Origin of the sequence: Rheinheimera pleomorphica (assembly GCF_011634895.1) — a bacterium.
In the GTDB taxonomy this organism is placed as follows: Bacteria; Pseudomonadota; Gammaproteobacteria; order Enterobacterales; family Alteromonadaceae; genus Alishewanella; species Alishewanella pleomorphica.
In genome coordinates this window covers 749,114-805,752 of sequence record NZ_SIRR01000008.1, presented here as the reverse complement: position 1 = coordinate 805,752, position 56,639 = coordinate 749,114, and the positions used below count along the sequence as shown (strand labels likewise).

General features: G+C 51.6%; 54 protein-coding genes (2 of these 54 running past the window's edge). 28 read left to right on the top strand and 26 right to left on the bottom strand.

The window, feature by feature from the left end; genetic code table 11:
• A protein-coding gene (murA, locus tag EYB30_RS12835; RefSeq protein ID WP_166839293.1) for a UDP-N-acetylglucosamine 1-carboxyvinyltransferase crosses the window boundary here: on the top strand, positions 1-909 show its 3' portion. 351 nt of this gene lie to the left of the window's left edge; 909 of the gene's 1,260 nt are visible here — the last part of the coding sequence; its start codon lies beyond the left edge, outside the window; its stop codon occupies positions 907-909.
• A gap of 10 nt (positions 910-919) precedes the next feature.
• Here the strand turns inward: murA and EYB30_RS12830 are convergent, their stop codons facing one another.
• The 3 genes from EYB30_RS12830 to EYB30_RS12820 all read right to left on the bottom strand — a co-directional run bounded on the left by EYB30_RS12830 (position 920) and on the right by EYB30_RS12820 (position 3,976).
• A complete protein-coding gene (locus EYB30_RS12830) occupies positions 920-2,002 on the bottom strand; it encodes a trypsin-like peptidase domain-containing protein (RefSeq protein WP_241698025.1) in 1,083 nt (360 codons plus the stop codon).
• A gap of 93 nt (positions 2,003-2,095) precedes the next feature.
• The gene (locus tag EYB30_RS12825; protein WP_206674644.1) at positions 2,096-3,400 is read right to left on the bottom strand and encodes a DegQ family serine endoprotease; all 1,305 of its coding nucleotides are present in this window, start codon (positions 3,398-3,400) and stop codon (positions 2,096-2,098) included.
• Positions 3,401-3,535: 135 nt separating this feature from the next.
• Complete coding sequence (locus EYB30_RS12820; RefSeq protein WP_166839290.1) at positions 3,536-3,976, bottom strand: Z-ring associated ZapG family protein; 441 nt, start codon at positions 3,974-3,976, stop codon at positions 3,536-3,538.
• Between the two features lie 138 nt (positions 3,977-4,114).
• Here EYB30_RS12820 and zapE point away from each other — a divergent pair, with 138 nt between their 5' ends.
• The 8 genes from zapE (at position 4,115) to EYB30_RS12780 (ending at position 10,238) form a co-directional block, all read left to right on the top strand.
• Entirely contained in the window at positions 4,115-5,206 is a 1,092-nt protein-coding gene (gene zapE, locus EYB30_RS12815) for a cell division protein ZapE (RefSeq protein WP_166839289.1), read from the top strand.
• A gap of 204 nt (positions 5,207-5,410) precedes the next feature.
• The gene (gene rplM / locus EYB30_RS12810) at positions 5,411-5,839 is read left to right on the top strand and encodes a 50S ribosomal protein L13 (RefSeq protein WP_166839288.1); all 429 of its coding nucleotides are present in this window, start codon (positions 5,411-5,413) and stop codon (positions 5,837-5,839) included.
• A gap of 12 nt (positions 5,840-5,851) precedes the next feature.
• Complete coding sequence (rpsI, locus tag EYB30_RS12805) at positions 5,852-6,244, top strand: 30S ribosomal protein S9 (RefSeq protein ID WP_134052688.1); 393 nt, start codon at positions 5,852-5,854, stop codon at positions 6,242-6,244.
• 259 nt (positions 6,245-6,503) lie between these two features.
• The gene (gene petA / locus EYB30_RS12800) at positions 6,504-7,094 is read left to right on the top strand and encodes a ubiquinol-cytochrome c reductase iron-sulfur subunit (protein ID WP_166839287.1); all 591 of its coding nucleotides are present in this window, start codon (positions 6,504-6,506) and stop codon (positions 7,092-7,094) included.
• On the top strand, positions 7,094-8,368 hold the full coding sequence (locus EYB30_RS12795) for a cytochrome b (RefSeq protein ID WP_166839286.1): 1,275 nt from the start codon (positions 7,094-7,096) through the stop codon (positions 8,366-8,368). The genes petA and EYB30_RS12795 overlap by 1 nt, the downstream gene beginning before the upstream one ends.
• Entirely contained in the window at positions 8,368-9,105 is a 738-nt protein-coding gene (locus tag EYB30_RS12790) for a cytochrome c1 (RefSeq protein ID WP_166839285.1), read from the top strand. Before EYB30_RS12795 ends, EYB30_RS12790 begins: the two co-directional genes overlap by 1 nt.
• Before the next feature lie 75 nt (positions 9,106-9,180).
• Complete coding sequence (gene sspA / locus EYB30_RS12785; RefSeq protein ID WP_166839284.1) at positions 9,181-9,819, top strand: stringent starvation protein SspA; 639 nt, start codon at positions 9,181-9,183, stop codon at positions 9,817-9,819.
• 5 nt (positions 9,820-9,824) lie between these two features.
• Positions 9,825-10,238: a ClpXP protease specificity-enhancing factor gene (locus tag EYB30_RS12780; RefSeq protein WP_166839360.1), complete on the top strand. Its 414-nt coding sequence runs from the start codon at positions 9,825-9,827 to the stop codon at positions 10,236-10,238.
• A gap of 5 nt (positions 10,239-10,243) precedes the next feature.
• Here EYB30_RS12780 and ilvY read toward each other — a convergent pair whose 3' ends face one another.
• Positions 10,244-11,140, bottom strand: a complete 897-nt coding sequence (ilvY, locus tag EYB30_RS12775; RefSeq protein WP_166839359.1) for an HTH-type transcriptional activator IlvY — start codon at positions 11,138-11,140, stop codon at positions 10,244-10,246.
• Between the two features lie 162 nt (positions 11,141-11,302).
• On the opposite strand from ilvY, the gene ilvC reads away from it, so the two are divergent.
• The 3 genes from ilvC to EYB30_RS12760 all read left to right on the top strand — a co-directional run bounded on the left by ilvC (position 11,303) and on the right by EYB30_RS12760 (position 14,947).
• Positions 11,303-12,781 carry a ketol-acid reductoisomerase gene (gene ilvC / locus EYB30_RS12770; RefSeq protein WP_166839283.1) on the top strand — a complete coding sequence of 493 codons (1,479 nt, stop codon included), beginning with the start codon at positions 11,303-11,305 and terminating at the stop codon, positions 12,779-12,781.
• A gap of 159 nt (positions 12,782-12,940) precedes the next feature.
• The gene (locus tag EYB30_RS12765; protein WP_166839282.1) at positions 12,941-13,375 is read left to right on the top strand and encodes a methylglyoxal synthase; all 435 of its coding nucleotides are present in this window, start codon (positions 12,941-12,943) and stop codon (positions 13,373-13,375) included.
• Positions 13,376-14,023: 648 nt separating this feature from the next.
• The gene (locus tag EYB30_RS12760) at positions 14,024-14,947 is read left to right on the top strand and encodes a Dyp-type peroxidase (RefSeq protein WP_166839281.1); all 924 of its coding nucleotides are present in this window, start codon (positions 14,024-14,026) and stop codon (positions 14,945-14,947) included.
• A gap of 5 nt (positions 14,948-14,952) precedes the next feature.
• On the opposite strand, the gene argR is transcribed toward EYB30_RS12760, so the two are convergent.
• A complete protein-coding gene (argR, locus tag EYB30_RS12755) occupies positions 14,953-15,420 on the bottom strand; it encodes a transcriptional regulator ArgR (RefSeq protein WP_166839280.1) in 468 nt (155 codons plus the stop codon).
• 211 nt (positions 15,421-15,631) lie between these two features.
• On the opposite strand from argR, the gene mdh reads away from it, so the two are divergent.
• Positions 15,632-16,570 (top strand): malate dehydrogenase, encoded by a 939-nt coding sequence (mdh, locus tag EYB30_RS12750; RefSeq protein ID WP_166839279.1) that lies wholly within the window; start codon positions 15,632-15,634, stop codon positions 16,568-16,570.
• A gap of 60 nt (positions 16,571-16,630) precedes the next feature.
• Here mdh and ispB read toward each other — a convergent pair whose 3' ends face one another.
• On the bottom strand, positions 16,631-17,602 hold the full coding sequence (gene ispB, locus EYB30_RS12745; RefSeq protein WP_166839278.1) for an octaprenyl diphosphate synthase: 972 nt from the start codon (positions 17,600-17,602) through the stop codon (positions 16,631-16,633).
• 209 nt (positions 17,603-17,811) lie between these two features.
• Between ispB and rplU the strand changes: the two genes are divergently transcribed.
• The 5 genes from rplU (at position 17,812) to EYB30_RS12720 (ending at position 20,663) form a co-directional block, all read left to right on the top strand.
• On the top strand, positions 17,812-18,120 hold the full coding sequence (gene rplU / locus EYB30_RS12740) for a 50S ribosomal protein L21 (protein ID WP_166839277.1): 309 nt from the start codon (positions 17,812-17,814) through the stop codon (positions 18,118-18,120).
• Positions 18,121-18,135: 15 nt separating this feature from the next.
• Entirely contained in the window at positions 18,136-18,393 is a 258-nt protein-coding gene (gene rpmA, locus EYB30_RS12735; protein WP_008220951.1) for a 50S ribosomal protein L27, read from the top strand.
• A 164-nt stretch (positions 18,394-18,557) separates the two neighbouring features.
• Positions 18,558-19,715, top strand: a complete 1,158-nt coding sequence (cgtA, locus tag EYB30_RS12730) for an Obg family GTPase CgtA (RefSeq protein WP_166839276.1) — start codon at positions 18,558-18,560, stop codon at positions 19,713-19,715.
• A gap of 8 nt (positions 19,716-19,723) precedes the next feature.
• Positions 19,724-20,218, top strand: coding sequence for a type 3 dihydrofolate reductase (folA, locus tag EYB30_RS12725; RefSeq protein WP_166839275.1), 495 nt, complete (start codon positions 19,724-19,726; stop codon positions 20,216-20,218).
• 70 nt (positions 20,219-20,288) lie between these two features.
• On the top strand, positions 20,289-20,663 hold the full coding sequence (locus EYB30_RS12720) for a DUF3718 domain-containing protein (RefSeq protein ID WP_166839274.1): 375 nt from the start codon (positions 20,289-20,291) through the stop codon (positions 20,661-20,663).
• Positions 20,664-20,718: 55 nt separating this feature from the next.
• On the opposite strand, the gene EYB30_RS12715 is transcribed toward EYB30_RS12720, so the two are convergent.
• The 7 genes from EYB30_RS12715 to EYB30_RS12685 all read right to left on the bottom strand — a co-directional run bounded on the left by EYB30_RS12715 (position 20,719) and on the right by EYB30_RS12685 (position 29,336).
• The gene (locus EYB30_RS12715; RefSeq protein WP_166839273.1) at positions 20,719-22,731 is read right to left on the bottom strand and encodes a HAMP domain-containing methyl-accepting chemotaxis protein; all 2,013 of its coding nucleotides are present in this window, start codon (positions 22,729-22,731) and stop codon (positions 20,719-20,721) included.
• 67 nt (positions 22,732-22,798) lie between these two features.
• Positions 22,799-23,617: a symmetrical bis(5'-nucleosyl)-tetraphosphatase gene (locus EYB30_RS12710; RefSeq protein WP_166839272.1), complete on the bottom strand. Its 819-nt coding sequence runs from the start codon at positions 23,615-23,617 to the stop codon at positions 22,799-22,801.
• Positions 23,617-23,994, bottom strand: a complete 378-nt coding sequence (gene apaG / locus EYB30_RS12705; protein ID WP_166839271.1) for a Co2+/Mg2+ efflux protein ApaG — start codon at positions 23,992-23,994, stop codon at positions 23,617-23,619. The genes EYB30_RS12710 and apaG overlap by 1 nt, the downstream gene beginning before the upstream one ends.
• Positions 23,991-24,803, bottom strand: coding sequence for a 16S rRNA (adenine(1518)-N(6)/adenine(1519)-N(6))-dimethyltransferase RsmA (gene rsmA, locus EYB30_RS12700; protein WP_166839270.1), 813 nt, complete (start codon positions 24,801-24,803; stop codon positions 23,991-23,993). Before rsmA ends, apaG begins: the two co-directional genes overlap by 4 nt.
• Complete coding sequence (pdxA, locus tag EYB30_RS12695) at positions 24,796-25,791, bottom strand: 4-hydroxythreonine-4-phosphate dehydrogenase PdxA (protein ID WP_166839269.1); 996 nt, start codon at positions 25,789-25,791, stop codon at positions 24,796-24,798. The genes rsmA and pdxA overlap by 8 nt, the downstream gene beginning before the upstream one ends.
• Complete coding sequence (surA, locus tag EYB30_RS12690; RefSeq protein WP_166839268.1) at positions 25,792-27,081, bottom strand: peptidylprolyl isomerase SurA; 1,290 nt, start codon at positions 27,079-27,081, stop codon at positions 25,792-25,794.
• An 11-nt stretch (positions 27,082-27,092) separates the two neighbouring features.
• Positions 27,093-29,336 carry an LPS-assembly protein LptD gene (locus tag EYB30_RS12685; RefSeq protein WP_241698024.1) on the bottom strand — a complete coding sequence of 748 codons (2,244 nt, stop codon included), beginning with the start codon at positions 29,334-29,336 and terminating at the stop codon, positions 27,093-27,095.
• Positions 29,337-29,501: 165 nt separating this feature from the next.
• Between EYB30_RS12685 and djlA the strand changes: the two genes are divergently transcribed.
• Positions 29,502-30,323, top strand: coding sequence for a co-chaperone DjlA (gene djlA, locus EYB30_RS12680; RefSeq protein ID WP_241698023.1), 822 nt, complete (start codon positions 29,502-29,504; stop codon positions 30,321-30,323).
• A 4-nt stretch (positions 30,324-30,327) separates the two neighbouring features.
• Here the strand turns inward: djlA and EYB30_RS12675 are convergent, their stop codons facing one another.
• From EYB30_RS12675 to rapA, 5 genes are all read right to left on the bottom strand, one after another.
• Positions 30,328-31,110, bottom strand: a complete 783-nt coding sequence (locus EYB30_RS12675; protein ID WP_166839266.1) for a DUF3530 family protein — start codon at positions 31,108-31,110, stop codon at positions 30,328-30,330.
• 53 nt (positions 31,111-31,163) lie between these two features.
• Positions 31,164-31,487, bottom strand: coding sequence for a hypothetical protein (locus tag EYB30_RS12670; RefSeq protein WP_166839265.1), 324 nt, complete (start codon positions 31,485-31,487; stop codon positions 31,164-31,166).
• Between the two features lie 214 nt (positions 31,488-31,701).
• Complete coding sequence (locus EYB30_RS12665) at positions 31,702-32,796, bottom strand: OmpA family protein (protein WP_166839264.1); 1,095 nt, start codon at positions 32,794-32,796, stop codon at positions 31,702-31,704.
• A 167-nt stretch (positions 32,797-32,963) separates the two neighbouring features.
• Positions 32,964-33,620, bottom strand: coding sequence for an RluA family pseudouridine synthase (locus EYB30_RS12660; RefSeq protein WP_166839263.1), 657 nt, complete (start codon positions 33,618-33,620; stop codon positions 32,964-32,966).
• The gene (gene rapA, locus EYB30_RS12655; protein ID WP_166839262.1) at positions 33,620-36,523 is read right to left on the bottom strand and encodes an RNA polymerase-associated protein RapA; all 2,904 of its coding nucleotides are present in this window, start codon (positions 36,521-36,523) and stop codon (positions 33,620-33,622) included. Before rapA ends, EYB30_RS12660 begins: the two co-directional genes overlap by 1 nt.
• 239 nt (positions 36,524-36,762) lie before the next feature.
• Between rapA and EYB30_RS12650 the strand changes: the two genes are divergently transcribed.
• Together EYB30_RS12650 and EYB30_RS12645 are read left to right on the top strand one after the other, a co-directional pair.
• Entirely contained in the window at positions 36,763-38,154 is a 1,392-nt protein-coding gene (locus EYB30_RS12650) for a PhoH family protein (RefSeq protein ID WP_166839261.1), read from the top strand.
• Positions 38,155-38,255: 101 nt separating this feature from the next.
• Entirely contained in the window at positions 38,256-39,326 is a 1,071-nt protein-coding gene (locus tag EYB30_RS12645) for a hypothetical protein (protein ID WP_166839260.1), read from the top strand.
• Here EYB30_RS12645 and EYB30_RS12640 read toward each other — a convergent pair.
• Both EYB30_RS12640 and EYB30_RS12635 read right to left on the bottom strand, forming a co-directional pair.
• Entirely contained in the window at positions 39,318-40,238 is a 921-nt protein-coding gene (locus tag EYB30_RS12640; protein WP_166839259.1) for a hypothetical protein, read from the bottom strand. The genes EYB30_RS12645 and EYB30_RS12640 overlap by 9 nt on opposite strands.
• A complete protein-coding gene (locus tag EYB30_RS12635; RefSeq protein WP_166839258.1) occupies positions 40,239-40,892 on the bottom strand; it encodes a choice-of-anchor H family protein in 654 nt (217 codons plus the stop codon). It lies immediately after the preceding gene.
• Between the two features lie 85 nt (positions 40,893-40,977).
• Between EYB30_RS12635 and EYB30_RS12630 the strand changes: the two genes are divergently transcribed.
• On the top strand, positions 40,978-41,808 hold the full coding sequence (locus EYB30_RS12630; protein ID WP_166839257.1) for an RluA family pseudouridine synthase: 831 nt from the start codon (positions 40,978-40,980) through the stop codon (positions 41,806-41,808).
• Here EYB30_RS12630 and EYB30_RS12625 read toward each other — a convergent pair.
• Positions 41,800-43,818, bottom strand: coding sequence for a tetratricopeptide repeat protein (locus EYB30_RS12625; RefSeq protein WP_166839256.1), 2,019 nt, complete (start codon positions 43,816-43,818; stop codon positions 41,800-41,802). The genes EYB30_RS12630 and EYB30_RS12625 overlap by 9 nt on opposite strands.
• A gap of 58 nt (positions 43,819-43,876) precedes the next feature.
• Positions 43,877-44,839 (bottom strand): D-2-hydroxyacid dehydrogenase, encoded by a 963-nt coding sequence (locus EYB30_RS12620; RefSeq protein WP_166839255.1) that lies wholly within the window; start codon positions 44,837-44,839, stop codon positions 43,877-43,879.
• Between the two features lie 139 nt (positions 44,840-44,978).
• Here EYB30_RS12620 and EYB30_RS12615 point away from each other — a divergent pair, with 139 nt between their 5' ends.
• Positions 44,979-45,206 (top strand): DUF2798 domain-containing protein, encoded by a 228-nt coding sequence (locus EYB30_RS12615; RefSeq protein WP_166839254.1) that lies wholly within the window; start codon positions 44,979-44,981, stop codon positions 45,204-45,206.
• A gap of 17 nt (positions 45,207-45,223) precedes the next feature.
• Here EYB30_RS12615 and EYB30_RS12610 read toward each other — a convergent pair whose 3' ends face one another.
• Genes EYB30_RS12610 through EYB30_RS12600 form a run of 3 tightly spaced genes read right to left on the bottom strand, consistent with a single transcriptional unit; the run spans position 45,224 to position 48,815 of the window.
• The gene (locus tag EYB30_RS12610; RefSeq protein ID WP_166839253.1) at positions 45,224-45,652 is read right to left on the bottom strand and encodes a group I truncated hemoglobin; all 429 of its coding nucleotides are present in this window, start codon (positions 45,650-45,652) and stop codon (positions 45,224-45,226) included.
• Positions 45,652-46,485 (bottom strand): DUF3034 family protein, encoded by an 834-nt coding sequence (locus tag EYB30_RS12605; protein ID WP_166839252.1) that lies wholly within the window; start codon positions 46,483-46,485, stop codon positions 45,652-45,654. Before EYB30_RS12605 ends, EYB30_RS12610 begins: the two co-directional genes overlap by 1 nt.
• Positions 46,482-48,815 carry an EAL domain-containing protein gene (locus EYB30_RS12600; protein ID WP_241698022.1) on the bottom strand — a complete coding sequence of 778 codons (2,334 nt, stop codon included), beginning with the start codon at positions 48,813-48,815 and terminating at the stop codon, positions 46,482-46,484. The genes EYB30_RS12605 and EYB30_RS12600 overlap by 4 nt, the downstream gene beginning before the upstream one ends.
• A 260-nt stretch (positions 48,816-49,075) precedes the next feature.
• On the opposite strand from EYB30_RS12600, the gene EYB30_RS12595 reads away from it, so the two are divergent.
• Together EYB30_RS12595 and EYB30_RS12590 are read left to right on the top strand one after the other, a co-directional pair.
• Positions 49,076-51,346: a patatin-like phospholipase family protein gene (locus tag EYB30_RS12595; RefSeq protein ID WP_166839250.1), complete on the top strand. Its 2,271-nt coding sequence runs from the start codon at positions 49,076-49,078 to the stop codon at positions 51,344-51,346.
• 127 nt (positions 51,347-51,473) lie between these two features.
• Positions 51,474-51,779 carry a hypothetical protein gene (locus EYB30_RS12590; RefSeq protein WP_166839249.1) on the top strand — a complete coding sequence of 102 codons (306 nt, stop codon included), beginning with the start codon at positions 51,474-51,476 and terminating at the stop codon, positions 51,777-51,779.
• 150 nt (positions 51,780-51,929) lie between these two features.
• Here EYB30_RS12590 and EYB30_RS12585 read toward each other — a convergent pair whose 3' ends face one another.
• On the bottom strand, positions 51,930-52,391 hold the full coding sequence (locus EYB30_RS12585; RefSeq protein WP_166839248.1) for a tellurite resistance TerB family protein: 462 nt from the start codon (positions 52,389-52,391) through the stop codon (positions 51,930-51,932).
• Positions 52,392-52,541: 150 nt separating this feature from the next.
• Here EYB30_RS12585 and EYB30_RS12580 point away from each other — a divergent pair, with 150 nt between their 5' ends.
• The 3 genes from EYB30_RS12580 to EYB30_RS12570 all read left to right on the top strand — a co-directional run.
• Positions 52,542-53,360 (top strand): M90 family metallopeptidase, encoded by an 819-nt coding sequence (locus EYB30_RS12580; protein ID WP_206674634.1) that lies wholly within the window; start codon positions 52,542-52,544, stop codon positions 53,358-53,360.
• Positions 53,361-53,452: 92 nt separating this feature from the next.
• Entirely contained in the window at positions 53,453-54,514 is a 1,062-nt protein-coding gene (locus EYB30_RS12575; protein WP_166839247.1) for an efflux RND transporter periplasmic adaptor subunit, read from the top strand.
• 3 nt (positions 54,515-54,517) lie between these two features.
• Positions 54,518-56,639, top strand: partial view of an efflux RND transporter permease subunit gene (locus tag EYB30_RS12570; RefSeq protein WP_166839246.1) — the 5' portion only. Its footprint extends 1,016 nt past the window's final position; 2,122 of the gene's 3,138 nt are visible here — the first part of the coding sequence; its start codon is at positions 54,518-54,520; its stop codon lies beyond the right edge, outside the window.

The window sequence follows — 56,639 nt, the reverse complement described above, 5'->3', positions numbered from 1 at the left end:
ATAGGCGCCAGACCGGTTAACCTGCACATTGATGGTTTGCGCAAGATGGGCGCCGATATCGTGGTGGAAAATGGCTATATCAAAGCCAGTGCCAGCCGCTTGAAAGGGGCACATATCATCATGGATATGGTCAGTGTGACCGGCACGGAAAACCTGATGATGGCCGCTGTGCTGGCGCAGGGTTGCACGACGATAGAAAATGCCGCACGCGAACCTGAAGTGGTCGATTTGGCGATTTATCTGAATACAATGGGCGCAAAAATCAGTGGTGCTGGTACCGATACGATAGTGGTCGAAGGTGTCGATGCCCTGCATGGTGGCGAGCATAAGGTATTGCCGGATCGTATAGAAACCGGCACGTTTTTGGTGGCAGCAGCGGTAAGCGGTGGTGATGTTACCTGCCGTAATACCGATCCGGCGGAACTTGAAGTGGTGCTGGAAAAACTGCGTGAGGCGGGTGTTGCCATCAGTACCGGCCCGGATTGGATCCGCGCTGATATGACCGGACGTACACTGAAAGCCGTTAATGTTAAAACCGTACCCCATCCCGGCTTTCCTACTGACATGCAGGCCCAGTTTACTGTGCTGAATGTGGTGGCAGACGGGGTAGGAATGGTAACGGAAACCATCTTTGAAAACCGTTTTATGCATGTGCCGGAACTGCAGCGCATGGGCGCCCGCATTAGCCTGGAAGGCAACACCGCTGTGTGTCAGCATACCGATAAACTCACTGCGGCTCAGGTCATGGCGACGGATTTACGTGCTTCCGCCAGTTTGGTTATTGCTGGACTGGTGGCAGAAGGTACCACTGTGGTCGACAGGATCTATCACATTGACCGTGGCTATGAACAAATAGAGCACAAGCTGAAACGCCTCGGCGCCAGCATTGAAAGAGTAAACGCGGCTTAAGCCGCGTTTTTTATCGGCGCAATTCGCGTACGGTGGCGTTCATAGTGATGATTTGACCACTGCGGTCAATGGTCAGGGCCAGCTCGCTGTTGGGCGCGGTTTCAGCAATCATATTCAGCGCTTGTTGTACGCTGCTAAATGGCTTCCCGGAGATTTTTAACAGTATATCGCCGACCTGTAAACCGGCTTCAGCAGCCGGGCCATTACTGTTAACGGCGGTAATGCTGAGGCCATATAAGCGTTGTCCGGAAGAAATCAACCGCTCACCGGCGGCGTTAACCACAGCGTCACCGGCAACGCCTAAATGGCTGCGGGTTACCCGGCCTTGTTTAATCAACTTTTGCATAATATTCAGTGCCAGCTTGTAAGGGATAGCAAAGAAAATACCTTGAATATCCTGATCCTCCAGCTGAAAAGCGGCAGCATTGATCCCCACCAGGATGCCGTTGCTGTTAACTAGGGCACCGCCTGAGTTACCGCGGTTGATGGCGGCATCCATGCGCATAAAGTCGATATAACCGCGTGAACTTAACCCGGTATTGCCATTGGCACTGATAATACCCTGCGTAATGGTTTGGCCCAGATTCAGCGGATTACCTATCGCCAGCACGACATCACCCACCTGAGATTCCAATTGTTGATCCTGCGGGATCACCGGTAAATTTTCTGCCTGAACATACAATACAGCCAGATCGGTCAGCTGATCCTGGCCAATCAGCACCGCTTCTAAGGTGCGGCCGTCTTGCAATGCCACTTCGATATAGTCAGCCCCATTAACCACATGATAATTTGTTAAAATATAACCCTGGCTACTCATAATCACGCCAGAGCCTAACTCCTGGCGCTCAATAGTACGCGGGCGCAGCGAGCGCGGGTCAACCAGGGTGCTGCGGGTATAGACATTCACTACCGCCGGCGCAGCGCGGCGCACGGCTTTGGCGTAACTTATCGCTGCCGGCTCATCGCTCTCGCTGCTGGTATTGAATAGGGTGAGGGACGAAAAATTGATCGCCGGAAAGAACCATATTAGTACAAAGGCCAGCGCTAGCCCGTAGGCGCAGCTTTTAAGCAGAAAAAACCAAAATTTTGCCACGGGATTTGCGGTTTTATTAATTAAAAGATGGCGCCAGCATAGCATTAATATTGCTTAAGCAGTAGCGTCATACTACTGCTTAAGCGTTAGCTATCAGCGAATTAACACATACAAGGTAGTGTTACCGCGCTGAATATTCAGCGCGGCTATACCATTGCGGTTTTCCAGCGCTTTACGCAGCTCGGCCAGATTAGCGACGCGCTGGCGGTTGACGCCCAGGATCACATCGTCGGTCAGTAAACCAATTTGCGCGGCTGGCGAATTATTCGCCACGCTGTCAATTTTCACGCCACCTTTATCTGCATTCGATAATTCAGCGCCTTCGAGCATCGGATGAATTTGATTGGCAGCAACCTGACCGCTGGCCAGCTCTTGCAGTTTTACTGTCACAGTACGTTCTTTACCATCGCGCAGTATACCCAGTTTAGCCTCGCGCCCGGCCCCCAGTGTCGCCACCTTAGCACGTAACTCCAGGAAGGAATTGATGCGGTTGCCATTCATACTAATAATGACATCACCAGACTTTAACCCGGCCTTATCGGCAGCACTGTCGGCCAGCACTTCGTTAATAAAGGCACCACGGCTGACACTGAGGTTCATGGCTTCGGTTAAGTCGGCGGTAACATCCTGCCCGCGAATGCCTAAGCTACCCCGGCGAATTTCACCGTGCTCAACTATCTGATCCACCAGGTTTTTCATCATATTGGACGGAATAGCAAAACCAATGCCGATATTGCCACCGTTTGGCCCCAGAATAGCGGTATTAATGCCAATAAGTTCGCCGCGCAGGTTAACCAGCGCGCCGCCGGAGTTGCCACTGTTAATGGCAGCGTCGGTTTGAATAAAGTCTTCAAAGCCTTCAATACCCAGGCCACCGCGGCCCAGGGCGCTAATAATACCTGAGGTTACCGTCTGCTCCAGGCCAAAGGGGTTACCGATGGCGATAGCGAAGTCACCAACGCGAATTTTATCGGAATCGGCCAGCGGCAGCTGTACCAGCTTTTTCGCCTCTATTTGTAGCAAGGCAATATCACTTTCCGGATCCGCCCCCAGTTTTTTGGCCGTAAAGGTACGGCCATCTTTAAGCCGTACTTCAATATCTTTAGCATCTTGAATTACATGGTTGTTGGTAACGATGTAACCTTTATCTGCATCTATTACCACGCCGGAGCCCAGGCCTTTAAAAGGGCGCTCTTCACGGTACTCGTTTGGGCCCCGTGGGCCAAAAAAGTAGCGAAAGGCCTCTGGTAAACGCTGGCGTACTTCCCGGCTGCCTTCAACAGAAATATGCACCACTGCCGGCGTGGCTTGCTCCAGCATTGGTGCCAGTGTTGGCATCTCCTGATCATTGGAGAAAAACGGTATTCTGGCCTCTGCAGGTAGCGGATTTGTCAACATCAGACTGGCGGCGACAGCAGCGCCGAGCAATGACAATTTCTTATTCATAGCGTAATAGTCTCCTTTAGCATTGTGCGACTAAGAACGTGTCGTAATAAAAAAAGTTCAGCTTAGCGTCAGGCATTCTGTAACAAATTATTGCGCAGGCTTGCGCTCTTTAATCAGGCCACTGGCCTCGCCAGAATAATCAAGCGGTTGCTGCTCAGCGCTGGAGTACACGCGGCGTTTCTCATCAATCTGATTTAACGACTGGCGAATATAGGCTGCGGTGTCGCCTGACAGATAATTAATATCCTGCTTGACAGATTCAGTGGGTCGCTCAACCAGTTGCATTTTTGAGTCGGCAATATGTCGGGCAATGCGGGCATAGTTATCTTGTAGCTGGGTCATCAGTTGGTTGGTGGTCTCCAGGTGTGCGGAAACATCCTGCCGGTACTGCTGCAGTTGCGTCTGGCTTTCTTCGAGCTCCAGTTTCAATTTATGCTGGTTTAGCTGCCGCAATGTCAGTAAACGGGCGATAACGGCCCCGACAATTAATCCGGTGCCAAGCCAGGCGACGGCGTACATATATTCCATAACAACTCCTGCGGCTAAATTCGTGCAAGTTAATATCTTGCAATAGTGTAACCTAACTTCTTATCCGTAGTGGTAAGGCATGTTACTATTATTGCTTGTATTTAGGGCTTATTCACCTAGCTTTCAAGTAAGACAGCCATGACACCATTACAAAAGTACCAGCAGGATTTAACCCGGCACGATTTTCACTATGATGCTGCGCAGGAGTTTGCCGTTGTGCAGCTGCAGCGTTTGTATGACGACTTACTCAACCATAGGGTAAAAAAAGCCTCGCTCTGGCAACGACTGAGCGGAAAAACGCCAGTATCGCAACCGCTGCAGGGGTTGTATTTTTGGGGTGGTGTCGGCCGCGGTAAAACCTATCTGGTGGATACCTTTTTTGAGTGTTTGCCAACACAGCGTAAAATGCGTATCCATTTTCACCGTTTTATGCACCGGGTGCACGAAGAGTTAAAGCTGTTAAAAGGCGTCAGTGATCCACTGCAAAAAGTGGCTGACAAGTTTAAACAGGAAACCGATATTCTGTGTTTTGATGAGTTTTTTGTCTCGGATATTACTGATGCGATGATCCTGGGCACTCTGATGCAAGCCTTGTTTGCCCGTGGTATTACGCTGGTTGCAACGTCGAATATTGAGCCGGATGGTTTATACCGCAACGGCTTGCAACGCGCCCGCTTTTTGCCGGCTATCGCCCTGATAAAGCAACATACTCAGGTGGTGAATGTCGACAGTGGTATTGATTACCGCCTGCGTACGCTGGAGAAAGCGGAGATTTATCATGCCCCGCTCGACGCACAGGCCGAAACCAATTTACATCAGTACTTTATTGCGCTGTCGAGCGAGCCAAGGCAGCAGGATGTGCAAATTGAAGTGGCCAATCGTACCTTGCAAACCCGGTTTGAGGCCGATGGCGTGGTTTGGTTTGCCTTTAAAGAATTGTGCGAGACAGCGCGCAGCCAGTATGACTATATGGAGCTGAGCCGCTGTTATCACACCGTATTATTATCCGGCGTAAAGAGTATGGGACGGCAGAATGATGATGTCGCACGCCGTTTTATTGCCTTAGTGGATGAGTTCTATGAACGTAGCGTCAAACTGATTATCTCGGCAGAAACAGAGCTAGAACACTTGTATAGCGATGGTATTCTGAACTTTGAATTTAAGCGCTGTATCAGCCGGTTACAGGAAATGCAGTCACACGATTATCTGGCTAAAGCGCATTTGCCCTAACCCTTTAACGCCAGAGTAAGAAAATTTGCATTAGAATGCTGATTTTTCAAATTGGTTAATATATAATCCGCGCCCGGCCTACGTTACAGCCTAATACTGCCGTTAGCCCGGTAGTTTTTGTACTCGAAGGGGTACGCTAACGACATCCGCTGCATCAGCCCTGCACGGTGTCAGGTGTAACTAAGTTATTTTTGGATAGAAACAATGAAAACTTTTACTGCAAAGCCAGAAAGCGTAACCCGCGACTGGTACGTTGTTGATGCGACAGGTAAAACGCTGGGCCGTATCGCAACAGAAATCGCTGCCCGTTTACGTGGCAAGCACAAGCCAGAATACACTCCGCATGTTGACACCGGTGATTACATCATCGTGGTAAATGCAGAGAAAGTAGCGGTTACCGGTGCTAAAGCGCAGAACAAAATGTATTACTCTCACACTGGCTTCCCAGGCGGTATCAAGGAAATCAGCTTCGAGAAATTAATTGCGAAAAAGCCAGAGATGGTGCTGGAACTTGCTGTTAAAGGCATGTTACCTAAAGGTCCACTGGGCCGCGCTATGTTCCGTAAGTTGAAAGTTTACGCCGGCGCCGAGCATCAGCATGCTGCTCAGCAACCGCAAGTATTAGATATTTAATCGGAGCATAACATGGCACAGAATCAATATTACGGAACTGGTCGTCGTAAAAGCTCAACGGCCCGCGTTTTCTTAAAAGCCGGTTCAGGTAACATCGTTATCAACCAGCGCGCGTTAACTGACTATTTCGGTCGTGAAACCGCTTGTATGGTTGTTAAGCAACCATTAGAGCTGGTTGATATGGTTGAGAAATTCGACCTGTACATCACTGTTAAAGGTGGTGGTATCAGCGGTCAGGCCGGTGCTATCCGTCACGGTATTACCCGTGCACTGATGGAGTTCGACGAGTCACTGCGTCCAGCACTGCGTAAAGCAGGCTTCGTTACCCGTGACGCCCGTCAGGTTGAACGTAAGAAAGTGGGTCTGCGTAAAGCACGTAAACGTCCACAGTACTCAAAACGTTAAGCGTTTTATCAAGTACACAAAGCCCGGCACCTGTTGCCGGGTTTTTTTTGCCTGTACTGCGAGCCGTCTGCTAACAGCAAACCGGCTGCGGCGGCATGGCGTATAACGCAAACGAGCAAGATAATACCGATTCAGTTTGCCTTAATCCTTGTGTAAAGCAGGGCTTTTCATTATGATCGGCGTTATTTTTTCAATTTATAATAATTGCTGAAATTCAGCCGCTTAAATTCTGTTTAAGCGTTAACGTGGAGATGAGTGGATGAGCAATGCGCCTGTAGATCATGGTCGCCGCCGCTTCCTTACCATTGCAACCTCAGTTGTAGGGGGCGTGGGAGCTGTCGGAGCTGCTGTGCCTTTTGTCGCGTCCTGGATGCCGAGTGAAAAGGCAAAACAGGCGGGGGCAGCGGTCAGTGCGGATATCAGTAAGCTTGAACCGGGTCAGTTAATCCGGGTTGAGTGGCGTGGTAAGCCGGTTTGGATTGTTAAGCGGCCACAAGCCATGCTGGACGAGCTGGCAACGCACGAAGATAAGCTGCGTGACCCCGAATCTGAAGTAGAACAACAACCTGCTTATGCACAAAACCGTCATCGCTCAAAAAAGCCCGAGATTTTTGTCGCGGTGGGTATTTGTACGCACCTGGGCTGTTCACCAACTTATATTGCCAATGATTTTGCTGCTCAGGTAGAAGGCGTTTCGTCCGGTTTCTTCTGTCCATGCCACGGCTCTAAGTTTGATATGGCAGGCCGGGTATTCCAGAGCGTACCCGCACCGACCAACTTGCAGATCCCTCCGTATATGTTTATCGATGACAATACCATCCTGATTGGTGAAGATGAGGGGACTGCCTGATGTTTAAAAATCTGATGAGCTGGATTGAATACCGCTTACCCTTTATGGAGAAAATGAATCTCCATGTTATGCAGTATCCGGCACCGAAAAACTTTAACTTCTGGTACTTCTTTGGCTCGCTGGCCATGTTAGTACTGGTAAACCAGATCCTGACCGGTATCTGGTTAACCATGAATTACGAACCTTCAGCTGAAGGCGCTTTTGCCTCGGTAGAATACATCATGCGTGATGTTGATTACGGTTGGTTGCTGCGGTATATGCACTCCACCGGTGCGTCAGCCTTCTTCGTAGTGGTATACCTGCATATGCTGCGCGGCATGATGTATGGCTCTTACCAGAAACCACGTGAACTGCTGTGGATTTTCGGCATGCTGATTTTCCTGGTGTTGATGGCCGAAGCCTTTATGGGGTATTTGCTGCCATGGGGCCAGATGTCGTTCTGGGGCGCTCAGGTTATTATTTCAATCTTCGGTGTTATACCCGGTATCGGTGATGATTTGACGCTGTGGATCCGCGGTGACTATGTTATCTCAGGTGCTACGTTAAACCGGTTCTTTGCCTTGCATGTTATTGCTTTGCCACTGGTACTGGTGATACTGGTGTTTCTGCATATCATGGCGCTACATGAAGTGGGTTCAAATAACCCAGACGGTATCGATATCAAAAAAGATAACGACGGCACCGTAGAGCTGACTGAAGCAGACAAGAAATTTACCTTTCACCAGTACTTTACCCGTGGTGGCAAGAAGGTCATTGTTGATGCTATACCTTTCCATCCGTATTACACGGTAAAAGATTTGGTGGGTGTAGCTGGTTTCCTGTTAGTGTTCGCCTGGGTTATTTTCTTCCTGCCAGAGGGCGGTGGTTATTTCCTGGAGCCGCCTAACTTTGAGGCTGCCAACCCGCTGAAGACACCAGCACACATAGCGCCAGTATGGTACTTCACACCGTTCTACGCTATTTTACGTGCCGTACCGGATCAATTGTTTGGTGCCGTCTTTATGTTCCTGGCGATTTTAGCCCTGGCCTTATTGCCATGGATCGATCGTGGTTCAGTACGTTCTATCCGTTACCGTAGTGGCTTGCACACCGCCAACCTGATTAACTTCTGTGTTAGTTTTGTTGCGCTGGGTGTATTAGGCGTGTTGCCGGCAGAAGGTATTTATACCTTGTTGGCACAAATCTTCTCGTTCACATATTTTGGCTTCTTTGTTCTGTTGTGGTTCTACAGCAAGAATGAAAAAACAAAACCACTACCAGTAAGGTTGACCTGATGATGAAGAATTTATTTTCAGTAATGGCATTAGTGGCGTCATCATGGGCGATGGCGGCCGGGCCTGCAGTGCCACTGGATAAAGCACCGATTGATCTGACCGATAAAGCCTCGTTACAAAACGGTGCCAAGCTGTTCCAGAACTATTGTTTAGGTTGCCATCAGATGCAATACCAGCGTTATTCACGTACTTTCCGTGATTTAGGTATTCCGGAAGATGTTGGTATGGAAAACCTGATGTTTACCGGCGAGAAAGTCGGCGACCATATTACTAACAATATGTCGGCAAAAGATGGTGAGAAATGGTTCGGTGCTACGCCACCAGATTTAACTAACGTGGCCCGCGTGCGCGGACCGGACTGGTTATACACTTATCTGCGCAGTTTTTATGCTGACCCGGCGCGTCCGTTTGGTGTAAATAACGACGTGTTCCCGATGGTTGGTATGCCGCATGTACTGCAAGAGTTACAAGGCCTGCCATACAAAGCCTATGAGACCCGGCTGGTCGATGGCGAGTCGAAGCAGGTGTATGTTGGTATTAAAACCGACGGTAGCGGTGAGCTCAGCGCAGAAGAATATGATCGCGCTGTAGCAGATCTGGTAAACTACCTGGAATACGTTGGTGAGCCGACCAAACTGGAATCACGTGAGCTTGGTGTTAAGGTCATGGTGTTTCTGCTGATCTTCTTTGTGCTGGCATATTTGCTGAAGAAAGAATATTGGAGAGATGTACATTAATTAGTTTTTTCAACTAGTTATGTTTACGGGGGCCTTAGCGCCCCTTTGCCGTTTTTTATTTTACCGGAGGAAGACATGGCGATCACTGCCAATAAACGCCCTGTGATGACATTGTTCTCAGCAGCTGATGACATGTTCAGCCATCAGGTACGTATAGTACTGGCTGAAAAAGGCGTAACTGTCGATATTCTTCAGGTCGCACAAGATAACTTGCCGGAAGATCTGTACGAGGTAAACCCGTACGGTAGTCTGCCAACCTTGCTTGATCGTGAACTGGCGCTGTATCAGGCCAATATCATTATGGAATATCTGGACGAGCGCTTTCCGCACCCGCCATTAATGCCGGTGTATCCGGTGGCGCGCGGCCAGGCCCGTTTGATGATGTACCGTATTGAAAAAGACTGGTACCGGCTGGCCACAGCAATATTAAATGGTGACGACAACGCCGCTATGGCGCGACAGGAATTAAAAGAAGGCTTGCTGTCTATTGCACCACTGTTTAACGAAGCGCCGTTTTTTATGAGTGAAGAGTTTGGTCTGGTCGATTGCTATATGGCAGCGCTGCTATGGCGTTTACCACTGTTGGGTATCGAACTGTCCGGCCCGGGTAGCAAAGAGCTGAAAAACTACATGACACGGATTTTTGAGCGCGATGCGTTTCAAGCCTCTTTAAGCGATGTGGAGCGTGAAATTCGCCGGGGAATGAAGCTGTAATGAAAATGACGGCAAACCGCCCTTATTTACTACGGGCGTTTTACGAATGGATAGTCGACAACAACTGTACGCCCTATCTGGTGGTTGATGCGACCTTCAGTGGCGTAAAAGTACCGACACAGTTTGTGCAGAATGGGCAGATAGTGTTGAACACCGCACCTTCAGCTGTTGGCAATTTACAACTGGCGAATGATGCGGTCACTTTTAACGCCCGCTTTGGTGGTCAGCCTTTTGCGCTGTACATCCCGGTGGGGGCGGTACTGGCGATTTACGCACGGGAAAACGGCGCCGGCACGGTATTTACGCTGGAAGAGGAAGAAGACGAGGCGGATATTTTCAGCAACGCGCTGGAAGATGACAACCCCGAGCCTGAACCGCCAAAACCGAAAAAAGCGTCGCATTTAAAAGTGGTGAAATAAGCCAACTAGCGGCTGATGTCTGCCTTGGCAGTTGCCACCTGCCAGAATGCCTGAATAAGCGGCTCATGTAGCCGTTTATTCAGCATACATACGCCCAAGTCAAACGGCTCAAAGCGATAATCCAGCTCCAATAGCCTTACCCGGTCTTTTACCGGGCTGTGTATTACAACGGCATCTGCGACCAGTGCGACACCGGTGCCCAGCGCCACCATCGATACCATCGCTTCATGACCATCTACCTTGGCCACCACTTGCGGCGTTATGCCACTATCATGCAGCCAGCGATCAAAGCGGCTGCGTGCCGGGCCATGCTCCGGCATAATCAGCGGCACTTTATCCCAGGGCACCGGCTTTTGTTGCAGTAAGTCATTCACCTTGCATGGAATGGTGGGCGCGATCAGCATTACTGGTAAGTTGGCGATACTTTTAAAGGCTAAATTGGCTGGCAGATGCATCGGGTGTGCCGCCAGGGCGATATCCACTTCATCCAACCGAACTTTTTCAATTGCCGAGGCCGCATCGCCGGTAGTCAGCTTTATTTCTGCTTTCGGACACATTAAGCGGAACCGGTCCAGAATGGCAGGCAAATGACTGTAACTGGCCGTAACGGTACAAAAGAGACGGATTTCGCCGGTGAGCTCGGCACTGGCTAATTGCAAATCGACCTGTAGCTGATGCCATTCGTCAAGCCAGGTGCGGACAAAATGGGCAAAACGCTGGCCAGCCGGTGTCAGCCGGACGGAACGCTTGTCGCGAAAAAATAATGCTGTACCCAGTTCCTCTTCCAACCGTTGGATCACCCGTGTCAATGTCGGCGGACTAACATACATCTGCTCACTGGTTTTGCTGAAGTTCAGGCTACTAGCCAGATGTTGGAACAGTTGTGCACTGCGAATATCCATAGCGTCCCGTTTTAATTTCACAAATTGAAATACAGAGTTCTAAATATATCACTTCACGCAATTAAAATCAGCCGCTAGTATTAAACCATTAAAGCAGGCATACCATACTGCTTATGCTCACCGGACAGGTTAGAGCGGTTAAAACGAATTTAGAGAAGTAACATGACAAATTATTTTAATACGCTGAATTTACGTCAGCAGTTAGGCCAGCTGGCGCAGTGTCGCTTTATGGACAAGTCTGAGTTTGCTAATGGCTGTGAGCTGTTGAAAGGCTGGAATATCGTGATTGTTGGCTGTGGTGCTCAAGGTTTAAACCAGGGCCTGAATATGCGTGACTCGGGGTTAAACATCAGCTATGCACTGCGCGCAGAAGCCATCGCCGAAAAACGGGCGTCGTTCCAAAAAGCCACAGCGAATGGTTTCGCGGTCGGCACCTATGAGGAATTGATCCCGACAGCAGACTTAGTATTAAACCTGACACCGGATAAACAGCACAGCGCTGTGGTAGACGCTGTTATGCCGCTGATGAAGCAGGGTGCCACTTTGGCTTATTCGCATGGATTTAATATTGTTGAAGAAGGCAAGCAAATCCGGCCTGATATCACTGTAGTGATGGTGGCACCTAAGTGCCCGGGAACGGAAGTGCGGGAAGAATATAAAAGAGGATTTGGGGTACCAACATTAATAGCGGTGCACCCGGAGAATGATCCCAAAGGACAGGGCTTAGACATTGCCAAAGCATACGCGTCGGCAACGGGGGGAGACAGGGCGGGGGTGCTGCAGTCATCTTTTGTGGCTGAAGTAAAATCTGACCTGATGGGTGAGCAGACTATCCTGTGCGGTATGTTACAAACCGGTGCTATTTTAGCATTCGACAAAATGGTAGCTGATGGCGTGGAAGCTGGCTATGCCGCTAAGTTAATTCAGTATGGCTGGGAAACGGTAACAGAAGCACTGAAGCATGGCGGTATAACCAATATGATGGACCGCTTGAGCAACCCAGCTAAAATAAAAACATTTGAGTTGGCTGAGCAGTTAAAAGATACATTGCGGCCATTATTTGAAAAACATATGGACGATATTATCAGTGGTGAGTTCTCGCGCACCATGATGGCTGACTGGGCTAATGATGATAAAAACCTGCTGACCTGGCGTGAACAAACCCGCAGTTGCGGCTTTGAACAGGCGCCGGTGTCGAATGAGAAGATTGCCGAGCAGGACTATTTTGACCGTGGTTTATTGTTAGTGGCAATGGTGAAAGCCGGCGTTGAGCTAGCGTTTGAAACCATGGTAGACGCCGGCATCGTCGCTGAGTCGGCCTATTATGAGTCGTTGCATGAAACGCCATTGATTGCCAATACCATAGCGCGTAAACGCTTGTATGAGATGAATGTGGTAATTTCAGATACTGCGGAGTATGGCAACTATTTGTTCGCGCATGCAGCAGTACCTTTATTAAAAGATCTGGTAAATGGGTTAAGCAGTGACTATATCGGTAAAGGTTTTAGTACCAGCAATGGTGTCGATAACCTGCAGCTGATCGCCGTAAACGAGGCTATCCGCCAGCATCCGGTAGAAGTAGTAGGGAAGAAATTACGTGGTTATATGACAGCGATGAAACGTATCGCGTCAGAGCAGTAACCCAAAGAATGATGTGGTTAAAGCTGTACAGTACGCCAGAAGCGGCTGTACCCGCTGACCAATAACGATGTTATACGTGGACCTTGGTTGTTTTGCCCTGCTATGCAGGGCTTTTTTTTCGCGTTAAGCTGCGGTTTTCTGTAATTGGAGCATGGCAAAATGAACACAATAGCCCTGGTTGCTCATGACGGTAAGAAACAAGCCTTGTTGGACTGGGTAACAACGCACAAAGCGTTCTTTGCTGACAAGCAACTGGTGGCGACTGGCACCACCGGCAAGCTGATCAGTACTGCTTTGCAGCAGCAGGTACACTGCCTGGCAAGTGGTCCGCTGGGAGGGGATCAGCAAATCGGCGCCATGATCGCCGAGCAAAAAATAGACTGGCTGGTGTTTTTCTGGGATCCTTTGTCATCGCAGCCGCACGATCCCGACGTTAAAGCACTGATCCGTTTAGCCGTAGTGTGGAATATACCGGTGGCCTGCAACCAGGCGACGGCAGATTTTATTATTCATTCCAGTTTGTATCAGCAAAACTATCAACGTGAGGTGCCGGATTTTGCCGCTTATCAACAGCGCTTTGATAATAAAAGCTAAGCGTAAAAATGTTGAGAGAGGTGTTGGCATGCAACAGAACAACTAGCTGGGGGGATATGACAAGAAGGTGGGCCGCAAACTGCGCGGCCACCTAAGGTCCTGTTTCGTCATCCTGTCGATACTGTCCGTAGCATTTCGTCCCTGGCTCCTTCCCGGAGTGTTCCTCAAGGCGTCTTGCCTGTCCTGTCATCCTTAAGCATTGTCATCCTGCCAATGCGCTCTCATCCTGAGAGTGTCCTGCGCCATCCTTGTGATCTTCAGCGCTTGTGAAGAGTTTGCTATTTCAGCCCATCCTGAGCATGTCTGAACATCATCCTTGTGCTATCCTAGCCAGACAACGCATCCTGCGCTTACCCGCTAACGTCCTGTCAGAGGGGTCTATCCGTCGACAAGTTAATTATGAACTTTTCAGCGTGATAGCAGCATGGCTTTTTTGAAAAAAGTACGCTGTAATATTATTGTAAATAACCAATTTTGTGGTTTATTGTGTTTATAATCATATGGTTAAGTGTTTTTTATCTTATGGCATCTGAGATGAAATAGCGTTTAAACTTACTTGTTTGTGAGATATGTCTCACAAGATGTCGGGCGTTAAAGTCGTTATGTCGTACAATAGCCTGTGATGTAACAGGATAAAAAAGGATTAGTATGGCCAGAGAGCAACTGGGAATATGCACTGAAGCAAACCTGCATGGCAGCTACTTGTTATTAAATGCTCTGGAAGGACAGGAAAACGCGCTGCGACATAAACTGGCACGCATACCGCAGTTGTTTGACCGACTGGCTAATCACTTTTCCGAAGCGATGTTAAGCAGCGTGGTGGCCGTTGGCAGCAACTTCTGGGATTTACTCTACCCAGACGCAAGACCGGCAGGCTTACACGCTTTCCCGGAACTGTGCGCTGATGGCATAGGCTTGTCGACAATACCGGTTGATTTACTGATCCAGATCCGGTCTGACCGGTTGGATGTGAATGTTATAGCGGCACAACAAGTACTGCAGTTATTGCAAGGTCATATTGATGTACTTGACTTGATCCAGTGCTTCCGCTATCTGGATGGCCGTCACTTAACCGGCTTTATTGATGCACCTTATAATCCAAAAGCCAGAGCGAAACGACAGGTTGCGCTGGTGAGCGCGGCAGAACAGCCATTATTTGCAGCAGGCAGTTATATCTATTTACAACAGCTACAGTTTGAACCTGCGCCATGGCAACGGCTGAGTGTGGCCGAGCAGGAAGATATTATGGGCTGTGACAAAGTCAGTGCCAGGCCGTTGCCCCTAATCTTGCCAGACAGCCATACTGCAATAATGCGCCCGGAACATGCGCCGTTACCGAGTGTACTGCAGCAAAATATGCCGTATTACCAGCTGAAGCAGCAAGGGTTGTTACAACTGGGCTATGCGGCCACTGCAGAGGCCTTGCACCAGCAATTATTACGGCGGCTAGGTTTGCATACGCCGGGTGCCGGCTATGACCTTCTGCTAAATTATCATCGCATTGAACTCAGTGCTGCTTTCTTTGCACCTTCAATCAGTTTTCTGGAGCTGTCTGCCAACGGTACAGCCTGAGCTGACTAAACTTTTTCAAATAATTCGGTGACTTTTTTTAAAGTGGCGTCTATCTGTTTAATGCTTTTGGGGGCAATAAAGATAGTATCGTCGCCGGCAATAGTGCCCAGCACGCCTTCTGCTTTACCTACTGAGTCAAGCAAACGCGCGATTAACTGTGCGGCGCCCGGGCTGGTACGGATGATGATCATCACATCATTGTGTTCTATATCCAGCACCAGCTGCCGCAGTGGGCTTTTGGTTGTCGGAACCCCTAACTCTGGTGGCAGGGTATACACCATTTCTTGCTTGGCATTACGGGTTCTTACGGCGCCGTATTTGCTGAGCATGCGTGACACTTTTGACTGACTGATATTATCAAAACCATCGTTTTTCAGCGCATCAACAATTTCACCCTGGGAACCAAAGCTTTCTGTTTTAAGTAAGGCTTTAAAAGCCTGGATTAGGGCTTCCTGCTTGGCTTGTTTAGTCATACAACGCTTTTACCTCTTTTTGTTGTGCTGTTATCTTAGCAAAGTTCATTGTCAGATACACTTTGTGCAGGCGACGGCACACTTTGTGAAGTAAAGTACACTAAAATTGGCTAAAATGCTTAGACTTTAGGCGTAAGCTATTTGTATTTTCGGCGCGGTTTCAGTATTGTTGGCGCGTTTTTCCATTCAAGCGTTCTCAAGGGAGATAATCATGAAAGTTGCCGTATTAGGTGCCGCCGGTGGTATTGGCCAGGCATTATCGTTATTGCTGAAATTAGACTTACCTGCGGGCACAGATTTAGCATTGTATGATCTGGCGCCGGTAACGCCGGGCGTCGCGGTTGACTTAAGTCATATCCCTACTGCTGTCAAAGTAACGGGCTATGGTAAAGAGGACCTGAACACAGCGCTGGCTGGTGCCGATATCGTGATGATCCCAGCCGGTATGCCACGTAAGCCGGGTATGGATCGCTCTGATTTATTTAATATCAATGCCGGTGTGGTAAAAACCTTAGCTGAGGCCATAGTGCAGCAGTGTCCGAAGGCATTGGTAGGTATTATCACTAACCCGGTAAATACCACTGTGGCAATAGCTGCAGATGTGTTTAAAAAGGCCGGTACTTACGACCCGCGTCGTTTATTTGGCGTAACTACACTGGATGTAATCCGTGCTGAAACCTTTGTTGGTGAGTTAAAAGGCAAAAATCCAACCCAGGTAACAGTGCCTGTTATTGGTGGTCACAGCGGTACTACTATTCTGCCATTACTGTCTCAGGTAGAGGGTGTCAGCTTCACTGATGAAGAGGTCGCCTCTTTAACGCATCGCATTCAGAATGCCGGCACTGAAGTGGTAGAAGCTAAAGCCGGTGGCGGATCGGCAACCTTATCAATGGGCCAGGCTGCTGCGCGCTTTTGTATCTCTTTGATCAAAGGCTTGCAGGGCGAGGCCGTGACCGAATACGCTTATGTTGAAGGCGAAGGTGAATACGCGCGTTTCTTTGCTCAGCCATTAGTGCTGGGTAAAAACGGCGTTGAAAAATTACTACCTATCGGCTCTTTAAGCGCTTATGAGCAAAAAGCCATGACCGATATGCTGCCAACATTACAGGCCGATATCACTTTAGGTGAAGAGTTTGTAAAGAATAACTAAGTTATTCAGCAACAAAAAAAGGCGCTGCGGCGCCTTTTTTGTTGCCTTTAGCCTTAGAGGCTAATGCGAGCGCGATACTGCAATGTCGGCCAGGGCTAATAGCGCCTGTTTATAATCAGACTCAGGTAACACCGTTAGCGCCAGGCGGGCTTTTTCGGCTTCCTGCTCGGCCAGCTTACGGGTGTAGCCAAAGGCATCCGTTTCGTTTAACGCCGTCATAATGGCATCCAGATTTGCCAAGCCGTTACCTTCGGTTATCGCGTCGCGAATAAGCTGCTGCTGTGCAGGGCTGCCGTGCTTCAGCGCGTGGATTAACGGTAAGGTCGGTTTGCCTTCAGCCAGATCATCGCCAATATTCTTGCCCAGTTCTGCAGCGTCTGCCTGGTAATCCAGTACGTCATCAATTAACTGGAAAGCCGTGCCTAAATGCATACCGTATAATTTCATACTGTTCACCACAGCTTCAGGTTGCTGCGCGATAATAGCGGCTAATTGGGTGGCGGCTTCAAATAGTTTGGCCGTTTTGCAGTATATGACCTGCATGTAGCTTTGCTCGGTGGTCTGCGGATCATTAACATTCATCAGCTGTAGCACTTCACCTTCAGCGATAATGTTAGTGGCGTCAGCCAGGATATGCATAATGCGCATATCATTTAATGACACCATCATTTGGAAAGATCGGCTGTACAGAAAGTCGCCGACCAGTACACTGGCTTGATTACCAAACACTGCGTTAGCGGTTTGCTTACCGCGGCGCAGCGTAGACTCATCCACCACGTCATCGTGCAACAGGGTTGAGGTATGAATAAACTCGATGATAGCGGCAACAGTAACATGAGCAGTACCCTGGTAACCCAGGGCACGCGCGGCCAGCACGGCCAGCAAAGGCCGCAGGCGTTTACCACCGCTGTTAACGATATAGATGCCTAATTGGTTGATCAGGGCGACATCGGAGTTTAACTGCGAAAATATATGCGCATTAACCGCAGCCATATCGGCAGACGATAGCTGTTGGATTTGTTCGAGCGTCATGAAAAACAACTGCTTAAACCAAAGAATGGCGCCAATTCTACACTATGGCCCGGCCAGTCCCAAAGCAAAACCGGATCCTTTTCTTAGTGCAGTGATCTTTTTTATATTTCTACTTGCGGGGGTAGGGGAAATTGCGTACAATTCGCGCCCTGTGAATTGAATTAACACGCCCCTTATCAAGCGATGGCGTGCTTTGTACGGAGTTAACTATGTACGCGGTTTTCCAAAGTGGTGGTAAACAGCACCGTGTGACGGAAGGTCAAACTCTACGTCTAGAAAAATTAGACTTAGAAACCGGCGCAACAATCGAATTTACACCGTTGATGGTCGCTAATGGCGAAGACATCGCAATCGGTGCACCTTTAGTTGAAGGTGGTAAAGTAGTAGCGGAAGTGGTCACTCATGGCCGTGGCGATAAAATTAAGATCGTTAAGTTCCGTCGTCGTAAGCATTCACGCAAGCAGATGGGCCACCGCCAGTGGTTCACTGAAGTGAAAATTACCAGCATCAGCGCGTAACAGGAGTATCGACACATGGCAAGTAAGAAAGGTGTAGGTAGCACTCGTAACGGTCGCGATTCAGAAGCTAAACGCTTAGGTGTTAAGCGCTTCGGTGGCGAATCTGTTTTAGCTGGTAGCATCATCGTGCGTCAGCGTGGTACTAAATTCCATGCCGGCACTAACGTTGGTATCGGTAAAGATCATACTTTATTCGCTTTAACTGAAGGTAAAGTGAAATTTGAAGTGAAAGGTGAGCACAACCGTAAGTTTGTGAGCATCGTCAGCGAATAAGCTGCCCAACTTCAGACAAACCCCGCCTGGTGCGGGGTTTTTTATTACAACGGCGCGCTAAAGCCGCACAGCTGGACTTTTTTAACGCCATTCAATAACCTAAGTTATACTTATCGCCAGAGTTATGTTTGCTGGCATTAAGCTGATTAATCAGGACGCACCCGATGAAGTTTGTAGATGAAGCGATAATCCGAGTTGAAGCCGGTGACGGTGGTAACGGTATTATCAGTTTTTTACGTGAAAAGTTTATTTCTAAGGGCGGCCCTAACGGCGGCGACGGCGGTGACGGCGGTGATGTCTACCTGGTTGCCGATGAAAACCTGAATACGCTGGTCGATTATCAGTTTGAAAAATTTCACCGGGCTGAACGCGGTGAGAATGGCGGCAGCGTTAACTGTACCGGCAAACGTGGTAAAGATCTGGAGTTGCGGGTGCCGGTAGGCACGCGTGCCGTTGATGTTGATACCGACGAAGTGCTTGGTGACCTTACCCGTAATGGTCAGCGTTTGCGCGTGGCGAAAGGCGGCTGGCATGGCTTGGGTAACGCCCGTTTTGCTACCAGCACCAACCGAGCACCACGCAAAAAGACCAATGGCACACCGGGTGAGATCCGCAATTTACGGCTGGAATTGTTGCTACTGGCCGATGTTGGTTTACTCGGCTTGCCTAACGCCGGTAAATCGACACTGATCCGTGCAGTGTCGGCAGCTAAGCCAAAAGTGGCGGACTATCCCTTTACTACTTTAGTGCCTAACCTGGGCGTGGTGCGGGTGCAATCACACCGCTCTTTTGTTATCGCTGATATTCCCGGGTTAATTGAAGGCGCCGCTGAAGGTGCCGGTTTAGGCATTCAATTTTTAAAGCATCTGGAACGCTGCCGGCTGTTATTACATGTGGTGGATGTGTTACCGGCTGATGGTTCAGATCCGGCAGAAAACGCCGTGACGATAGTGCAGGAACTTGCCAAGTACAGCGAAAAGCTGGCAGCCAAACCGCGCTGGTTAGTGTTTAACAAACTGGACTTGGTGATGGAAGATGAGCTTGAAGACATCATCGAGCAAGTTACGACAGCGTTGAACTGGGAGGGGCCGGTATTTAAGATTGCTGCAGCCAGTCGCACCAATACTGAGCGTCTGTCGGCAGATATTCTGAACTATATTGAATTGCTGCCAGCGGATAAACCAGCTGAACCGGTCGCTGATCCGGTAAGCTTTAAATGGGATGACAGTCCGACCGATATTCAGCAGGTTGTCGATGAAGACGACGATGATGATGATTTTGACGACGATGACTATGATGTTGAAGTGATTTATCAGCGCTAAGGTGGCAGATGATTATTGCTATGGTGGCAGCGATGGCTGCCAATCGGGTGATCGGCAAAGCAAATCAGATGCCATGGCATCTGCCTGCCGATTTAAAACATTTTAAAGCAGTAACCCTGGGTAAGCCGGTGGTGATGGGGCGCAAAACGTTCGACTCTATCGGCCGGGTATTACCCGGCAGGCGTAATATTGTGATTAGTCGCAGTGTACCGCCTGAACAACGCGGCGCCGAGTGGGTAACCAGTCTGGCGCAAGCGCTTGATCTGTTACAGCAATATGATGAAGTTATGATTATTGGTGGCGCTGAAATTTACCGCCAGGCATTGCCACTGGCTCAACGCTTATACCTGACTGATATTGACCTGGTAACCGAGGGGGATGCGCACTTCCCTGACTACTTAGCCGAGGCAGACTGGCAGGTGACACAGCAGAGTGAACAGCCGGCTGATCAGTATAATCCTTACGCCTGTTGCTTTCGCACACTGGAGCGTATCGACAGATAGCGGTGCTTATTTGCACCGGTTAACACATCTTGCTAAGATGATTCAGGTTATATTCAGTGAGGAGTAGTAAATGAGATTATTGCCAACTTTGTTTTGTGGTGTCGCTGTGACGTTGTCGCTGTTATCGGCGCCGGTTGCAGTAGCAGATGATCAGTTAGCTGCTTCTATGTGTGACTATGTAGCAGCGGATGACAAGAATCGGTTGCGTAAAGTGTTAAGCGATTACCGTTTACGACTACGGAATATCTATGACGGCGTGGTGTGTAATGGCGAAAGTTTGCTACGGCACGCTTTTAAAAGTAATGCTGCAGATGTCGGCGAGTTTATTGCCAAGCAGCTACCGGGCTCCGCTGTGGCAGACTCTGGCGATATCGCCTGGGCTGAAGCCAACGGTTATTCAGCATCACCGCTACTGGCAGTGCTAAAAGAGCGCGCTGGTAGCTAACAGCACCTTATAATAAAAAAACCGCCTGCTGGCGGTTTTTTTACAGACGCTAAATTTACACCTTAAATTGCTCTACCGAAACCCGTAGCTCTTCGGCCAGGCGAGCGACTTCGTGGCTTGACTCAGAGGTTTGCTCGGCACCTGAGGCGGTTTCCTCAGCAATAGAAACTATAGACTCCAGCAGTTTACTGATTTCATGGGAAACCTGATTCTGCTCTTTAGCCGCATCAGAAATCTGCTCACTCATATCATGAGCTAAATGGACAGCATGGGTTATAGAGTCCAGTGCCTTGGTAGCAACTTCGGTTTTTTCAACGCAGTTTTCCGCCTGTTGCTTACCCTTATTCATGGCCTCAACGGCAGCGTGTGCACCACTTTGCAGCACTTGTATCATTGCCTGAATTTCCTGGGTTGAAGCCTGCGTTTTGCTAGCTAACGAGCGCACCTCATCAGCCACTACGGCAAAGCCGCGACCCTGCTCGCCGGCGCGGGCGGCTTCAATGGCGGCGTTTAATGCCAGCAGATTAGTCTGCTCAGCAATACCGCGGATCACATCCAGAATGCCGCCAATTGAAGCGCTGTCTTTGTGCAGTTTGTTTATCACCACTGACGCCTGCTCAACTTCATGCGACAGTTGCAAAATTATGGCCTTGTTTTCCAGTGAAATACCTTTAACCCGCTCGGCTTCGCTATCGGCATTCTTAATCTCGGCTACGGCATCATTTGAGCTTTGTAATACGCCTTGCGCTGTGCTGCTCATTTCAGTGGTTGCCGTAGCAGCCTGGGTAACCTGTGATTTTTGTTCACGGATAGCCTGGGTGGTTTGTACCGTAATGGCTGAGGTTTGCTCGGATGCTGCTGCCAATTGCGTAGAGCGGGAAATAATACCCTGAATTAACTGCTGCAGGTTAGCAATCACTTTGTTGCAGTTTCTGGCCAGCTCGCCGAACTCGTCTTTCGCGCTATCATCCAGTTTTTGCGTCATATCACCGGATGCAACCACACCCAGAATCGCATTGACCTTGTCCAGCGGGTTCTTAATGCTCTTCACTGTGATATAGGCGATGACGATTGCTAACACGATAGAGACAACCACTACGATAAAAATGGTGGTAATTGCATTAGCCACCCCAGTTGCGGCGTCGCGCTGAATGCCTTCAGCCGCATTACGGGCTTGCGTCAGTAATCCTGCCAGGCTGGTCATGGCACTGGCCGTTTGCTCCTCGGCAGAGGCAAGCAGGCGCGTTGCTTCTGCACTGCTTTGTAAACGCTGCGTTTTCATGTCGACAATACTATTATTGCCTGCCAGCAGGGTGTTAATTTCAGCTACTTTTTCGGCTAAATCTGCGATCAGGTTAATCTGGCCTGCGGTTTCTGCCTCTATAACGGCAAACTGGTCATTCAGATCTTTTAAACGAAAGGCGATTTCATTCGCAATGGTATTGGCCGTCGTATCTGACAGGGTGCGGTTTAAATCGACCACATTGCTGATCAGCGTATTAATACCGGTTTCCATACTGGTAGCGGCCTGGTAGGAGCGAGGGAAACGGCGCTGTACATCACGTACATCGGTAAAGTCCAGGATTAATGACGCCATATCATCAGCATGCATTTCCAAATCAGACAATTTGCTGTCTATGCCGTCGCGCAGTTTCAGGTTATTTTCCAGTTGGGCAAATAACGCTGTGGTGACGGGAATAAAGCTGTCGTAGGCCTGTGCTACGGTCTGGGCTGCCGCTTTTAGCGGTGCATTGTGTTGCACTGCTGTGGCCAGTTGGGCCGATGCCTGTTGGTAACGCTGTTGTTCAGTATTAAACTGCTGGCGCATTGAGCCAACGTCTTCCAGCGAGGTCGCATTAAAAGCCTGCAAGCTTAGTTTGCTCATAATGACAAACTCGCTTTGCATTTGGGCACTGTTTTCCAGCGCCGGTATCGACACTTCGTTAACTTCTGCGGTAGAGGTACTGATATTGTTCAGGCTGACATAAGATGTCGCGCCAATAACCAGCAGGAGTAACGAAATAATACCAAAGCCGCCGATAATCCGTAATGCAACGGTTAACTTCATAATAACTCCCATTGTGTGCAGTTTGTGCCGTTAAAGCAGGCACTTATTTAAAGTAGCGATAATAGTGTCAAATATACCGTGTTCGTTCTATCCCTGCCACACTATAACGCTGCTGTGTTTCGAGACAATAAGCGGTCAGAGCATTGCCCCAGACACAACCTGTATCCAGAGCATGAATATTGGCTACCGGACTATAGCCGTTTAATGCGGCCCAGTGACCAAAAAACAGCTCAGTGTGCAGCCGGTTGCGCCAGAATTCATACCAGGGGATCAGCTGGGTTTGCTGGCGTGGATGGCCTTTTTCTTTTAACTCCAGTGAACCATCCTGACGGCAAAAACGCATTCGGGTGCAGGCATTAATTGTAAAGCGCCAACGCTGCTGCTCCGTTGTCGCCTCTGCCAGGCGTTCAGGCTTGTTGCCATACATCACTTGCAGTAACCGGCGGGGCTCAGTTTGCAGTTGGTGTTGTACTTCTGCGCTCATCGCCAGCGCCTGGCTTAGGGTCCATTCCGGCGCCAAACCGGCATGCACTAAAGTGTAACGCTGATCGGCACTTTGGTACAGCAGCGGTTGCTGGCAAAGCCAGTGGATTAGCTCATCCCGCTGCGGGCTGGCGAACAGTGGCTGCAATTTATCTTGCGGCTTAACCGTGCTAAAGCCGAAATGGCAGGCAATAAGGTGCAAATCATGATTGCCAAGCACCGTCACCGCGCTTGAGCCTAGGGCTTTAACAAACTGCAAACATTCCAGTGATTGTGGACCACGGGCGACCAGATCGCCGCACAACCACAACTTGTCGCGCTGTGTATCAAAGTTGATGTGTTGTAATAACCGTTGCAAGGCGTCATAACAGCCTTGCAGGTCGCCAATAACATAGGTTGCCATCAGTTGAGGATATTAGGCATAGCCAGACGAAACAGCGGTATAGCGGTATTAAACCGCTGCTCAGTGGAGGTTATCATCTGATAATGGCCTTCCATGGTGCCAACTGGTGTATCCAGTACAGCGCCACTGGTATAGCGATAGCTGCTACCGGGAGCCAGTACCGGTTGCTCGCCGACGACACCGTCACCCTCTACCTCGGTTTGTTTGCCATTGGCGTCGGTGATCAGCCAATAGCGGCTTAACAATTTTACCGTGTCGCTGCTAAGGTTACGTATGGTAATGGTATAAGCAAAGACATAGCGCTGTGCTGCCGGATCAGACTGTGCCGCGATATAAAAGGTTTCAACATCTACCGGGACGTGGAAATGCGAGCTCATACTGTGCTCTCGTGTTGATGCAACCAGGTTGCTACTTTAATAAAATCTTCTACACTGAGCTGCTCTGGCCGCAGCGATGGGTCCAGCCCCAGCTGCGCGAGCTGTTCGGCGCTGGCAAAATTGCTAAAGCAATTGCGAATGGTTTTACGGCGTTGGTTAAAGGCTTCCAGACACACCCGGTTTAACACGTCAGCCGGTACCTGGGCCCGGTCAGCCACGGCTTTAGGCAATAACCTTACCACGGCGGAGTCTACTTTAGGGGCAGGTTTAAAGGCCCCTGGGCCTACTTCCACTACTGGCATCGCATGACAATAGTATTGTGTCATCACACTTAAGCGGCCAAAAGCTTTGCTGCCGTGTGTTGCTGTCATTCGCTGTACCACTTCTTTTTGTAGCATAAAGTGCATATTTTCAATTAAATCAGCGTACTGAAATAAATGGAACAGCAAAGGCGTGGAAATGTTGTAAGGTAAGTTACCAAACACTTTTAGCTTTTTGCCGCCATGCAGCAGGCTGGTGAAATCAAATTTCATCGCATCCGCCTGATGGATGGTCAGCTTACCGGCCAGCAGCGGGTGCTGCTGCAAGCGCTCTGCCAGATCGCGGTCCAGCTCTATGACCGTCAGATGGCCCGCCGCCTCAGCCACTGGCTCTGTCAGTGCGCCTAAACCTGGGCCTATTTCAACCAAGGTATCATCTGGCTTGGGGGCAATGGCTTTGACAATACGACCGATGACCTGAGGGTCATGGAGAAAGTTCTGGCCAAAGCGCTTACGGGCGCGATGGCCCTGGTGTACGTTATCAGTCATGAGAAATCGTCGTTTTGGTGGCCAGTGCTATGGCCTGGTTTACGGCATGAAATAAGCTACCGGCGTCGGCTTTACCGGTAGCGGCCAGATCCAGTGCCGTACCGTGATCAACTGACGTGCGGATCAGCGGTAAGCCCAGACTAATATTTACTGAGCGGCCAAAGCCCATATGTTTTAACACCGGCAAACCCTGATCATGATACATCGCCAATACAGCATCAGCGTCTTGCAGGTATTTCGGCTGGAACAGTGTGTCTGCCGGTAAAGGCCCAACCAGATCCATGCCGGTTTGCCGTAGCTGTTGCAGGGTAGGAATAATAATGTCCAGCTCTTCCCGGCCCAGGTGGCCATCTTCACCGGCATGTGGGTTTAAACCACAAACATAAATACGCGGCCTGGCAATGGCAAATTTCTGCTGTAAATCCTGATGCAATATACTGATCACTTTGGTCAGCCGGTCTGGTGTAATGGCCTTGGCCACATAAGCCAGCGGAATATGCGTCGTCGCCAGCGCAACGCGTAAACCCTCGGTTGCCAGCATCATGACAACATAAGGCGTATTGGACTGCTGGGCAAAAAATTCAGTATGGCCACTAAACGGAATACCGGCCTGATTAATAATGCCTTTATGCACAGGGCCGGTGACGATAGCGGCAAATTCACCGCTAATCGACTTTTCGCCGGCAAAGCTTAGGGTATCGACAACATAGCGGCCGTTGGCGGCGTTTAGCTGGCCTGGCGTCACCGCTTCGGCTAAAGCGAAATCGGCCAGTGTCAGGGTGCCGGCCCGCTGAGGTCGTGGTGTGGCGTCAGCATTATAAGGTAGTAACTGCAGGGGCAGGCCTAATTGCTCTGCCCGTGTTGTCAGCAAGCTTGCATTAGCGCATACCACCAGTTCAACCGGCCAGTCTTGCTGTGCCAGTTTTATTACCAGATCCGGGCCTATCCCTGCAGGTTCTCCCGGTGTGACGCCGATACGCAGTGTCATTTAGTTCTCCGTCAGCACTTCAATGTGGGCCTCGGCACGCAGCTCGCGCTGAAAGTTGAGCACTTCTTCGTTGTAACGGCGGTTGAAAATCATCCGGTACACTTGTTCGCGTTTCTTGTCTGCGGTGGCATCAACGGTGCGTTTATCCAGTACCTGGGCAATATGCCAGCCGTGTTCAGTGCGAAATGGCTCGCTTATTTCATTGATTTGTAGACGGTTAAGCGTGTCACGAAACGCCGGTACAAAGACATCAGGCTCGCTCCAGCCCAATTCACCGCCGTTTAACTTTGAACCGGGATCTTCAGAATGTTGCTTGGCCAGTTCGGCAAAATCGGCTTCGCCGGCACGAATTTTAGCGGCGAACTCTGTCAGCATGGTGCGGGCACGTTCTTCGCTAAGAATAATCGAGGGTTTAACTAAAATATGGCGCGATTTCACTTCATTGATGTCGGCCACGTTTTCACCGCGGATATCAAAAATGGTCAGAATATGAAAACCGGCACCAGAGCGCAGTGGCCCGACAATATCGGTCTTTTTCCGTCCGCGGATCGCCTCAGAGAACAGCGTCGGCATTTCGTTAATGTTCATCCAGCCCAAATCTCCGCCTTCCAATGCATTAGCACCTGATGAGGACGCGATAGCAATACGCTTAAAATCACTGCCATCACGCAGCAACTCCATGACTTTGTCGGCGCGCTCTTTGGCAGAATTGATGTCTTCCGTCGTCGCCTGGCTAGGTACGGCAATCAGAATATGACCCAGATTATATTGTTCATTACTGGCGCCTTGCTCTTCCATCAGTTTGATGACGCTGTCAATTTCCTGCGGGCTGATATAGACACGGCGCTGTACGTTAGCGCGTATTACTTCACCGGTGATCATTTCTTCGCGTAAGCGCTCACGGAAACGTTCGTAATCGCCTTCCTCGGCAACAACTTGCTGGCGAAATGCCTCCAGTGACAGTTTTTCGCCCTGGGCAATATTGCGGATGGTGTCGTCAAGCTGTGCATCGCTGATTTGTAACCCCATGCGCTGGGCCATTTGTAACTGCAGGCTGTTTAGGATTAACCGCTCTAATGCCTGAGTGCGCAGGGCCGCATCAGAGGGCAAGGTCTGGCCCTGAGCCTCGGCATTGCGCTTAACACGATTTACGATGTCGGAGATATCACTTTGCAGTACCACGCTGTTATCAACTATGGCTGCGACTCTGTCGATTTCGCGTTCAGCCGCCAGGCTGCCGACACTGGTACAGCACAACAGTGCTGCCGCGAGTAGTTGGGATAACTTCATAAATTCCTACATCAATTAGTTAATAAATAAGGCCGCCGGTAACTGAAGATGCCGTTAGACAGCATATCGGTAACACCAAAGCCGGCGCGATCGCCAAAGCCCTTCAGCACAAATTGTATGCCTATACTGGTATCCAGCTGGCTGGCCTGGTTAAAACGGTCTAATGGCAGTTCAAGATCGGTCAGCAACTGGCGTTTGGCAACCAAACGCACGGCCCAACAGCAAGATTCATACTGCAAGCCCAAACTGGCGTCTATCATACGATGATTTGTCACATCACGATAGTAACTGCCCACCAGCTGCCAGTTATCTGCTATTGCTGTGGTACCGAGCACGCCCAGTTGCTGTATTTCCAGACCTGAGACTGCGCGGCTGTATCTATGGTTCAACTGAAACAAACTTTTATCACTGGCGCGATAGTCGAGCGAGGCGCTGCTTTTCATCAGTTTATCGTTGTCTATGTCGTACTGTAATGCTGAACTGAAGTACCATTTTTCAAACCAGTGCCAAATCAGCTCAGATGCCAGCATAGATTCAGTTGAGCTTAAATCATCCGGTTCATCGGGTTGCACAGTGGGATTGGCCAGAAAAAAGATTTGGCCCAGGCTAAAACGAAATAGCTCATTATCAACATTGTCGTAAAAGCGGCTGGTCCAGCCGACGGTAAGTTGATTCGCTTCGTTAATGCGGTCTAAACCAGAGTAGCGGTTAACCCGAAACAAGCCGTGATAATCATCCTGCAACCTGACGCTGTCATACTGGCCAATCATGCTTTGATCACGATACGGGATGTAAAGATACTGGATCTGTGGTTCAAACGTTTGCAAGGCGTCTTCACCAAACCAGTCATATTCGCGCTCCAGATTAAGCCGGGAGTAAATCCGCAGTTTCGGCACAGTGCGGCTGACCGAGTCGGCGATAGTGCTATTGGACTGTTGCGTAACGTCTTGTTGATAGTAAGTGTACAGCAGGCTGGTTTCGGCCGTCAGTTCAAAAGCCGGCGTGATAAAAGGCAATGTTACCGTAGGCTCAATATGTACCCGGTCGGCATCGGTAATGCTGGCGGTATTGTTACGAAAGTGGGCGTACTGTGCCTGCCAGGAAAAGTCGACCCAGGGTAGCAACTTTAGCGGTTTGGCAGAAGATAAACTCAATTCCGGCAGGGCGCTGTAGGCCTTGTTATAGTTGCCGAGAATTTCAAACCCCTGCAGCCTTAGCTGGCTGTGCACTTGCTCGCCGTAATAGCTTAGTGCGGCTTCGCGTAATAACTGGGTATCGCTTTGATTACTGTAGTCGGAGCCGAGTTCGCTTAGGTACGCATCGTCACTGACATCGGTAAAGTCGATATAGCCGCGCAGTTGCGGTGTGAAATCACTTAAATGGCTAAGATGGCCCAGATAGCGGGCACCAAAATTGTCAGGCTTTTCATTGTCTGAGTTCAGATACTCTAACTGCAGGTTACCCTGATGCTGCTCTGTTAAATAGCGAAACTCAGATTTCAGCTGGGCACCGCGTTTACTCATATAGCGCGGCGTTAGCGTCAGATCATAGTTTTCTGCCAGATTCAGATAATAAGGGAGCTCAACGTCGACACCAAGCTTTTGCGAGCTGCCAAACTTGGGCAATAACACCCCGGAGCGTCGTTCTTCATTGACCGGAAAGGTAATGTAAGGCAGGTACAGCACCGGAATGTCTTTTATTTTAAAAACGGCATGCCGGGCTTCGCCCCAGCCTGCATCGGTTTCAATATTGATCTCACTGGCGTGTAATGCCCAGCTGTTGTCTTGTTGTGGGCAGGTGGTAAACAGCGCATCGTCCAACATCACTTCTTGTTCGGTGGCGGTTAGTGCCGCAGCATAGCCACGTCCTGCCTGCGCCAAAAAGCGATAGCTGGCGTCATCGAGCCGGGCTTGGTTCTGCTGTAAATTGGCGCTGAATACAGAGCCGCTAACTTGCAACGCCTGATTAAAATAGTTAATGCCGCCCTCGGCATGCATTAGCTGGCTCGCACTACTAAAGTTGGCTTTGGGTGCCAGAAGTAAGGTATCGCGGTAGCTGATTTGCACATTGCCGTCAAAATTAGCTTGCTGGTTGTCCGTCAGGCTAACCTGGTCAGAGGTAATACGCACGGCCGGATCGGTGCTGTCCAGTGCCGTAAAGGCTGCTGGCGGCTGCAATGGCAGATAGCAGACAGCGGGCTCGGCTTGTGCATACAGCAGTGAGCTGGCAGTGACGACCGGAAGAAAAAAAACCACAGCTAACCCATGCTTCATGCAGCTACTCATGCCTTACTTTTTGTTTTATCAGCGTTATGCTTACAGCGGACTTGCTATGATAAATCAATTTTAGAAATCCTGCTAATCCGATATAGTACAGCGGCTATTGTGGCAGCTCAGTTTCTGCTGCTGCGGTTATTCACTGTGAAAGGACAGTATATTGTGTGGGGTAAAATTCTCGGCGCGTTGTTTGGTCTGGCGTTGCTAAAACTACCAGGTTTGCTTATCGGTGTGTTGATAGGGCATTGGTTTGACAAAGCCTTTAAACAGCAATTTGAACGCCATGGTGGTTTTAATGGTTTATTTAATGACAGTGCTGATGAACAGGGGTTGTTCCGCTATACCACCTTCGCGGCGATGGGGCATATTGCCAAAGCCACCGGCGTGGTGACCACGGCCCATATTCAGCAGGCCAGCCAGTACATGCAACAGTTGGGCTTAAGTGAGGCTCAACAAAAAGAAGCGCAGGCGGCGTTTCGTGACGGTAAGGCGGTTAATTTTCCATTGCGGCAGCAGCTGCAACATTTTTATCAGACTTATCGCCGACGCAAAGATGTATTACAGCTGTTTCTGGAGATCCAGCTTAGCACCGCTTGTGTAAATGGTCAGATGACGGCGGGGCAATATAGCCTGTTGCAGCAGGTAGCGGGCTATCTGAACTTCAGCCAGGCGCATCTGGAACGGCTGCTGCAGGCTTACCAGGCGCAAAGCCGGTTTTCGTCCGGCCGGGCACCACGTGATAACGGCGTGGCGCGGCTGCAGGATGCTTATCAATTGCTGGGGGTTACGGCCGACGTCAGCGACACTGTACTGAAAAAGGCTTACCGCAAGCTGATGGCGCAACATCATCCGGATAAACTGATGGCGCAAGGGGTGCCGGCAGAGATGTTGGATGTTGCCAAACGCCGTACTCAGGACATTCAGGCAGCCTATGAGTTGATTAAACAGCAACGTAGCAGCCGCTAAGACCCTATAAACCCACTGAATTTAACCAGCCGTAAATTTCTTTTTGTACCCAGTGCTGTACATCCGCCTGGTAACCAGAACCTGTTAGCTGTCGTTGCCGATATACGGCTTTCAAATGTTTGTTAGCCAACTGACGACGTAATAGCAAGTTGGCAGCAACAAAGCGGTTATCCAGATTATGGCTGATATCCAAAGTCGGCACCTGGTGTGTGGCCAACGCTTTGGCCATGTCGCGGTTTAAGGTGTCGTCCGGCAGATAGGCGCCCAACATAATAAATGCGGCCGGTTCAGCAAGGCTTGCACTGGCGTATAGCTGATTTAATATTGCGGCACTGCTGCCCTGGGCAATAACAATGGTCACGCCGGGATTTGACTGTGCCTGTTGCTGCGCCGCGTTGAGCCGCTGCTGTAACTGCTGCTGATAAGTCTGCAAGGTTTCCGCTTGGGCTAAACTGGCTGGCAGCTGTGGTGGCATCAGTGCCAGTGTATGCCAGCCCAGGTCGTTTAACTGTTGTCGTAACCTATTAATATGTTTCGGACTGGCCGGATGCTCATGGCCGTCGGGTAGCAAAATGGCCGTGCCTTTAGTGTAGCTGGTCATTGGCTGGCGTTGCAGCAGGATAAACTGCTGTTGTTCAGCGCTAAGCTGCACTATTTCATCAGCAGGCAACTGCCGCAGCAGGTCGCTGGTAAAGTGTTGCTCCGTGCTGGCGGACACTGCCTGAGCGGCATGGCTTAACACAAGGCACAGCGTTGCCAACAGCCAGGTCGATAGGTAAGGTTGCATAGCGCTAACTCTGAACCGGGGATACCCAGCTATCGGCGGTGACTGGCAAAACTTTAATGGCTGGCGGCGACCACATAGTTGCTGAAGGTGTATAGCACCTGCGATTTGTAATCAAATTTAATGTAGCCGGGCTGTTGTTCCAGCAAAGTCACACTGGCAGCATCTGGCAGAATAAAACAGTATTTGGTCGGTTTAAACTCAACCAATGCCCGTGCCATTTCGCGTAACTGTTCGCTTTGCGCCAAACGTGCTACCTCAGCTTCAGCGTTACAAACATGAGAATTTGGGCTTAGCGACACCACGGCCGGTTGTTGCGCCAGGCTGGAAAAACTACTGAGGGTGGCGGCTATCGCCAGCAGCTGATGATATTTAAGCATAATAAACTCCAACTCCACTTAGCCATTACTACATCCATGCTGTGACGTTGCGGTTAATTTTAACAGACTCGCTGATATATCACGGTGGCAAGACTGGCACACCAGAATCGCATGCTAGCACAGCTTATTTTAATCGCGTAGCGTTAATATCGATGTTGCCGGCGGATAATAAAAAAGCCGCTGATTTGCAGCGGCTTTTTTTACACTGGTACGATTAACGTAATACAGGCTCTTTAATTTTCGCGGTGACTTTAGCTTCTATGCGCTGGTTAGCCGCGTGTGCCTCAGCGGTGTTACCTTCAACGCGGGGGCGGGTTACACCATAACCTACCGCGGTAATACGCGACGCTGCAATATTAAATTCCTGCTTCAGCATGTCGGCAACGGCATTGGCACGACGCTCAGATAAGCGCATGTTGTATGCCGGATTACCGGTGTTAGACGCATGACCTTCAATCATCACTGTTGATTCAGTGAAGCGCTGCATAAAAGCGCCCAGGTTTTCTACGTCAGAGCGCTGGCTCTGTGGTACAACGGCAGAGTCAAATGGGAAGCGTACTTCGATATCGATATCACCAACGCCGGCCATTTTCTCTTCATAAATTGTACAGCCGGTCGCATCCACTTTATGGATTGCCGGGGTGTCTGCACAGCGGTCCATGCTATCAACAACGCCGTCAGCATCTGAATCTACCGGGGCTGCCTGAACAGGGACCGGCGCAGGCGCGGGGGCTGGTGCAGGTGCTGGCGCTGGCGCAGCTTTTGCTGCTGCGGTGCCGAACACATAGGTCATGCCCAGTTTAATACCGGCATCACCATATGATTCATCAATGCCCTGATAACGGTTGGCTTCAGCAAATAACGCAAAGTTTTGATTGAAGAAATGTTTATAGCCCACACCCAGATTTAACGCTGTGGTATTTTGTACCGCATCAAAACGTTTTAAACCACCCACTAAGTAAACAGAAGACATGCTGGGCAGATGATACATTGCATCTATACCAATACGGTTGCCGTCAGCGTCAGAGCCATCCAGTTTTGATTTTAAATCCAGTTTGGCAAATTCAGCGCGCAGTGCCCAATTTTCTGTCAGGTAATAACCCAGTTCAACGCCGTAGCCCCAGTCTTTTTCCATGTAGTTCCAGGCGGCAGATTCCGTTTTATCGGTATCCGGCATGTAATACTCACCGAACACTGAGCCGAAAACACGCTCTTTCAGATCAGCCGAGCTGACAGTGTCGGCAACCACAGCACTGCTTAACAACGGAAGTGCAGCTGCGACAGCTAAAAACGTTTTATTCAGTTTCATCCATATCTCCTTAGACTCACAAAACACTTTAATTGCACATTATTCAATATGCCCATTACAGTGTGTTATTTAAAAAGTAGCGCAGTTTAATTAATTAACAACATAATATGGCAATGATATACCAGCTAAATGAACCTTGGGTTAATATAAAAGTGACTTTTTTATGATTAGAACGGACAAGCGGCTGTGCAGTGAAATAGGGTGCCGCTGACAGGGTGAATAAACTGCAGCTGCTCGGCATGCAGCTGCAGACGATTGGCTGCGTTGAATGCCGCAGCAGTAGCATAAAACTTATCACCCAGGATCGGATGCCCCAGCCATTGTAAATGTACCCTTAGCTGGTGCGAACGGCCGGTAACCGGTATCAGTTTTAACCGGCTGCTGTGCTTGTCGCGGCTTAGCACCTGATAATGCGTCAGTGAGGCTTTGCCATGCTGATAGCACACTTTTTGTTTTGGCCGGTTCGGCCAGTCACAAATAAGGGGTAAATCAATACTGCCGTAATCTGCGCTAACCAGACCGCTGACCCGGGCAATATAGTGCTTTTGCGTTTGCCGTTGCTGGAATTGCCGGTTCAGCTGGCGTTGGCTATCTGCACTTAGCGCCATTACCACTATACCCGAGGTCGCCATATCCAGCCGGTGCACTACACGCACCCCCGGCCAGACCAAACGAGCCCGGTATTCCAGGCTGTCTTTATGCTCTGGCGCTTTGCCGGGTACTGTTAACAGGCCGCTGGGTTTATTAAATACCACCAGCGCATCATCCTGATACAAAATATCCAGATAAGGTGAGGTGGGCGGCGCATAATGCAGTAAGCTCATTAATCGTGACTAACCACAATCAGTCTGATGGCATCAAGCTTCAGTCTGGCTTTGCTAATGTACTCCGTCAGCTGTTGCAGCTTGTGCTGCAGTGCGTCGATTTCATCCTGGCGTACCGACGGGTTAATCCGGCGCAGTGCAGACAGGCGCTGTTGTTGTTCAGTTAACGCCCGGGTTGCCCGTTGTTGCGCATCTTGCAACAGGGCGGGTAACTGTTGTTCTGCCTGGGTGGTGGCTTTGCCAAGCAGCGGGTGCACCGCAGTTTGCAGGGCGCCGGCCAGTTTACTGCCAGTCTGGCGGCCAATAGGCTTTAACTGCTTGTTTAGCTGTTCGAAGCTGACTTTGGCCGACAAATTATTGCCACTTTTATCCAGTAACAGCCGGATAGGCGTTGCCGGCAAATAACGCTGTATCTGCAGCGCCTGTGGCGCGCTGGCTTCAACAATAAAGTTAAGTTCCAGCAGATAACTGCCCAGTGGCAGCGCTTTATTGGCCAGTATCGCAACCGAGCTGCTGCCTTGTGGTTCAGTCGTTAGAATATCCAGGGTACCGCGTACCATAGGGTGGTCCCAGCTTAGCAGCTGAATGTCTTCCTCGGCCAGTGCAGTTGCGCGGTCGAAGGTGATGGTTACGCCTTCATCACCCAGCCAGGGGTAGCTGCCCTGCATCTGTTCAGACGGTTTGAGGATAATACTGGTATCACTGCGGTCTTCCTGATCAATACCCAGCATATCCCAGGCTTTAAACATCAGCATCGGCAGGGCGGTGTCGTTATCCTGAGCGGCCAGCTGTGCCGCCAGGGTTTTGGCTGGCACCCCGCCGCCGGAATTGATTTCCAACAGTTGATCGCGGCCTTGCTCCAGTTGTTGTTTCAGCTGCTGGTTCAGTGCCTTTGTATCGCTAATCAGCTGTGCCAGGGCGCTGCTGTCCGGCTGCGGCTGGGCCAGCAGCGGTAATAGCCGCGGCGCAAAGTGTTCAAATACGCTACGGCCGGTCTGGCAAGTATGTTCCAGCGCATCCAAGCCCTGATGATACCAGTCCAGCAACATTTGCTGGGCATGATTCACAAAGTGCGGCAGGTGCAGCTGAATATCGGCGCCCTGGCCAATGCGGTCAAGCCGGCCAATGCGTTGTTCCAGCAAGTCCGGGTTTAATGGCAGGTCAAATAACACTAAATGATGGGCGAACTGGAAATTACGGCCTTCACTGCCAATCTCTGAGCACAGTAATAACTGAGCGCTGTATTCGTCCTGGGCAAAGTAGGCCGCGGCTTTATCACGCTCCAGAATAGTCATGCCTTCATGGAATACGGCGGCGCGGATGCCTTCGCGCAGCCGCACCGCTTCTTCCAGGGCAATAGCGGTTTCAGCGCGGGCACAGATCAGTAAAAACTTGTCATGTTTATGCTGTTTTAACAGCGCAATAAGCTGCTCTACCCGTGGGTCAAATTGCCACCAGGTGCTTTGCGCATCCAGTTGCTGCAATACCTGCTCCGGAAACAGGTTGGCAGTAAGGCGTTCTGCTTCAGACAGGGTCGGGTTTAAACTAAAGTGCACTTTTAGCGCATTTTGGTATTGCTCTGGCAATGCTAAGGGCAGCAGATTAGCCTGACGTTTAGGGAAGCCTTTAACGCTGGCGCGGCTGTTACGGAATAAAATACGGCCAGTGCCGTGGCGGTCCAGCAACTGGCTGAGTAACTGCTGTTGCGCTTGTTGTTGCAGCTCACTATCATCGCTTTGCAGAGCACTCAACTCAGCGCTGATATCCGTTTCGTTCAATGCCTGGCGCAGGGCGGCCGTTTGCCCGGCGTCTAAGGTTTCCAAGTGCAGCAGCGGCCGGGCGAGTGCGGCGATATGCTGGTAGCTTTGTTCTTCTTGCAAAAAGGCGCTGTAACTGTGAAAACGGGCCGGGTCGAGCAGTTTTAACCGGGCGAAGTGGCTTTCGTGGCCGAGTTGGTCCGGGGTGGCGGTGAGCAAAATTAAACCTGCGGTATTGGCCGCCAGCGTGCTGATACGCTGATACTCTTCGCTCGGTGCCTGTTCGCTCCATTGCAGGTGGTGAGCCTCATCCACCACCAGTAAATCCCATTGGCTGTCACAGGCAAACTGGTGCCAGCGTGGTTGGTTTTTCAAAAACGACAAACTGCACAGTACCAGTTGTTCGGTGTCAAACGGGTTGGCGTTATCCAGCAGCGCTTGCTCGCAACGCTCTTGATCAAAGACGGCAAAATGCAGATTAAAGCGGCGCAGCATTTCTACCAGCCACTGGTGTTGCAGTGAATCCGGCACCACGATCAGTACCCGGCTGGCCAGGCCGCTAATTAATTGCTGATGAATAATTAAGCCGGCCTCAATGGTTTTACCCAGGCCCACTTCATCAGCCAGCAGCACGCGTGGCGCATGGCGCTGCGCCACTTCATTGGCAATATGCAATTGGTGCGGAATTAAGCTGACCCGGCCGCCGCTTAAACCGCGCAGCGGATTTTGTTGCTGCTGGTGCAGATGCTGCCAGGCCTGGTAGCGCAGGGTAAACCAGTCAAAACGATCAATCTGGCCGGCAAACAGGCGGTCTTGCGGCTGGTTAAAGCTGATAAAGTGATCAAGAAAGGTTTCGCGCAGCTCAACATAGCTGCCGTCATCCAGCCGGCTGCCGCAATACACCAGATTGTCGTGTTGTTGCTTAATGGCACTGACCAGCAGCTTAAAACCATCCGCACTGGCAATTTCATCGCCGATATTAAATTGCACCCGGGTTAATGGCGCTTCCGCCTGAGCATACAACCGGGTTTCACCGCTGGCTGGAAACAGTAGGGTTAAATGCCGGCCTTCCAGCGCCACTATGGTGCCTAGCCCTAAATCGGATTCTGTGTCACTTATCCAGCGTTGTCCCAGTGCAAACGTCATCTTGTACCCTTCAGCTAATTTGGGGGCGCTATGGTACTAGGAATCTGCGCCTGCTGCATCCGGAATTACAGCTAAATTTGCGCTGCTGTTGTGTCATCAAATTGCCATACCACCACGGCACTGTAGTTGAAGCGCGGCTATGCAAATGTCAGCAAAAGCGCAGGCAAAGTATAGCAGTTGCACTATGCTTAGTTTACGGCGCAGGTAACAGGCCTGCGCCAGGCGAAGAGGAGAGCCGTATGGCGCGAAGAAAAAGTAAAGAAAAGAAAATCTACGTACTCGACACCAACATTCTGCTACACGAACCTTTTGCCTTCCTGAACTTTCAAGAACACGACGTGGTAATACCGATGACGGTGTTGGAAGAACTGGACCATATTAAAGACCGCAATAAAGACGTTAGCCGCGATGCCCGGGTTGCCATTCGGGCATTGGAAGATGTGCTAAAAGATGCCTCACCAGAGCAAATGTTACAGGGCGTCGCGATGCCGCGCTCGGGCGAGCAGAAACCGGGCGGCCATTTATTTATTGTTAATGATCATCATATTACTGATGAAATACCCGGCCTGCCCGGCGGTGAAAATGACCACCTTATTATTAATACCGCGCTATATTTGCAGCGGGAAAAAAGCCCGATCAAGGTAATATTGGTTACCAAAGACATTAATATGCGGCTGAAAGCCAAAGGCGCCGGCTTAAAGCTGGTAGAAGATTACCGTACCGATCAGCTGATTGATGATGTGCGCTTTTTATATAAAGGCTATTACAAATTTCCCGGTGATTTTTGGAGCCAGGTGGGGGAATGCCGCAGTGAAAATGAAGGCCGGGAAACCTTTCACTATGTTAACCGCAGCGTGTTACCCAATGCCTATATCAACGAATACCTGATTGACGAAGCCGAAGGCTTTGCCGGTAAGGTGACGGCCATTACCGACAAAGAAATCCGCATTCTGGACTTTGGCTACGAGCGCTTAATGCATCGGCATGCCTGGGGTATACATCCGAAAAATATTTATCAGGCCATGGCGCTGCAGGCGCTGCTGGACCCGAACATGGATCTGGTGATCCTGACCGGGCCGGCCGGTTGTGGCAAAACCCTAATCGCGCTGGCGGCGGCACTGGAGCTGGTGATTGAAAAAGGCGTATACGACAAGGTAATTGTTACCCGCAACACGCCGGAGATTGCCGAATCGATAGGGTTTTTACCCGGTACTGAAGAAGAAAAAATGGCGCCCTGGCTGGCCGCGATCACCGACTCACTGGAAGTGCTGCACAAAACCGATGAACACCCGCATGCCAGCGTCAATTACATTATGGAGAAAGCCAATATTCAGTTTAAGTCGGTTAACTTTATGCGTGGCCGCAGCATTCAAAATGCCATTGTTATTCTGGACGAGTGCCAAAATTTAAGCGCCGCCCAGTTAAAAACCATTATTACCCGCTGCGGAGAAGGCACAAAGCTGATATGCTCTGGTAATCTTTCACAAATTGATAGCAATTATTTAACGGCGGTCACCTCCGGGCTGACCTATATTGTTGAGCGTTTTAAAAACTTTGAAGGCAGTACTACCATCAACCTCAATGGGGTGGTGCGCAGCCGGTTAGCCTCGTTTGCGGAAGCTAATCTGTAAGCTGCTAATCTGAATGGCCTGGTTGATTAATTTGCATCGTCAACTAGGCTTTCTTGGCCATTGTTTACGTCAAATCCATTAGGGTGTGCAAAAGGAGTTGCATGAAAAATCCGGTTTATTATGAATATCGCCGTACTGCAGTGTTTGGCACAGTGCTGCTGTTACTGTTAGCCAGCCTGGGGGCAACACTGCATTATCTGCGCAGTGTTGAGGCGAGAGTGACGCAAACCAAGCAGCGCTTACTGGCGGTGAGTAATCAGCTGGATGCTGAATTTGCCCCTGTACTGGCATTTGGTGAAGCCGTACGCCGCGCAGCACTGGCAAAACTGACGCTAACCCTGCAGGCTGTGCCGAATGAGACACTGTTACCGCTGCTGCAGTTAAACAGTGGCCAGACGGTGCAGGTCAGGGTCGTGGCGGCGGATGGGACTACCCAACCGGAGCTGATGATGCTGTATCAGTTGCAACCCTATTTTGAGCTGGCACAACAGGCTCAACCTCATCTGGTAGGGATGTATTATATCTCTGAGCAGGGGTTTGTTTACAACGGCCAGCCCAAGTGGTCTGATTATATTGCTGATCAGCTGTTGCAGTGGCATGAAAATACCGGCACTGAGCCGTCCTACGAGCGTGAGCTGGTGTTTTATAGTGAGTTCTTATCACAGCAAGCCGCCGTTAGCCTGCCATTGTATGCCGATGATAAAAAACTTGGCCGTTTTGTGTTTGCCCTGGCGTTGCAACCGATGCTGGCACCTATGTATCAGCAACACGCCAATACCGAGTTTATGCTGCTGGATCAGTCCGGCGAGGTCATTAGCAGTTCTACGTCGTCAGCGCTGCAAAGTATTAATGAGCATCTGCTGCAAATTCAGCGGCTGCGTACCATGCCCTGGTCGCTGGGGCTGTTGGAACAAAAAACCAGCCTGTTTGCTGCCGGTCTGGCCGATTTTATCTGGCACTGGCTTAGCTATGCCACTTTAATGTTACTGCTGTTGCTGGCGCTGCAATATCGTTACCGGCGCCGTACCTTATCACCGCTTAACCGTTTGCTGATCCATATAGATCGGCTGGAGCAAGGCCAGTTACAGGGTGTACGTCATGTGCCGTCGGGCTGGGCCGAGGTGTTTGACAAGATCGCCAGGCTGGTAAAGCTGACAAAAACCTCAGAGTAACCGATAAGCAAACTGAGCGTTGTGGGTGTAAATGCGGTACTCCGGGCTGATTTGCCCCGGAGCCAGCAGTGCCGGCCCCGTTGGGTCAAGCAGCAGATATTCACGACCGTCTAAGGTTACGCTGCTGTCATCGGCTTGCAACGGTAAGTGTGCCGCCAGCATGGCATGTTGCGGCAGATAAATAATCGCCAGTTTTACATCCGGTAATAACATTCTGATTAATGCGGCCAACAACACGGTTTTACTGTCACAATCGCCGCGGTTTTCCTGCAGTAGCTTTAGCGGTGGGCTGAAACTGGCACCGGCAGAGCGTTGGCGGTCAGATAAATCCTGATACGGAATTTGTTGCAACCAGTGGCTGATATAAGCCAGCGACTGGCGTAGCGTCATGTTAACTAACTTGGGGTGCAGGGCGTTGGCTACCGGCAACAGCGCTGTCAGGCTGTCCTGCATCAGACGCTGATGGTCCGGTACGATCACCTGCTCGCCCCAGGGTAAACCGAGTTGGTAATAATATTCCCGCTGTAGATAGGCGTCAGTTTGCTGTTGCAGGAGTTGTTGGAGTTCGCTATCCAGCTGTGCGGCCAGCTCTGTCGGCGCCTGTAGCCGGTAGCGCAGTACCGTGTTACCGGGCAGGCGGCTAAGTTTGGCCGTGGGGTAGCGGGCAACATGTGCCCGCAGATCGCGCCACAGATATTGCTGTAACAATGCCGCTTTAAACGCCCGGAACTGACGGAAATGATTGTTCAGGCTGGCGTTATCAATATTAAACGCCAACTGCTGCGGCGCACCGGCAATATCAAACTGATAACGGAATAGTAGTTGAGCGTCCTGTTGCTGCAGTTGCAGGCGCAGCGGCGCCGCACTCAAAGGTAGTGCCAGGCAGCATAACATCAGCAGCAAGCTTCTCATTTAACCCCGCACGCGGTAATAGCGACCCAAGCCAAACACTAAGCATAATGCCAGCAGGCTTAAGATGCCAGTACCCCCGGCGGCTACGGCGACAGTGGTACTGCTGTTGACATGGCGATCCCGGTTTACGTCTTCCAGCGCCAGTAAATCCAGGTTTGCATCGTCAAAACCAGACAGCTCGGCCAGCAGGTAGCCGGTGTCTGCATCGTACAGCCGTACCGTCAGTAAGTACTCATCGGCGGCAAACTGACTTTGCAGCACTGTATCTATCGCCAGCCAATCATCGGCGCTTTGCCGGTACAGTTCAAAAATGCTGCTGGTGTAAAAAACACGTTCGTCGCCATAGCTGGGCAGTAAACTGAATTCGGCAAATACCGGCTGATAGTGCTCGCTGGTGTCGGCATCAAGCTCAATTTCCAGGCGGTGGTAATAGCCATTAGCGTTGCGATCGCCGCTGAGATGCAGGCTAATACTATGAAACCAAACATGGCTCTGGTAGCCCTGACTGCTCACAACAGCGCTTTTATTGTGTTTCAGGCTGATAGCTGCAGTAGAGTGTGTTTCGTTAGTAATGGCAATGCTGTCATTGGCCTGGCCCGGTAATGACACAACACAACATAGTATGCCCGCTAGCAGTAGGTTGATTTTTTTCATAACGGTATCTCCGGTTGCTTTGATACTATTACAGGCTGGCGGGATGAATTTTGGCTGAACTTCAACGTAAAGGATGTGTAAAGCAATGAAACTGGTACGCACGGTGGTGGCGCAACACAGCATAACGGCTATTGATTTGCTCAGTCAGGCGGTGCCGGAATTGTCCAAAGGCCGCTTAAAAGATGCGATGAGCAAAGGCGCGGTATTGCTGGGCACTAAGCCACAAAAGCGGCTGCGCCGTGCACAAACCCTGTTGCAAAATGGCCAGCAACTGGTGCTGCATTATGATGATGATTTACTTAGTCGTAGCTGTGACGCACCAGTGTTGTTGAGCGACCAGCAACACTATAGTGTCTGGTTTAAACCTGCCGCTATGTTGTCTCAAGGCAATGAGTGGGGCGATCATTTGTCGTTGCTGCGTGCAGCAGAGCAGCATTTTGCGGCTAAACGTCAGGTGTTTTTACTGCACCGGCTGGACCGCGAGGCCAGCGGCATCATGCTGATTGCGCACACTAAAGCGATGGCGGCCGCTTTTAGTAAACTGATCGCGGCGCAGCAAATAGATAAGCGTTACCTGATCCGGGTTAAAGGCCAGTTGCCGGACAGTTTATTACAGCAAGGTGAGCTAACCTTGCCGCTGGATGGTAAAGCTTGCCGTACCCAATTTAGCCTACGCCAGTTGGATAGCAGCAGCGGCCAAAGCTGGCTGGATATTAAGCTGATTAGCGGCCGCAAGCATCAAATCCGCCGGCATTTTGCCGCTGCCGGTTATCCGGTAATGGGCGATCCGCAATATGGCCAGCACAATAAAGATAGCGCCGGTCTGGCGCTGCAAGCGGTTAGCCTGGCGTTTACCTGCCCGAAAACCGGCAAAGCCATGCAGTTTAGCGTACCGCAGCAGCTACAATTACAGTAGGTTGTCGGCAGCCGTTGCTGCCAGTGTCTGGTTATTGCATTGCAGCTGTATGCTGCCAAGCCGGATCGCGTTGAGTAAATCTTGCCGCACCGCTGTGCTGCCCCACTCACAGGCTCTGGGGTGGGTACTGTGCAGTGTTGCCAGCCAGAGTTTGTCTACTGCCGGCTGGCTCTGGCATAAGGCCCAGCTTAGCCAGAGAGCTTCGCGCAGTGCGGTAAGCTCATGGCTGTGCCAGGGTTTGTCCAGCAGCTGTGCCAGCGGCAATTGTAAGCTGAGTAAGTGTTGTTCGCTTAGTGCCGCAGGCAGCTGTCGCCGTAAGCGGTGGGCCAGTTCCTGTTGCAGCTTGTTGACATCGCCCGCGTCAGAATACACTGCCAGCCAGAGTACATCCTGATCGACACAGCTGCTGTGTAAGGCGCTGCTATCGAGTTGCTGTAAGAACTTTTGCAACAGCCGCTGGATCTGCTGCTCGCCAAAGCGCAGCTTCAGTGCCTGGCTCTGTGTCGGTGTAAAGGCCAGCAAACTCAGAGGCTGATGGTTGCTCTGTTGCAGGCGCTGACAAAAATGTTGCCAGTGGCTGCTGTGCAATAACGGCAATGGGCTTTGCGCCCGGTAGCGCCGGCGCTGCCACATCAGGCTTAGCGGCAGTGCTAACAGCACAATGAGTAAGGCCAGCAGCACTCCTTTAGTCTGGCTTTGTTGTTGCTGTAACTGCTGCTGTAACGCCGCCAGTTCTGTTTGCCATTGGTTCGCTGTTGCGGCCTGCTGCAGCCCCTGATTAATAATACCAAGCTGAAAAGTGTTCTGCTCAGACAGCTGGTTTAGCCGCAAAGTATTGGCTTGCTGCAAACTGTCATAAGCCTGTGACCACTGTTGCTGTTGGGCAAACAGCCGGGCGGCCAACTCATGAAAACGTAACTGCAGGTAGACTGCCGCTTGTGGTATTTGGTCGCGCAGCTGCTGCAACAAATGGCTGGCAAGCGTCTGTTCGCCGCGTTGCAAGTATAGCTCTGCCAGCGCCAGCTCAGTTTCCTGCAGGTAAGTTTGCACATTTTGCTGGCGGAACAGCTGCTGCGCGGCATTAAAATGCTGTAGTGCCAGCTCTGGCTGTTGTTGCAACACGGCCAACCGGCCCAGCCCAAGAGTGGCAATGCCAACACGCAGTAAGTCTTCCTGCTGCCGGGCAAGTTGCAGGGCTTCGGTAAGATGCTGTTCGGCTTGTGTCGCGGTCGCGGCATCTTCCAGATAGGTTTCACCGATGTAAATCAGCGTATAAGTGTAGCTGGCCTGGCGCTGCAGTTGCTGAAAACGTTGCTTTGCCAGTAGCAGGTGCTCCAACGCCTGGTTATGGTCTTCAATTTTGCGATACGCCATGCCCAAACGCAGATGAATAGAGGCCAGCGCTTCATCGTCCTGTAACCGGCTGGCCAGTGTCAAAGCCTGATTCAGGTGCTGGTAGGCTTCGCCATATGCATTGTTCTGTAGCGTTAAGCGTCCCAGTGTAATGCGGGCTTTTAGTTCAGCTTCGGCATTTTGTTGTTTTATCGCCAGCGCCAGGCTGCGCTGCGCATAAGGCAAAGCGCGCGGAATATTGCCCAACTGATTATAGGCCTGGGCAAAGCTTTGCAGTACATCGCTGTATAGCTCCAGACTGAGGCGATCTTCGCTGTGCTGCAACAGATGTTCCGCTTGCTCTAGCTGGGTAATAGCAATGGCGGTATCACGGTATAAAATGCCGTAAATCTGTGCTTTTAGTAAGTAAGCATAAGCTTTTGCATAGGGCTGGGCGGCGCTGTCCAGCGCTTTACCGGCGGCGTCCATGGCCACTTCTTTGTTACGCAGCCGCAACTGGGCTTCGGCCAGCACCAGATAGTCTTCGGTACTGAGGGTAGTGGCCGGTAACGACAATAATTGGTTACTGACTTGTTCAGGCTCGCTGTTAGCCTGCGTCAGCCGCTGCTGCAGGGATTGCGCTTGGGCTGTAACGCTGCTTAAAAGCAATATAAACAATAAGATAGCTGGGCGCATAATGGTGTGTGAGATCATTTTTTCGCAGTGTACCGGTTATTCACAGCGCGGGCCAGACCTGATGCGGTATCTGGCCGCGTAAAAAGGCGTCAATGTTGTCTTTCAGTTGCAATACCATGCGCTGACGCGCCTCGGTGCTGGCCCAGGCCATATGCGGCGTAATAATCAATTGCGGTAGCCTGGCCTGAATTAATGCATTGTCGGCCGATGGCGGCTCTTGCGTCAGAACGTCGAGTGCGGCGCCGCCCAGCTGGCCCTGCTGCAGTGCTTGCAATAATGCCACTTCGTCAATAAGGCCACCGCGGGCGGTGTTGATCAGCAAGGCACCGGGTTTCATCGCGGCAAACACATCCTGGTTGAACAAGCGGTCGGTTTGTGGCGTCAGCGGACAATGCAGTGATACCACATCAGCCTGTGCCAGCGCGGTAAAGAACGGCGTGCGTCCGTCGCGGCAGTGTAATGCGCCGGGGTGTTCGGCTATCAGCAGCTGCATGCCAAAAGCCTGTGCCAGCCTGGCTGTCGCGCGGCCTAGGGCCCCGTAGCCGACTATCAGCATCGTCTTGCCGGCCAGCTCAAACACCGGGTAGTCCAGCAGGCAAAAATGCGGGCTCTGGCTCCAGCGTCCGGCCAGTACGGCGTCGTGATATTGCCGCACCTTATTGCTCAGCTGTAGCAACAAGGCAAATACCTGTTGCGGTACTGCAGTGTCGGCATAGCCTCGTACGTTACACACGGCGATTCCAAGTTGCTTAGCGGCGTTAAGATCAACGTTGTTTACGCCGGTGGCGGCGACACAAATCAGTTTCAGCTGCCGCAGTTGCGACAGTGTGCAGCCATCCAGCACCACCTTGTTGACAATGGCGATGTCGGCCTGCTGCAACCGCGCTACTATGGCTGAGCTTTCGGTATGCTCATAGCAGGTTAGCGGGTGAGCTGCGGTATTCAGTGCACTCAGGTCGGCATCCCCCATCGAGGCTGCATCGAGAAAAACAGTGTGTAGCATATCCGGTCCTGTATTTACGTTATGCCGCGTTATAACAGCGCTTGGGCGCGGCGTAAATGGCTGTGCGGCAGAACTATGCTAAAGTCGCAGTATTGCGCTGTTGCATGGCTGGCAGCGGCACTTTGTTAGGAGTTTTTTGATGTTTCCACAGCGTTTTCAACCGGTGTTGTTTGCTTTTATTATGTCTGGCTTTATGGCGTTTCTGATGTCCGGTATTTTAACCTTTATTAATCTGGGCTGGTTTGACGCTTTTTTTGCGGCCTGGTTAAAAGCGTACTTGTATGCCCACGGCTGCGCTTTCCCGCTGGTGTTTATTTTTGCCCCGTTAAGCCGCAAACTGAGCGTCAAACTGACGCAACCACGCTAACCGTTGCCAAGGGGCCATTAGCGGTAGCTGATATCTTTATACATTGGTGCCAGCAGTGCCAGTAGCTGGTTTTGTGCACTGATACTGATATTTTGCTGCTGCATTACCTTTATCAGCCCTTCTACCAAAGCATCATAATCGGCCAGGCTAATATTAAAACCGGTATGGCTTTGTTGCATGGTGCCGCCGCTGTATACGCAGGGCCCGCCGCTAAGGTCACACAATTGCTCGGCCAGCAGGCGTCGAAAGCGGGCAATGTCGGTGTCGGCAAAGTGGTGCACTATGCGGTGGTCATGCTCAATTTCGTGTAGTAAGCCATCGGTAATCGCCTCGATGCCCGCTGCCCCGCCCAACTGCTGATACAGGCTGGGGCTATTGGTTTGGCTGCAGCCGCTTAACAGTAAAGCTGATAGCAGTATTACGGTTAACTTGGTACTGAATGACATTACCAGGCTCCTTCTACTGACAGGTAATAACCTTGCTGTTGGTCGAGCCCGGCAATGCTGCCCAGATCGGCAAAACCGGCCACCAGCGACAGGTGTTTGTTGACGAACCAGGCGGCAAAGATGTCTCGCCAGTGTTGCTCGTTAGCAAAGGCCAGCTGGTTGGGTTTTTGTTTAAACTCGACACCCAGTGCCAGATTGTAATTAAGCAACACGACGGCCGAACCTTCAAATACAAACTGATAGCTGTTATCACCGGCTGTTCCAAAACCGAGCAGACCGGTCTGGTTGGCCCGGGTGGCGCGCAGGGTGGCATTTAGCAGCACATTGCGGCCGGCCACTTGATTAAACAGCACTTTACTGGCGGCCAGATAAAAATCCAGCCCACTGTCATTGTGGGCGCCAACCGCCTGTGGCAGGGCAAAGTCGCGCTGTTTTTTGTATTGCAGCCCCAGGCTAAACTGCGGCAGCGCGGTGTATAACAGCTCGCCGGCCAGGTGGTATTTCATGCCAAATACGTCCTGGCGTAACTGGCCGCCCAGGGTATCCAGTTTGAAGCTTTGCCGGGCAAAGGACCACTCCCAGCGATTATCATAACTGACACTGGCCCCTTGCACCTTAAGGGTAAAGTCATCCACGCCGACCTGGCTGGCAAAAGCGGTGGCGCCCCATTCGTCACTGCTGGCATAGCCATTGAGCACCGCCCAGGGCACTATGCCGCCGCCGGCACTGCCTTCAATGCTGCTGGCACCGCCGGTGGCAATAATTCTGCTGCCCGCCTGGCAGGCGGTGCTGGCCAGTAAGCAGGCCAGTGGCAATAACACCTTTAATGTCATGCGGTACTCTCCGTGGCAAACCAATGCTGTTGCTGGCGGTTAAATTGTTCAAGCCACAGACTGAATTGCCCGGCTTGCAGCGGTTTGGAAAAATAATAGCCTTGCACGGTATCGCATTGACATTGCAGCAGCTGAGTCAGGCCCGCGCGCTGCTCCAGGCCTTCGGCGGTAACACTGAACCCCAGGCTGTGCGCCAGCTGGGTGGTGGCCGCTACAATCAGTGCATCATTGCTGTTGTGTTCAATATCTTTGACAAAGGCGCGGTCAATCTTCACTTCGTGAACCGGCAGTTGTTTTAAGTAGGCTAAAGAGGACTGGCCGGTACCAAAATCATCTATTGCCAGCGTAATACCCAGTGCTTTTAGCTTGCTCAGTTGCTGAATGACGGTAGCAGCGTCCTGCATAATAGCGCTTTCGGTTATTTCCAGCGCCAGTGCTGTCGCCGGTAACTGCTGCTGGCTGAGTAACCGGCTAATGTTGTCACACAGTAGCGGGTTAAGTAAGTCGACTACCGACAGGTTCACCGCGACCTTTAGCTGCACGCCCTGCTGCCACCAGCGCGCTGTCTGGCAGATCACCTGTTGCAGCATCCAGTCGGTGATCAGGCCAATATTACCGGCATGTTCGGCCAGCATAATAAACTGGTCCGGTGCGACAAAGCCCAGTTGCGGGTGTTGCCAGCGGATCAGGGCCTCAGCGCTGATACAACGCTGCTGGCGAATATCCACTTTGGGCTGGTACACCACGTAAAACTGGCCCTGTTGTAACGCTGCCGGTAAATCACGGATCAGTTGCAGCTCACGCTGATGGCTTTCATCCTGGCCCATCTGGTAGATGGCAATGCGTTGTGGCAGGCGGCGGGCATTATCCAGCGCAATATCACTGCGGCGCAGCGCGTCATTCACGCTATGCTGGCCTTGGGTAAAATGATAAACACCGGCGCAGAACTTCAGGCTGATTAACGAATCATCCAACGGATACGGCTCGGCCAGCAACGTCAGTTTGGCTTGCACTTCGGCTATCGTCAGGGCTTTGCCATACACCAGTAAAAACTCGTCGCCCCCGAGGCGGGCTAACAGTAGCGGCGAGGGTTGCACCTGCTGCACCTGCTGCATCTGTTGCAGACGCTGCGCCAGCTGCACTAATAATTGATCAGCATGGCTAAACCCCAGTACATCGTTCAGGTGTTTAAATTGCTGGATATTAATTTGCAGCAGACTGCCATTTTGTTGCGCCAGAATCTGCGGCAACAAACGCTCTATGGCGGCCCGGTTATACAGGCCGGTCAGCGAGTCGTGTTCAGCGTTATGTAATAATTGCTGCTCGCGCTGGCGGATATTAATCTGCATGGTATGTAAGGTGGTGCCGAGCAGGCCAATTTCATCACTGCCGCCGCCAGGTGGCGCATCGTCATAGCCCTGACCCACCCGGCGGGCAAACTGGCTCAGTGCGTCCAGTGGCCGGCTAATGCTGCGGGCAAATATCACCGCGACTAATATTGCCAGTGACAAAGCCGCGCCAAAGATCAGCAGTAACTGGCGGCGAAACTGTTGGTAACTGCTAAGCCAACGCTGGTTCGGCAGGTGTTGCACTGCCCAGAGTTGCTGCTGTTTGTCCAGCGCAACGGCAACGGAGATATAGTCCTGCTCGGGGTTACTTTGCGCCTCGTTGGCATGCAGCACTAATTGCGGTAACAGCAGTGGCAATTTTTGCTGATGGCTAAGATCCAGTGTTGAGCTGTGCAATACCGGCGTGTTATCCGGGCGGGTAACAAAACTCAGATCGAGCCCGGTAATGCTTTTTATTTTTGCGGCCAGTGGCGCATCCAACGGAAACCCCATGCCTGCCCAGGCAATCAGATTGGGCGCGCTTACCGGTGCCAATACCAGCTGATAGGGCTGACCATTTAGCGTAATAATATCGGCGACCGTAGCGCTGGTATTACCGATCTGGCTAAACAATGGCTGAATATCGGCAATGTTAATTTGCATGTCTGAACTGGCCAGCAGCTCACCTTGTGGTGATAGCAATAACATCAGGTTGGCGTTAATGCGGCTGCCGTGGTTTTGCAGCACTGACTCTATGGTTTCCTGCTCGGCGGTGGCCACGGCGCGGCGAAAGCCAAAATCAGCAGCCAGTATGCGTACGCTGTCGCTGAGCTGCTCGGCACGAATGTCCAGCGCCTGGCGCAGTACCTTAGTGGCAACGTTAAGAATGTCTGCAGCCTGAGCTTCACTGTCACGTTTCATGCTGGTAAGGGTGGCCAGGCCGGTGGCCAGTGCCAGCAGGCTTAACAGCAAAACAAAGATGGCAATCAGCCTGACACGCAACGACCTAAATCCCATGCATTAGCTACCCAAGCCGCGCTTGGCCGTGCTAGCGCCAACAGCCCATACAATTGCGCGCTGGCTGTTGCGCTGTACCACAGCGCTAAAGCAACATAGTATAAACAGTGCGAACATCGCCGAAGCGCTAAACAGTGCCATATCCGGTATCGCGCAGGAAATTTTATTAACAATAGCAATAAGCCAGCACAGCCTCAAATCTAATATGCTGTTAGTGCAGTGACAATGAGACGGACCGACACAAAATGAAGACAGGCTTAAGATGGCTACTGCCCTTACTGCTGACACTGGGCAGCGCTGCGGCGGCAAACGCCAGTGATATATGCCAGCAAGCCCGGACCCAGCAACGGCCCTGTGTTGCGCTGGTACTGGGCGGCGGCGGTGCCCGCGGTGGCGCCCATTTGGGCGTAATAGAGCAGTTAGAGCGGCAACAGATCCCAATCGATCTGGTGGTCGGCACCAGTATCGGCGCCTTTATCGGTGGCCTCTATGCCAGTGGCCACAGTGCCGCCGACATTGCGCAGCGGTTGGAAAAAACGCCCTGGGCCGCCGGTTTTCGCGACCGGGTATACCGCGATGAAATGCCGCTGCGGCGCAAACAGCAAACGGATGATTTTCCGATAAACCTTGATTTGGGCGTATCAGCGCAAGGGTTAAGGTTACCCAAAGGCATTTTAAGTGGCCAGGCACTGGCCGAAATCCTGCACAGTACCTTTGGTGCCTTTGCTAACCTGACCCATTTTGACCAGCTACCAGTGCCCTTTCGTGCCGTCGCCACTGACTTATTAACCCAGCAGGAGGTGATCCTGGCTGATGGCAGCCTGGTGCAAGCGGTACAGGCCTCGATGAGTATTCCCGGTGTCGTACGGCCGCTGGAAATTAACGGCAAGTTGCTGGTTGATGGTGGTGTAGTGAACAATTTACCTATCAGTGTCGCCAGACAGCTGGGGGTTGACCGCATTATTGCTGTCAGTATCGACTCCCCGCTACTCAGACGCGAGCAGATAGAATCGGCATTTAGTATTACCGAGCAGCTGACCAGCTTTTTGGTGCGGGCCGGAGTGCAGCAGCAATTGCAGCTGCTGACTGAGCAAGACTTGCTGTTGCAGCCGGATCTGGTCGAAATAGGTACGCTGGATTTTGAGCAAATCGACCAGGCCATTGTCTCGGGCCGGCAAAGTGCGCTGCGCTTTGTGCAGGCACTGGCCGATTTTAGTCAGCCGCAGCGCATTTATCGCGACTGGTTCAGCCGCTTTAGCCAGCAACATCAGCCAGGTATTACCATAGACCGTATCGCACTGGAAAACCGCTCCCGCCTCAGTGATCAGCTGTTGTTAGACCGGCTACAGCTGCGCGCCGGTGATGTCTATACCGAACGCAGTATCCGCCGTGGCCTACGCCAGATGTACGGCCTGGACACCTTTGAACGCATCACCCAGCAATTGACCGTTGACGAGTACGGCGACACCCTGCTCAGGGTAACCGCAGAGGAAAAAAGCTGGGGCCCGGGGTACCTGAACTTCAGGCTGATGTTTGAAGATGATTTTCGCAGTAACCACCAATATCAGCTGGCTGCGGCATACAGCCGCACTAATTTGTCGCCCTGGGGGGCTGAATGGCATGCCGAACTGGCGCTGGGCAGCGACAAGTACCTGCAGAGTGAGCTGTACTGGCCGCTGGCTGACAGCGGGCTTTATCTGGAAGGCCAGTACCGGCACCGGCGCGATGTGCAGGCACTGCAGGACTTACAGCAGCTTTCGGCCGGTGAGCTGAAAAATCTCGAGCACGCCGTTCAGTTTAATACCGGCTGGAATATCTCTGATCATGCCCGGCTGCAACTGGGCTGGACCTGGCGTGATGGCCGTTATCAGCTGCCCAGTGTTTATGCGGCACAATTGCAAACCGCTGAAGTGGATTATATCCGTCGCGGGCCGCTGGCTGAGCTGGTGTGGGACACGTTAAACAGCCGCAGTTTTCCAACCCGGGGCATTCGTCTGGCCAGCAGTTACCGCTTTCTACGTGATACAGCCTTGGGGGAGTCTGTTGACAGTACCAGCAGCAGTACCGAGCTGCTGGCCGCCAAAAGCTGGCAGCAACACACCCTGCGCACGCGCTGGCGTTTTGATCATTACAATGCCAGTAGTGACGCTACCTTTGCGCTGGAACAATTTAGCCTGGGTGGTTTTTTAAACCTGTCCGGCTACCCGGCGGATTCACTGTTTGGCAGCCAGATCCAGTTTGGTAGCCTGGTGTATCTGTACCGGCTGAACGAGCAGAAAATATCGTTTATTAATGCGCCCTTGTATCTGGGCACCTCAGTAGAGCGCGGCCGGGTGCGCAAAGATGTGTTCGGGGCTTCCGGTGGTACCGATGCCACCGACTGGTTATGGGCTGGCAGTGTGTTTCTCGGCTGGGACACGCCGCTGGGGCCGCTGTATTTTGGCGTCGGCATGGCCGAGCAGGACGCCGCGCGCTACTCTGATGCGGTTTATCTGTCGTTTGGTAAAAGTTACTAGCAGTACAGTTGCTGCGACCTGGCGTGATAAACAAAGGCGACACCCAGGTTGAACTTCAGCCGGCGCGCCCACACTAAATGCATATTGCCCGCCAGCGTAACATGGCCGGGCCTGAACCGAGGTAGTTATGATATTTTCGTTTAAACAGCACAGTCAACAATGGCAGCAAGCTTTTGCCCGCCGGCAACATGGCGGCCCGCTGCAGCGCCTGCTGGCCTGGCTATTGTTGGGGCTGATGTTGTTTGTGGGCGTGGCGGTATTGGTGTTTATGCTGCTGTTAAGCTGGATCCTGATTCCAATTCTGCTGTTTCGTCACCGCGCTAAAGTCAAAGCCTGGCAGCAGCGCCAGCAAGCGGCGCACGGCCAGTACCGTGAGTCGGCGACTGAGCAACAGACTATTGAAGGCGAAGTGCTGCATAAGCGCGAAGACTAACGGCGGCAAGCATGCCGGTGAGTATGACTGAGAACCGGCTTACCCTAAGCCAACCGTTGAAGGCAGGGAGGCCTGAGTCGAGCCTATAGGGACATATTTACGGCGCGTTGGTGTGGACAAGCCGGTTCTCTGATCTGCCACCAACCAATATCAGCTGCCACACACCGCCAGTTTGGCCTGAATATAATCGCTGTGGCGGATAAAAAGTAAATCGGCAATTTTACGCAGCATTGCCTCTTCATTCGGGTCCAGCACGCCGTCGGCGTAAGCCTGCTGCCACAGGTTATCCAGTAATGTCAGCCGCTCGGCATAACTTAACTGCTTTAACCGGGCGGTAAACTGGTGCAGCGATATCGCGTCTGTGGCCTGTTTATCGGCCAGCGCTACAACGGCCCTGGCATCGGCATCGTTTAAGGCAAATTCCTGTTTGACATAGGCAATAGCCAAGGCTTGCTCGGCATCGCTGTTGGCAAAATCGGCATGCGCTACCATCAGCATTAACGCCACGCAGGACAGCTCGGTGTCGTTCAGACCAAACGGGTTTTGGCTGGCAGCTGGCGTGGCTAAACCATCATTTACTTTATCCAGCAGGCTTTTAAATAACTGAAACATAATACTCCTTGGCTTGGCTACCCGGGTTAGAGCCGCATAGCGGGCTAAAGTTCGGCCGTGTTAGCCCGGCTTGAAAAAACCGCCTGGCTGCCACATTAAACTGGCTACACACTGATTACAGTATAAGGCGCTTAGTGCCTGAGGTGACCCTTGGCTATCCTGATTACTTTGTTACTGGGCGCAGCGATCATCGCGTTTACCCTGTTATGGCCGCACTGGCGTCGATATCAGCGGCAAAAAATAATGGCGCAGCCTTTCAAGGCAGCCTGGCGCGATATTCTAAAGCAGCGTTTGCCGTATTTTCGTGCCTTACCGGCCGATTTACAGCTGCAGCTGAAAAAGCATATCCAGGTGTTTATTGCTGAAAAGCAGTTTATCGGCTGTGATGGCTTAACGGTAACCGATGAAATGCGCGTTACCATTGCCGCCCAGGCCTGTTTATTGCTGCTGAACCGGCCCGATTATTATTACCCCAAGCTAAAGCAAATTCTGTTATATCCGTCGGCCTTTGTGGTGCATGGCAGCAGTGCCGATGCGGCCGGCGTTATGCACGAGCAGCGGCGGGTGCTGTCGGGCGAGTCCTGGGGGCAGGGCAAGGTAGTGTTAAGCTGGGCCGACACGCTGGACGGTGCCGCTAACCCCACTGATGGCCGCAATGTGGTGATCCATGAATTTGCCCATCAGCTGGACCAGGAAAAAGGCGTTGCCAACGGCGCCCCCCTGCTGGCGCGCAGCAGTGATTATCAGCAGTGGTCCGGCGTTATGGCGGCAGAGTTTGCTGCACTGCAACAGCAGGCTGCACTGCGCCAGACTAGCTTGTTTGACCACTATGGTGCCACTAACCCGGCCGAGTTTTTTGCCGTAATAAGCGAAGTGTTTTTTGAACAACCTGACGCACTGGCGCAGCAGCACCCGGGGCTGTATCAACAGCTAAGTCAGTTTTACCGGCTGAACCCGTTAAGCTGGTAACAGGCTGTGCCGACAAAAAAAGTGATCTAATAGCCACTTTGCGCCATACTTCTCAGCTTAACAAGAACAATTCTTATTTAGTTGAGGGCCCTATGCGCTGGCGTATTGTTGCAAGCTTGCTGTGCATGATCATTGTTAACCCCTTGTATGCTCAGCAGACCGTGCCGGTGCAGGTAGCCATGCCGCAGCAAAAAGCGCTGGCGCAACAGTTGGTGCTTAGTGGCAGTTTAACCGCCCAACAGGATGCCAGCCTGTCCAGCCGTAGTGCCGGGCTGGTGGCCGAATTGCTGGTGGATAGCGGTAGTATTGTTAGTAAAGGCCAGCCCTTGCTAAAGCTGGATACGGCGTTGGCCCAGCATCAGCTGGCGCAGCAACAGGCGGCGCTTAACGCAGCCCGGGTACGACAGGCTGAGGCGCAGCGGCTGCTGACCGAGGCCGAGCAACTTAGCGCCCAACAGTTATTTCCGCGAACCGAACTCAACCTGCGCCGGGCGGCGCTGGCCAGTGCCGACGCACAGTTACAACAGGCTGAAGCGGCGCTGGCACAGCAACAGGAGGTTGTTAGCCGCCATACCCTGACAGCTCCCTTCGCGGGTGTAATAGCCCAGCGTTATACCGATATTGGTGAATGGCTGGCGCTGGGCACGCCGGTGCTGCGGCTGGTTAGCCTAACCCCACTGCTGCTGGATGTGCAGGTACCGCAAGAGTATTTTACTGCCCTGACGTCAGTACAACGGATTGAGGTGCGCGCTGATTTGGCACCCGAACAAGCGCTGCAGGCGAGCTTATTAGCCACGGTGCCGGTAGGTGATGGTGCAACGCGCAGCTTTCTGGCGCGCTTGCAGGTAATGTCAGCCGGGCAAAACCTGCTGCCGGGCAGCTCGGCCAGTGCCACCTTGTATTTTGAACGTGGTGACAGCCAGGTGTTAGTGGTACCCGCTGATGCTTTACTGCGCCACCCCGATGGTAATTTCAGTGTGTTTAGCATCCTTGATAACACGGCCCAGCGGCATAATGTCACCCTGGGCCGCAGCAGCGAGCGGGGCGTCGAAATTTTGTCCGGCTTGCCAGCCGGTCAGGCGGTGGTAGTGCGCGGCAATGAAACACTGCGCGATGGCCAACAGGTGCACATCGTCAGCGCTGACAAGGAGTAAGCCATGCTGGACGCCGGTATTCGCCGAGGCACCATTTTAACTGTAGCCGTGCTGATTAGCTGTGTGCTGGGCATAGTGGCGGCATTGCGTATTCCGGTGCAGATGATCCCCGATCTGGATGTGCGTACCATCAGTGTGGTGACTGGCTGGCCCGGTGCCACACCGCAGGATGTAGAAAAAGAAATTTTAATTGAGCAGGAACGCTATTTACGCACCTTGCCCAACCTGAAACGGATGCTATCACGTGCCAGCACCGGCGCGGCGCAAATTGAGCTGGAGTTTCCGTTTGGTGTCGACATCAACGAAGCGCTGATCCGTGTCAGCAATGCGCTAAGCCAGGTACCGGCTTACCCGGAGAATGTTGACCAGCCGCGATTGTTCAGCAGCTCGTTTTCCAATAATGCCTTTATGTACTTCCGGTTAATGCCGCTGGCGGGTAACCCGCTGCGGCTGGACATGGATATGCTGCGCGATTACGCCGAAGACTATGTGCGGCCGCAAATGGAACGGGTAGCCGGGGTGTCAGAAGTGGGCGTAAGCGGCGGCGCCGAGCGGCAAATTCAGCTGTTGGTCGACCCGGCTAAACTGGCACAGCGGGGTATCAGTCTGACGGATGTGCGCGATGCTATTCGCCAGCGTAACCGCGACAGCTCGGCCGGTGATATAGACAGTGGCAAACGCCGCTACCTGCTGCGGATGGTTGGCCGGTTTGACCGGCTAGACGAGCTGGAGAACCTGATCCTGCGCCAGGAAGGCGATATGCAGGTGCGGTTAAAAGACGTTGCCCGCATAGTGCTGGACCATTTTGAAGTGCGAGAACTGTCCTTTGCCGATGGCGAGCGTACGCTGGGTTTGTCTGTGCGGCGTGAGCCGGGCTCAAATGTTATCGACATTAAGCGGCAGATGATGCAGCTGGTGGCGCAGATAAACCAGGATATGCTGGCCAGTAATGGCCTGCAGTTGATGCTGATAAGCGACGATGTGCGCTATGTCGAAGATTCTATCCGCAATGTCTGGGCCAATCTGGCACTGGGCGCCGCTTTGGCCACCCTGGTGCTGTATCTGTTTTTACGTTCGAAACGTGCCACCTTAGTCGGCGTTATCGGTGTACCTATTTGTACCATAGCTGCCTTTCTTGGCTTGCTGGCCTTTGGCCGCACTATTAATGTGATTTCGCTGGCCGGTATTGCCTTTGCCATCGGCATGACAATGGATAACAGCATAGTGGTGCTGGAGAGCATCGAGCAGGCGCGCCGCCGCGGTCTGGACCGCATAGAGGGCGCCATTGCCGGCGTGCGTGATGTCTGGCCGGCGGTGCTGGCTTCCACCCTGACCACGGTACTGGTGTTTATCCCGATATTATTTGTCGAGCAGGAAGCGGGCCAGTTGTACTCTGATATCGCCATCGCGATAGCGGCCGCCATTATTGCCTCTATGCTGGTGGCGGTATTTGTGGTACCTGCTGCCATTGCCAGGCTCGGTTTTAGCCAGCAAGCATCAGTGGCAGCAGACAACCACAAGCCTGTGCCGGGCGTGTTGCTGTCTCTGGTGCAGCGTATCATTCAGCGCCGCCGCAACCGGCATATAACACTGGCGGTGACGCTGCTGCTAACCCTGGGCGCGGCCTGGTACCTGCTGCCACCGGCCGAGTACCTGCCGGAAGGCGAGGAGCCAAAAGCCTTTTCGTCAATGATAGCGCCGCCGGGTTATAACCTGTCTGAAATGGCGCTGATAGCCGATGAAATCAGAAGCAAGCTGGATGTCGAAGTTAACCGGGCGCCGGCGGCGTTTGACCGTGGTGATACCCTGATGCCGCCGCTGAAATATTACTCGCTCAGTGTGTCGGTGGGGCGTATTCGGGTGTTAAGTGAACCGGTGCGGGCTGAGGATATCGATGCCATGATGCAAGCGATGACCACACTGTTCCGGCAATACCCGGGCATGCGGGCGTTTTCGGCGCGTGGTTCTATTATCAGCAGCAACGATGGTGGCACCCGGGCGGTGGCGCTGGATATTTCCGGCCCCGATCTGGCCAGCCTGTATGCCACTGCCGACGCAGCTTATGTCGCCGCCGGTCAGCTGTTTGACAAGCCGCAGCTCAACTCCGAGCCGGCCTCGTTATCAC

What these genes read in the sequence shown, in the direction of transcription:
- EYB30_RS12825 (WP_206674644.1), bottom strand. Translation starts at nt 3,400, where the DNA reads ATGTTGACAAATCCGCTACCTGCAGAGGCCAGAATACCGTTTTTCTCC.
- EYB30_RS12820 (WP_166839290.1), bottom strand. Translation starts at nt 3,976, where the DNA reads ATGGAATATATGTACGCCGTCGCCTGGCTTGGCACCGGATTAATTGTC.
- zapE (WP_166839289.1), top strand. Translation starts at nt 4,115, where the DNA reads ATGACACCATTACAAAAGTACCAGCAGGATTTAACCCGGCACGATTTT.
- rplM (WP_166839288.1), top strand. Translation starts at nt 5,411, where the DNA reads ATGAAAACTTTTACTGCAAAGCCAGAAAGCGTAACCCGCGACTGGTAC.
- rpsI (WP_134052688.1), top strand. Translation starts at nt 5,852, where the DNA reads ATGGCACAGAATCAATATTACGGAACTGGTCGTCGTAAAAGCTCAACG.
- petA (WP_166839287.1), top strand. Translation starts at nt 6,504, where the DNA reads ATGAGCAATGCGCCTGTAGATCATGGTCGCCGCCGCTTCCTTACCATT.
- EYB30_RS12795 (WP_166839286.1), top strand. Translation starts at nt 7,094, where the DNA reads ATGTTTAAAAATCTGATGAGCTGGATTGAATACCGCTTACCCTTTATG.
- EYB30_RS12790 (WP_166839285.1), top strand. Translation starts at nt 8,368, where the DNA reads ATGATGAAGAATTTATTTTCAGTAATGGCATTAGTGGCGTCATCATGG.
- sspA (WP_166839284.1), top strand. Translation starts at nt 9,181, where the DNA reads ATGGCGATCACTGCCAATAAACGCCCTGTGATGACATTGTTCTCAGCA.
- EYB30_RS12780 (WP_166839360.1), top strand. Translation starts at nt 9,825, where the DNA reads ATGACGGCAAACCGCCCTTATTTACTACGGGCGTTTTACGAATGGATA.
- ilvY (WP_166839359.1), bottom strand. Translation starts at nt 11,140, where the DNA reads ATGGATATTCGCAGTGCACAACTGTTCCAACATCTGGCTAGTAGCCTG.
- ilvC (WP_166839283.1), top strand. Translation starts at nt 11,303, where the DNA reads ATGACAAATTATTTTAATACGCTGAATTTACGTCAGCAGTTAGGCCAG.
- EYB30_RS12765 (WP_166839282.1), top strand. Translation starts at nt 12,941, where the DNA reads ATGAACACAATAGCCCTGGTTGCTCATGACGGTAAGAAACAAGCCTTG.
- EYB30_RS12760 (WP_166839281.1), top strand. Translation starts at nt 14,024, where the DNA reads ATGGCCAGAGAGCAACTGGGAATATGCACTGAAGCAAACCTGCATGGC.
- argR (WP_166839280.1), bottom strand. Translation starts at nt 15,420, where the DNA reads ATGACTAAACAAGCCAAGCAGGAAGCCCTAATCCAGGCTTTTAAAGCC.
- mdh (WP_166839279.1), top strand. Translation starts at nt 15,632, where the DNA reads ATGAAAGTTGCCGTATTAGGTGCCGCCGGTGGTATTGGCCAGGCATTA.
- ispB (WP_166839278.1), bottom strand. Translation starts at nt 17,602, where the DNA reads ATGACGCTCGAACAAATCCAACAGCTATCGTCTGCCGATATGGCTGCG.
- rplU (WP_166839277.1), top strand. Translation starts at nt 17,812, where the DNA reads ATGTACGCGGTTTTCCAAAGTGGTGGTAAACAGCACCGTGTGACGGAA.
- rpmA (WP_008220951.1), top strand. Translation starts at nt 18,136, where the DNA reads ATGGCAAGTAAGAAAGGTGTAGGTAGCACTCGTAACGGTCGCGATTCA.
- cgtA (WP_166839276.1), top strand. Translation starts at nt 18,558, where the DNA reads ATGAAGTTTGTAGATGAAGCGATAATCCGAGTTGAAGCCGGTGACGGT.
- folA (WP_166839275.1), top strand. Translation starts at nt 19,724, where the DNA reads ATGATTATTGCTATGGTGGCAGCGATGGCTGCCAATCGGGTGATCGGC.
- EYB30_RS12720 (WP_166839274.1), top strand. Translation starts at nt 20,289, where the DNA reads ATGAGATTATTGCCAACTTTGTTTTGTGGTGTCGCTGTGACGTTGTCG.
- EYB30_RS12715 (WP_166839273.1), bottom strand. Translation starts at nt 22,731, where the DNA reads ATGAAGTTAACCGTTGCATTACGGATTATCGGCGGCTTTGGTATTATT.
- EYB30_RS12710 (WP_166839272.1), bottom strand. Translation starts at nt 23,617, where the DNA reads ATGGCAACCTATGTTATTGGCGACCTGCAAGGCTGTTATGACGCCTTG.
- apaG (WP_166839271.1), bottom strand. Translation starts at nt 23,994, where the DNA reads ATGAGCTCGCATTTCCACGTCCCGGTAGATGTTGAAACCTTTTATATC.
- rsmA (WP_166839270.1), bottom strand. Translation starts at nt 24,803, where the DNA reads ATGACTGATAACGTACACCAGGGCCATCGCGCCCGTAAGCGCTTTGGC.
- pdxA (WP_166839269.1), bottom strand. Translation starts at nt 25,791, where the DNA reads ATGACACTGCGTATCGGCGTCACACCGGGAGAACCTGCAGGGATAGGC.
- surA (WP_166839268.1), bottom strand. Translation starts at nt 27,081, where the DNA reads ATGAAGTTATCCCAACTACTCGCGGCAGCACTGTTGTGCTGTACCAGT.
- EYB30_RS12675 (WP_166839266.1), bottom strand. Translation starts at nt 31,110, where the DNA reads ATGCAACCTTACCTATCGACCTGGCTGTTGGCAACGCTGTGCCTTGTG.
- EYB30_RS12670 (WP_166839265.1), bottom strand. Translation starts at nt 31,487, where the DNA reads ATGCTTAAATATCATCAGCTGCTGGCGATAGCCGCCACCCTCAGTAGT.
- EYB30_RS12665 (WP_166839264.1), bottom strand. Translation starts at nt 32,796, where the DNA reads ATGAAACTGAATAAAACGTTTTTAGCTGTCGCAGCTGCACTTCCGTTG.
- EYB30_RS12660 (WP_166839263.1), bottom strand. Translation starts at nt 33,620, where the DNA reads ATGAGCTTACTGCATTATGCGCCGCCCACCTCACCTTATCTGGATATT.
- rapA (WP_166839262.1), bottom strand. Translation starts at nt 36,523, where the DNA reads ATGACGTTTGCACTGGGACAACGCTGGATAAGTGACACAGAATCCGAT.
- EYB30_RS12650 (WP_166839261.1), top strand. Translation starts at nt 36,763, where the DNA reads ATGGCGCGAAGAAAAAGTAAAGAAAAGAAAATCTACGTACTCGACACC.
- EYB30_RS12645 (WP_166839260.1), top strand. Translation starts at nt 38,256, where the DNA reads ATGAAAAATCCGGTTTATTATGAATATCGCCGTACTGCAGTGTTTGGC.
- EYB30_RS12640 (WP_166839259.1), bottom strand. Translation starts at nt 40,238, where the DNA reads ATGAGAAGCTTGCTGCTGATGTTATGCTGCCTGGCACTACCTTTGAGT.
- EYB30_RS12635 (WP_166839258.1), bottom strand. Translation starts at nt 40,892, where the DNA reads ATGAAAAAAATCAACCTACTGCTAGCGGGCATACTATGTTGTGTTGTG.
- EYB30_RS12630 (WP_166839257.1), top strand. Translation starts at nt 40,978, where the DNA reads ATGAAACTGGTACGCACGGTGGTGGCGCAACACAGCATAACGGCTATT.
- EYB30_RS12620 (WP_166839255.1), bottom strand. Translation starts at nt 44,839, where the DNA reads ATGCTACACACTGTTTTTCTCGATGCAGCCTCGATGGGGGATGCCGAC.
- EYB30_RS12615 (WP_166839254.1), top strand. Translation starts at nt 44,979, where the DNA reads ATGTTTCCACAGCGTTTTCAACCGGTGTTGTTTGCTTTTATTATGTCT.
- EYB30_RS12610 (WP_166839253.1), bottom strand. Translation starts at nt 45,652, where the DNA reads ATGTCATTCAGTACCAAGTTAACCGTAATACTGCTATCAGCTTTACTG.
- EYB30_RS12605 (WP_166839252.1), bottom strand. Translation starts at nt 46,485, where the DNA reads ATGACATTAAAGGTGTTATTGCCACTGGCCTGCTTACTGGCCAGCACC.
- EYB30_RS12595 (WP_166839250.1), top strand. Translation starts at nt 49,076, where the DNA reads ATGAAGACAGGCTTAAGATGGCTACTGCCCTTACTGCTGACACTGGGC.
- EYB30_RS12590 (WP_166839249.1), top strand. Translation starts at nt 51,474, where the DNA reads ATGATATTTTCGTTTAAACAGCACAGTCAACAATGGCAGCAAGCTTTT.
- EYB30_RS12585 (WP_166839248.1), bottom strand. Translation starts at nt 52,391, where the DNA reads ATGTTTCAGTTATTTAAAAGCCTGCTGGATAAAGTAAATGATGGTTTA.
- EYB30_RS12575 (WP_166839247.1), top strand. Translation starts at nt 53,453, where the DNA reads ATGCGCTGGCGTATTGTTGCAAGCTTGCTGTGCATGATCATTGTTAAC.